The organism is Ensifer sp. ENS02, from assembly GCF_014851885.1.
In the GTDB taxonomy this organism is placed as follows: Bacteria; Pseudomonadota; Alphaproteobacteria; order Rhizobiales; family Rhizobiaceae; genus Ensifer; species Ensifer adhaerens.
Genome location: NZ_JACVAO010000020.1, coordinates 1 through 57,671, shown reverse-complemented (window position 1 = coordinate 57,671; position 57,671 = coordinate 1). Strand labels below are relative to the sequence as shown.

General features: G+C 60.8%; 43 protein-coding genes and 3 pseudogenes (1 of these 46 running past the window's edge). 23 read left to right on the top strand and 23 right to left on the bottom strand.

The window, feature by feature from the left end:
* Positions 1-1,319, top strand: the 3' portion of a protein-coding gene (locus IB262_RS30305; protein WP_192494117.1) for an adenylate/guanylate cyclase domain-containing protein. The gene continues 388 nt to the left of window position 1, outside the view; the window shows 1,319 of its 1,707 coding nt (coding positions 389-1,707); its start codon lies off the left edge, out of view; it ends in the stop codon at positions 1,317-1,319.
* A gap of 152 nt (positions 1,320-1,471) precedes the next feature.
* Here the strand turns inward: IB262_RS30305 and IB262_RS36135 are convergent, their stop codons facing one another.
* The 4 genes and pseudogenes from IB262_RS36135 to IB262_RS30285 form a co-directional block, all read right to left on the bottom strand.
* Positions 1,472-1,579, bottom strand: a complete 108-nt coding sequence (locus IB262_RS36135) for a hypothetical protein (protein ID WP_246802760.1) — start codon at positions 1,577-1,579, stop codon at positions 1,472-1,474.
* A gap of 198 nt (positions 1,580-1,777) precedes the next feature.
* Positions 1,778-7,834, bottom strand: coding sequence for an IPT/TIG domain-containing protein (locus IB262_RS30295; RefSeq protein WP_192494111.1), 6,057 nt, complete (start codon positions 7,832-7,834; stop codon positions 1,778-1,780).
* Between the two features lie 352 nt (positions 7,835-8,186).
* A pseudogene (locus tag IB262_RS30290) lies at positions 8,187-8,324 on the bottom strand (methyltransferase domain-containing protein); the annotation flags it as partial.
* A gap of 203 nt (positions 8,325-8,527) precedes the next feature.
* Positions 8,528-12,679: a PAS domain-containing protein gene (locus IB262_RS30285; protein WP_192494110.1), complete on the bottom strand. Its 4,152-nt coding sequence runs from the start codon at positions 12,677-12,679 to the stop codon at positions 8,528-8,530.
* 354 nt (positions 12,680-13,033) lie between these two features.
* Between IB262_RS30285 and IB262_RS30280 the strand changes: the two genes are divergently transcribed.
* From IB262_RS30280 to IB262_RS30270, 4 genes and pseudogenes are all read left to right on the top strand, one after another.
* Positions 13,034-16,039: a PAS domain-containing protein gene (locus IB262_RS30280; protein WP_110819062.1), complete on the top strand. Its 3,006-nt coding sequence runs from the start codon at positions 13,034-13,036 to the stop codon at positions 16,037-16,039.
* A pseudogene (locus IB262_RS36130) lies at positions 16,036-16,662 on the top strand (response regulator); the annotation flags it as partial. The gene IB262_RS30280 and the pseudogene IB262_RS36130, both read left to right, overlap by 4 nt.
* A gap of 6 nt (positions 16,663-16,668) precedes the next feature.
* A complete protein-coding gene (locus IB262_RS36125; protein ID WP_226020920.1) occupies positions 16,669-17,070 on the top strand; it encodes a response regulator in 402 nt (133 codons plus the stop codon).
* Positions 17,071-17,175: 105 nt separating this feature from the next.
* Complete coding sequence (locus IB262_RS30270; protein ID WP_192494116.1) at positions 17,176-17,814, top strand: response regulator transcription factor; 639 nt, start codon at positions 17,176-17,178, stop codon at positions 17,812-17,814.
* Positions 17,815-18,156: 342 nt separating this feature from the next.
* Here the strand turns inward: IB262_RS30270 and IB262_RS30265 are convergent, their stop codons facing one another.
* The 6 genes and pseudogenes from IB262_RS30265 to IB262_RS30240 all read right to left on the bottom strand — a co-directional run bounded on the left by IB262_RS30265 (position 18,157) and on the right by IB262_RS30240 (position 23,507).
* Positions 18,157-18,792, bottom strand: coding sequence for a response regulator (locus tag IB262_RS30265; RefSeq protein WP_060582827.1), 636 nt, complete (start codon positions 18,790-18,792; stop codon positions 18,157-18,159).
* A 140-nt stretch (positions 18,793-18,932) separates the two neighbouring features.
* A pseudogene (locus IB262_RS30260) lies at positions 18,933-19,394 on the bottom strand (Rid family hydrolase).
* A gap of 288 nt (positions 19,395-19,682) precedes the next feature.
* Positions 19,683-20,534, bottom strand: coding sequence for an alpha/beta hydrolase (locus IB262_RS30255; protein ID WP_110819064.1), 852 nt, complete (start codon positions 20,532-20,534; stop codon positions 19,683-19,685).
* 268 nt (positions 20,535-20,802) lie between these two features.
* Entirely contained in the window at positions 20,803-21,942 is a 1,140-nt protein-coding gene (locus tag IB262_RS30250) for an adenylate/guanylate cyclase domain-containing protein (protein WP_246802756.1), read from the bottom strand.
* Positions 21,943-22,105: 163 nt separating this feature from the next.
* A complete protein-coding gene (locus tag IB262_RS30245; protein ID WP_210207579.1) occupies positions 22,106-22,384 on the bottom strand; it encodes an N-acetyltransferase in 279 nt (92 codons plus the stop codon).
* Between the two features lie 193 nt (positions 22,385-22,577).
* A complete protein-coding gene (locus IB262_RS30240; protein WP_060582823.1) occupies positions 22,578-23,507 on the bottom strand; it encodes an MBL fold metallo-hydrolase in 930 nt (309 codons plus the stop codon).
* A 329-nt stretch (positions 23,508-23,836) separates the two neighbouring features.
* On the opposite strand from IB262_RS30240, the gene IB262_RS36120 reads away from it, so the two are divergent.
* Complete coding sequence (locus IB262_RS36120) at positions 23,837-24,025, top strand: hypothetical protein (protein ID WP_110819065.1); 189 nt, start codon at positions 23,837-23,839, stop codon at positions 24,023-24,025.
* Positions 24,026-24,136: 111 nt separating this feature from the next.
* On the opposite strand, the gene IB262_RS30235 is transcribed toward IB262_RS36120, so the two are convergent.
* Positions 24,137-25,732 carry a winged helix-turn-helix domain-containing tetratricopeptide repeat protein gene (locus IB262_RS30235; RefSeq protein WP_110819037.1) on the bottom strand — a complete coding sequence of 532 codons (1,596 nt, stop codon included), beginning with the start codon at positions 25,730-25,732 and terminating at the stop codon, positions 24,137-24,139.
* 228 nt (positions 25,733-25,960) lie between these two features.
* On the opposite strand from IB262_RS30235, the gene IB262_RS30230 reads away from it, so the two are divergent.
* The 8 genes from IB262_RS30230 (at position 25,961) to IB262_RS30195 (ending at position 35,124) form a co-directional block, all read left to right on the top strand.
* The gene (locus IB262_RS30230) at positions 25,961-26,713 is read left to right on the top strand and encodes an SDR family oxidoreductase (protein WP_060521214.1); all 753 of its coding nucleotides are present in this window, start codon (positions 25,961-25,963) and stop codon (positions 26,711-26,713) included.
* Between the two features lie 114 nt (positions 26,714-26,827).
* Positions 26,828-27,922 carry an HlyD family secretion protein gene (locus tag IB262_RS30225; RefSeq protein WP_110819038.1) on the top strand — a complete coding sequence of 365 codons (1,095 nt, stop codon included), beginning with the start codon at positions 26,828-26,830 and terminating at the stop codon, positions 27,920-27,922.
* Positions 27,919-29,526, top strand: coding sequence for an MFS transporter (locus IB262_RS30220; protein ID WP_110819039.1), 1,608 nt, complete (start codon positions 27,919-27,921; stop codon positions 29,524-29,526). Before IB262_RS30225 ends, IB262_RS30220 begins: the two co-directional genes overlap by 4 nt.
* A 114-nt stretch (positions 29,527-29,640) precedes the next feature.
* On the top strand, positions 29,641-30,588 hold the full coding sequence (locus IB262_RS30215; protein WP_060521211.1) for an MBL fold metallo-hydrolase: 948 nt from the start codon (positions 29,641-29,643) through the stop codon (positions 30,586-30,588).
* 142 nt (positions 30,589-30,730) lie between these two features.
* Positions 30,731-32,218 (top strand): mechanosensitive ion channel family protein, encoded by a 1,488-nt coding sequence (locus tag IB262_RS30210; protein WP_110819040.1) that lies wholly within the window; start codon positions 30,731-30,733, stop codon positions 32,216-32,218.
* A gap of 145 nt (positions 32,219-32,363) precedes the next feature.
* Complete coding sequence (locus IB262_RS30205) at positions 32,364-32,774, top strand: cupin domain-containing protein (RefSeq protein WP_192494109.1); 411 nt, start codon at positions 32,364-32,366, stop codon at positions 32,772-32,774.
* A 58-nt stretch (positions 32,775-32,832) separates the two neighbouring features.
* Entirely contained in the window at positions 32,833-33,591 is a 759-nt protein-coding gene (locus tag IB262_RS30200; RefSeq protein ID WP_060521208.1) for an SDR family oxidoreductase, read from the top strand.
* Positions 33,592-33,930: 339 nt separating this feature from the next.
* On the top strand, positions 33,931-35,124 hold the full coding sequence (locus IB262_RS30195; protein ID WP_060521207.1) for an MFS transporter: 1,194 nt from the start codon (positions 33,931-33,933) through the stop codon (positions 35,122-35,124).
* A gap of 10 nt (positions 35,125-35,134) precedes the next feature.
* Here the strand turns inward: IB262_RS30195 and IB262_RS30190 are convergent, their stop codons facing one another.
* Positions 35,135-36,655, bottom strand: a complete 1,521-nt coding sequence (locus IB262_RS30190; protein WP_060521206.1) for a PAS domain-containing sensor histidine kinase — start codon at positions 36,653-36,655, stop codon at positions 35,135-35,137.
* Positions 36,656-36,907: 252 nt separating this feature from the next.
* Between IB262_RS30190 and IB262_RS30185 the strand changes: the two genes are divergently transcribed.
* The 4 genes from IB262_RS30185 (at position 36,908) to IB262_RS30175 (ending at position 39,912) form a co-directional block, all read left to right on the top strand.
* Positions 36,908-37,384 (top strand): carboxymuconolactone decarboxylase family protein, encoded by a 477-nt coding sequence (locus IB262_RS30185; protein ID WP_060582812.1) that lies wholly within the window; start codon positions 36,908-36,910, stop codon positions 37,382-37,384.
* Entirely contained in the window at positions 37,385-38,686 is a 1,302-nt protein-coding gene (locus IB262_RS30180; protein ID WP_110819042.1) for an alpha/beta hydrolase, read from the top strand.
* A gap of 186 nt (positions 38,687-38,872) precedes the next feature.
* A complete protein-coding gene (locus IB262_RS35760; protein ID WP_162727226.1) occupies positions 38,873-39,010 on the top strand; it encodes a hypothetical protein in 138 nt (45 codons plus the stop codon).
* A 368-nt stretch (positions 39,011-39,378) separates the two neighbouring features.
* Positions 39,379-39,912 (top strand): NUDIX hydrolase, encoded by a 534-nt coding sequence (locus IB262_RS30175; protein WP_110819043.1) that lies wholly within the window; start codon positions 39,379-39,381, stop codon positions 39,910-39,912.
* A gap of 794 nt (positions 39,913-40,706) precedes the next feature.
* Here the strand turns inward: IB262_RS30175 and IB262_RS30170 are convergent.
* From IB262_RS30170 to IB262_RS30135, 8 genes are all read right to left on the bottom strand, one after another.
* Complete coding sequence (locus IB262_RS30170; RefSeq protein ID WP_060521202.1) at positions 40,707-41,621, bottom strand: sugar phosphate isomerase/epimerase; 915 nt, start codon at positions 41,619-41,621, stop codon at positions 40,707-40,709.
* 27 nt (positions 41,622-41,648) lie between these two features.
* Positions 41,649-42,770, bottom strand: a complete 1,122-nt coding sequence (locus tag IB262_RS30165; protein ID WP_060521201.1) for a sn-glycerol-3-phosphate import ATP-binding protein UgpC — start codon at positions 42,768-42,770, stop codon at positions 41,649-41,651.
* A 42-nt stretch (positions 42,771-42,812) separates the two neighbouring features.
* Positions 42,813-43,700 (bottom strand): ABC transporter permease subunit, encoded by an 888-nt coding sequence (locus tag IB262_RS30160; RefSeq protein WP_060521200.1) that lies wholly within the window; start codon positions 43,698-43,700, stop codon positions 42,813-42,815.
* A gap of 7 nt (positions 43,701-43,707) precedes the next feature.
* Positions 43,708-44,598: a sugar ABC transporter permease gene (locus tag IB262_RS30155; protein ID WP_060521199.1), complete on the bottom strand. Its 891-nt coding sequence runs from the start codon at positions 44,596-44,598 to the stop codon at positions 43,708-43,710.
* A gap of 75 nt (positions 44,599-44,673) precedes the next feature.
* Entirely contained in the window at positions 44,674-45,978 is a 1,305-nt protein-coding gene (locus IB262_RS30150; protein ID WP_246802758.1) for an extracellular solute-binding protein, read from the bottom strand.
* Positions 45,979-46,464: 486 nt separating this feature from the next.
* Entirely contained in the window at positions 46,465-46,713 is a 249-nt protein-coding gene (locus IB262_RS30145; RefSeq protein ID WP_060521197.1) for a hypothetical protein, read from the bottom strand.
* Entirely contained in the window at positions 46,706-47,017 is a 312-nt protein-coding gene (locus tag IB262_RS30140; protein ID WP_051659234.1) for a hypothetical protein, read from the bottom strand. Before IB262_RS30140 ends, IB262_RS30145 begins: the two co-directional genes overlap by 8 nt.
* A 239-nt stretch (positions 47,018-47,256) precedes the next feature.
* Entirely contained in the window at positions 47,257-47,520 is a 264-nt protein-coding gene (locus tag IB262_RS30135; RefSeq protein WP_034791842.1) for a hypothetical protein, read from the bottom strand.
* Between the two features lie 796 nt (positions 47,521-48,316).
* Between IB262_RS30135 and IB262_RS30130 the strand changes: the two genes are divergently transcribed.
* The 4 genes from IB262_RS30130 to IB262_RS30115 all read left to right on the top strand — a co-directional run bounded on the left by IB262_RS30130 (position 48,317) and on the right by IB262_RS30115 (position 54,816).
* The gene (locus tag IB262_RS30130) at positions 48,317-50,281 is read left to right on the top strand and encodes an AI-2E family transporter (protein ID WP_192494107.1); all 1,965 of its coding nucleotides are present in this window, start codon (positions 48,317-48,319) and stop codon (positions 50,279-50,281) included.
* Positions 50,282-50,968: 687 nt separating this feature from the next.
* Positions 50,969-52,618 (top strand): caspase domain-containing protein, encoded by a 1,650-nt coding sequence (locus IB262_RS30125; protein WP_110819048.1) that lies wholly within the window; start codon positions 50,969-50,971, stop codon positions 52,616-52,618.
* Positions 52,619-52,943: 325 nt separating this feature from the next.
* Positions 52,944-53,555 (top strand): TetR/AcrR family transcriptional regulator, encoded by a 612-nt coding sequence (locus IB262_RS30120; protein WP_192494106.1) that lies wholly within the window; start codon positions 52,944-52,946, stop codon positions 53,553-53,555.
* A gap of 37 nt (positions 53,556-53,592) precedes the next feature.
* Positions 53,593-54,816, top strand: a complete 1,224-nt coding sequence (locus tag IB262_RS30115) for an MFS transporter (protein ID WP_192494105.1) — start codon at positions 53,593-53,595, stop codon at positions 54,814-54,816.
* Between the two features lie 157 nt (positions 54,817-54,973).
* Here the strand turns inward: IB262_RS30115 and IB262_RS30110 are convergent, their stop codons facing one another.
* Both IB262_RS30110 and IB262_RS30105 read right to left on the bottom strand, forming a co-directional pair.
* Positions 54,974-55,591, bottom strand: a complete 618-nt coding sequence (locus IB262_RS30110; protein WP_348646942.1) for a 2'-5' RNA ligase family protein — start codon at positions 55,589-55,591, stop codon at positions 54,974-54,976.
* A gap of 65 nt (positions 55,592-55,656) precedes the next feature.
* On the bottom strand, positions 55,657-56,406 hold the full coding sequence (locus tag IB262_RS30105) for an exonuclease domain-containing protein (RefSeq protein ID WP_060521192.1): 750 nt from the start codon (positions 56,404-56,406) through the stop codon (positions 55,657-55,659).
* Here IB262_RS30105 and IB262_RS30100 point away from each other — a divergent pair.
* Positions 56,406-56,543, top strand: a complete 138-nt coding sequence (locus IB262_RS30100; RefSeq protein ID WP_156623649.1) for a hypothetical protein — start codon at positions 56,406-56,408, stop codon at positions 56,541-56,543. The genes IB262_RS30105 and IB262_RS30100 overlap by 1 nt on opposite strands.
* 150 nt (positions 56,544-56,693) lie before the next feature.
* Here the strand turns inward: IB262_RS30100 and IB262_RS30095 are convergent.
* On the bottom strand, positions 56,694-57,671 hold a 978-nt coding region (locus IB262_RS30095), incomplete at its 5' end, for an aldehyde dehydrogenase family protein (protein ID WP_192494104.1).

Here is a 57,671-nt window from a genome sequence, read left to right as displayed (position 1 = left end):
CGGGAGGTATCTGCATTTCAGCCAAAGTTCACGGCGAGATCGTCGGCAAGATCGGCGACCGTTTCTTTGATGCAGGCGAACGCTACCTAAAGAACCTGGCTCGCCCGGTGCACGTGTGGCATTGGCCGGATGCGCTGCAGAGCATTTTGCCGCTGCCAGAATGTCCCTCGATCGCTGTATTGCCGTTCACGAATACGAGTGGGGATGAAGCGGACGCGCCTTTCGTCGACGGCTTGACCGAAGACCTGATCACCGACCTTTCCCGTACAGCTGGCCTGTTCGTCATCGCGCGCAATTCCGTGTACGGCTACAAGGGCAAGCCGGTCGACGTACGGCTCGTCGCCCAGGATCTCGGCGTCCGCTACGTCCTCGAGGGGAGCGCCAGACGCGCAATGGGTCGTGTCCGCATCAATGCACAATTGATCGACGCGCTTGGCGGCCAGCACTTGTGGGCCGACCGGTTTGACAGGACGGTGGAAGACGTTTTCGAATTGCAGGATGAAGTTAACGCCAAGATTGTTGAAGCCCTCATCGGCCGACTGACCATCCCGACGCAGCGCAATCGGCCGAAGAATTTTGAGGCGTACGATCTGTGTGTGCGCGCCCGCCTGCTGACGGAAGAGTCGCCGCAAACTGCGCGTGAGGCTTATGTGTTGCTTCAGCGCGCGGTTGAGCTTGAGCCATCATATGCCGAAGCGCTCGGTCTGCTCGCCTATAATCGTTGGCTGGCCTGGACTCACTTCGGCGAGCCCGAAGATCCTAACCGTCAGATGGCGGTGACGTTTGCGCAGAAGGCCGTCGACCTGGACCCCAACGATGCCGGCAGCCGTTACGTTCTGGGGACTATTTTGGCTTATGAACGGCGATGGGAGGAATCAGAAGCCGCCTTCGCCAAGGCCCTGGAGCTAGACCCCAACCACGCCGACACCTGGGCCGCCATGTCGGACATGTCCGTGCTGGACGGCAGGGTTGCCGACGGACTGGCACAGATTGAAAAAGCTCTGCGGCTCAATCCCTATCCAGCCTGCTGGTATCTTTGTCATCTTGGGCAGGCGCAATACGCCGCGCGTGACTATGAGGCGGCAACGGCTACACTGCGCAGGAAAGACACGTATCGTACCAACTCACGCAAATTCCTGGCTGCTACGCTTGCGCAAATGGGCCACCTTGAGGAGGCGCGGCGAGAATCAGAATTGTTCCTGATCGCCCACCCTCATTTCACGATCGGCCATTGGCTCAACTCCCAGCCGCTGCGCGATGCATTTGTACGAGACCACTTTGCAGACGGCTTCCGAAAGGCTGGCCTGCCGGAGATGTGACAGCGGGGAGTATGGGCAATCGGCCTGCGGGCAACCTCTGGAGTTGCGTGCGAACGCTATCGGCGGGCGGTGGTGAAGACCCGTAGCGTGCGCCATACGCGTCGAGACCGTTTGCAGGTGGTCGTATGCGGCGTCATGCCGTTACGTTGGATTCAATCGGCAGTGTGAAAAACAAACCTCGATCCTTGGAGCTCGTTCTTTTGTGCCCACAGGCGTCCGCCGTGGGACCCGACGACCGAACGGCAGACCGCCAATCCCATGCCCATGCCGTCGTTTTTTCGTGGAGAAGAAAGGTTCGAATATCCTGCGAGGTTTTGGACCCCGGTGCTGCGTTCTCCGTCGCGCAGTATGTCCATCTAGGCGCGATAGACGAACACCCGGCCACGCGCTCGAGACAGAACTCGTGGCGTAGTCGGTGCTGCCCGGCTCGGGGCCGCATGACCAGCGGCCCGCTTGCATCAGAACTGCTTTCCGGCCCTCACTTTGCCGCCGACGGCTTTTTCGCCATCGCCTTCGATATCGAAGAGCAGATCGGCCGAGAGCATCCAGAGGTCGGCCGTTTGAAGCGAGAGGCCGGCCGTGATCGATGCGAAAAGTCCCGATCCATCCTGGCCTGAATAACCCGCGGTGACGCCGACCTTGGGCGTGAGCGCCGATCCGTTCTCCAGCGTGAAGGAGCGGGCGATTTCGGCGCCGAGGCTGACGCGGAACTGCTCGGCGTCGAAGCCGTCGATCGTTATCTCGTCGCCTGCGTCGTTGCGCACCGAATAGTCATCGACCTTTTCGTTGAAGTAGACGGCCCTTAGTTTCGGCGTCAGCACCGTCGCGTCGTCGAGCTGCCACTCTCCGGTGATCGCGGTATCGATCATCCAGCGCGTCGTGTCGAAATCGCCGTTCCAGAACACAGTGTCGATATCGTTGGTCGAGCCGCCATAAAGAACGCTCGTGTCCCAGAAAACGCCCTTGCCGATTTCGAACGAGGCGTAGGGACCGGCAAGCCAGCCATTGCCCGTCAGTTCCGCATCCGCGTCACTCGGATCGGTCATGCGATCGAAGTGGAATGACAGGCCGACAAGCGCTCGCTCCGACAACAGATAGTCGGCACCGAGATTGAGCATCGCAAAGTTGCCCCACTTGCCGTCGTTCTGGTCCCGCTTGTGTGCGAGGAAGGTGCCGTCGATCCACATGTTGAAGGGCGGCAAGGCGGTTGCCTCGATGCCATCCGCACTGTCCCGCGCCGCATCCAACTGCGCAAGGCTGGTCGAGAAACTGGCTGTCATGCCCTCCTCGGATGGCGTCATCCGCGCGGTGACCGAATCGGTCGCTTGTTGCATCTGCCGACGCTCGAGAAGGCCGGGAACATATATGCCGTTGGCGATCAGGCTCTGCCGCGTTTCGACAAAGCCGCTGACGAGCGCATCGATCTCCTCCGCCACATCCGCCGCGGCATAGGCGAGATTGTAGGTCACGGTTCCGATGTTCGAAGAGCCAAGTGAACTCGTCAGGCGGAAACCGACCCTAGCCGCGCCGGAAAATGCCGGGTTGGGGGTAAACTGGAGGTACCAGCCGATCGGCCCTGTGCCCGGACCTGCCTGGGCAAGCCGCCCCTGGATGATCGTGGCGGTGCCGGCGTTGGGGGGCTCGACGAAGGCCACGTCGGCGCCCGTAAACGGCCCACCGGTCGCGCCGCGGTTCAGATAGATGTCAGGCGGGCTCGTGCCGGCGGGCACGTTCACCACCTGGTCGGTGACGGTCGTTCCGCGTGGCTTGACCGTCATGCTGTAGGTCGCAGAACCGGTTGCGCCGTTGTTGTCCTCGACCACCACGGAGAAGGTGTAGTTGCCGTGGCTTGCGGCATCGAGCGGTCCGGTCAGCTCTCCGGTCGAAACGTTGAGCACCATGCCGTCTGGCAACGCGCCGGAACCGATCCGATAGAGGAGCGGCGCCGCGCCACCCGCCGCCGTGATCTGCTGGCGATAGTCCTCGCCGGCCATCGCATCGCTAAGGGTTCCGGACTGAGGCGTGAAGGCGAAGGTGGCCATCGCCCTGACGGCAAGCGAATAGCTGGCCGAGCCCGTGGCGCCATAGGCGTCGGTTGCGGTGACGGTGAAGCTGAAGCTGCCCGTTGCCGTCGGCGTGCCGCCGATGACGCCGGTTGCGTCGAGCGCAAGACCGGCCGGAAGTGCGCCCGATGTCACGGCATAGGCGTAGGGTGCTGTGCCGTGCGATACGGCAACGGCCCGCGAATAAACCGTTCCCCTGGTGCCGTCAGCAAGAGCGCCCGTGCCAGGCGATAGCACCAGCGTCGGTGCCGTCACCGCGATCGTGACCGTGGCGGCCGAAGAGGTTCCGGCAACATTGGTGGCGGTATAGGTGAAGCTGTCCGTCCCGGAATAGCCGCCCGCCGGTGTGTAGGTGATGTTCGTGCCGGACGCCGTCGCCGTGCCGTGGGCGGCAGGGTTTGCGATCGCGACGCTGTCGGCGGCACCCCCGGTGATCGCAAGCGTGATCCCGTTGGCCGTGGAGTTGGCCGCGACTGTCGCGGTGACGGCATTGGCGATCGGCAGGACCTGGTCGACGACAAGAGCGTAGCTTTGCGCGCCCGAGAAGGGACCTGTGCCGGTAGCCGCGTCGGTGGCGCTGATCGTGATGTTGAAGGTCCCGACCTCAGTCGGTGTGCCCGAGAGAACGCCAGCGGCGCTGAGGTTGAGGCCCTGAGGAAGCGTTCCGGATGTAACGGAGTAGCTGTAGGGAGCAATGCCGCCGGATGCCGTCACGGTCTGGCTATAGGCCGCGCCGAAGGCCGCTTTCGGCAGGGCGGACGGCGCAACCGCGATTGTCGGCGCTGCAATCGTCAGGGAATAGTTCTGCGCGGCTGTGAAGGGCCCTGTCCCGGTCGCGCTGTCGGTCGCGCTGACTGTGAAGGTGAACGTGCCGCCTGCGGTCGGCGTGCCCGAGATAACGCCGGCCGAACTCAGGCTCAGGCCGGTCGGAAGCGTGCCAGTGACGGAGTAGGTATAGGGGCCGGTTCCGCCCGATGCGCCAAAGGACTGGCTGTAGGCAAGACCGGTCGTTCCGCCGGGCAGGGCGCCTGCTGACGGCGACAGAACGATGGTCGGCGTGTCGACGATCAATGCATAGGCACGCGCGCCCGTATAGGGTCCCGTGCCTGCGCTGTCGCTCGCGGTCACCGTGAAGTGGTAGGTTCCCCCACCGGTCGGCGTACCCGAAATGGTGCCATCTGCAGCCAATGCGAGGCCGTCCGGGAGCGAGCCGGCGGTGAGCCCAAACGTAAATGGGGCAATGCCGCCCGTTGTGCTCAACGTCGCGCCGTACGAAACGCCGTTCTCCGCGTTCGGCAAGGTCGCCGGATTAATGGTGATGGTCGGCGCGCCAATGCTGATGCTCGCCGCGCCCGTGCTGGTAAAGCTGCCATTCCCTCCAGAACTGTCGGTGGCGGTGATCGTCACCGTGGCATTTCCTGCGGCTGTCGGCGTGCCGGAGATCACCCCAGAGCTATTGATCGACAGGCCAGCCGGGAGTCCCGTTGCGGAGAAGTTGGAATAGGGAGCCTTACCGCCGTTGACGCTGACGGCTATCCCGCCGCTGTTATAGGCATCGCCCACCGTGCCGGTGGTGGCCGGCAGCGTGACCAGGAAGACGGGATCGTTCACCGTCACGAAGACCTGGCCGACATTGGAGGTGCCGCCCGCGTTGGTCGCGACGTAGTTGAAGGTGTCCGTGCCGCGGAAGCCGACCGGCGGCGTGTAGCTCATGAGCCCGGCGCTATCGACGCTGACCGTTGCGCCATAGGACGAAGCCCCGACCTGATAGCCGGTCGGGCTTTCGGTGGCATGCGGGGCAGCACTGAAGGTCGTGGCCGTGGCCGAACCGGCGTTATAGGCCAAACCGTTGATGGCGAAGGATGAGACCACCGGCGCCGGCGGCAGGACGACCGTCAGCGTCGCCGTCGTATTGGCGTTATAGGGACCTGCTCCCAACGAACTGTCGGTGACGTTGACCGTAACCGTGAAGGTGCCGTTGGCCGTTGGCGTGCCGCCGATGACACCGCCGCCGCTATCGGTCAGGCCTGCGGGCAGGCCGCTGATGCTGTTGACCGTGTAGGGGGGCCTTCCGCCCGAGAACGTCACCGCGGCGCCGCCGGCGTTGTAGGCCCTTTCGACGGTGGCCGTTGTCGACGGCAGCGATACCGTAATCGTCGGATTGCCAATCGTCACGGTGACGGTTGCAGGGCTCGATGTGCCGCCGAGGTTGGTCGCCGTGAAGGTGAAGCTGTCATTGGCATTGCGGTAGCCGACAGGCGGGGTGTAGGTAGCTTGTCCGCTGCTGTCGACGCTGACCGACCCGCCTTGCGCGGTGGTCGCGGAGCCGACCGCGTAGCTGGTTGGACTATTGTTGACATTGCTGGTCAGGCTGATCGACACGCTCGTATTCGAGCCGTCGTTGTAGGGGACGATCGAACCGTAGGTGAAGCTGGAGGCCACCGGCGGCGCGACATAGGTGTACTGGTCGGACGCACTCGTCGCGCTCGTGCCGCCTGGCGTGGCCACGGTGATGTCGTAGGTGCCTGCCGCACTGGCCGGCGCCGTCGCGGTGATCTGCGTGTTGCTGTTGATCGTATAGGTCGCCGTTGTCGCCCCGAACTTCACCGCGCCCGTCGGATTGGCTGCCGCAAATCCGGTGCCGGTGATGGTCACCGTCGTACCGCCGCTCGTCGGACCTGCCGCCGGCGACGTCGAGGTTACTGTCGGCGCCGCCACATAGGTGAACTGGTCGGACGCGTTGGTGGCGCTTGTGCCGCCGGGCGTGGTCACGGTGATGTCATAGGTGCCCGCCGAATTGGCGGGCGCGGTCGCCGTGATCTGCGTACTGCTGTTGATCGTATAGATCGCTGTCGCCGCCCCGAACTTCACGGCGCCCGTCGGGTTCGCTGCCGAGAAGCCGGTGCCCGTGATGGTTACCGTCGTTCCGCCCCCCGTCGGACCCGAGATTGGCGACACCGAGGTCACGGTCGGCGCCGCGACATATGTGTACCGGTCGTTGACATGCGTCGCGCTTGTGCCGCCGACAGTGGTCACGGTGATGTCATAGGTGCCTGCCGAATTGGCCGGTGCCGTCGCGGTGATCTGCGTGTCGCTGTTGATCGTATACGTCGCGTTGGTCGCCCCGAACTTCACTGCGCCCGTCGGGTTGGCCGCTGCGAACCCGGTGCCCGTAATGGTCACCGTCATCCCACCGCCCGTCGGGCCTGCCGTCGGCGACACTGCGGTCACGGTCGGAGGCAGGACGTAGGTGAACTGGTCGGACGCGCTGGTGGCGCTTGTCCCGCCGGTAGTGGTGACGCGGATGTCCACCGTGCCCGTACCTGCCGGGGCGGTCGCGGTGATCTGGGTGCTGTTGATAATGGTGTAGCTGGCCGCCGGCGTAGCGCCGAACGTCACCGCCGTAGCGCCGGTAAAGCCTGTGCCGGTGATGGCCACGCTTGTTCCGCCGCCCGTCGGGCCTGCCGCCGGCGACGTCGAGGATACGGTCGGCGCCGCCACATAGGTGAACTGGTCGGACGCGCTGGTGGCGCTTGTGCCGCCGGGCGTGGTCACGGTGATGTCATAGGTGCCCGCCGAATTGGCCGGCGCCGTCGCGGTGATCTGCGTATTGCTGTTGATCGTATAGGACGCGTTCGTCGCTCCGAATTTCACCGCGCCCGTCGGATTGGCTGCCGAGAATCCAGTGCCGGTGATGGTCACAGTCGTCCCACCGCCCGTCGGGCCTGCTGTCGGAGACACCGACGTCACCGTCGGCGCCGCCACATAGGTGTACTGGTCATTGGCATGCGTCGCGCTCATGCCGCCGGGCGTGGTCACGGTGATGTCGTACGTGCCCGCAGAATTGGCCGGCGCCGTTGCCGTGATCTGCGTGTTGCCGTTGATCGTATAGGTCGCGTTTGTCGCACCGAACTTCACTGCACCCGTCGGATTGGCTGCTGCGAACCCAGTCCCTGTAATGATTACGGTCGTGCCGCCCCCCGTCGGCCCCGAGGACGGCGTTACTGCCGTCAAGGTCGGCGTGGAAGGATAGGTGAAATTGATCGTTGCCGGGGTATTCGAGAGAAAGCCCGCATTGCCGGTATACATGTAACCGGAAAAGCTGTCCGAACCCGATGGCGGCGCGGTCAGGAGCTTTATCTGGAGAACGGAGTTACTTACGTTGAACGTGAATTCATAATTTCCGCCATTGCTTCCGCCCCTCTGCTCGGGAATGGAAAGTCCGGCATCGTTCGCGCCGAGCCCGTAGTCAAATTGGATATCGACCGTCGGCGAATCGTAGAAGCTGCCGTAGGTGCCGTCCGGCCCAGCCAACTCGCAATCGTTGGTGTTGATCGTTTTCGTCTGGCCGACGAAGGTGAAGGCGACGTCCCATGTGCATGCGGCCTGCGCGGCCAGAGCGCTCGCAAGCCAGAGCGATAGCGTGATCGCGCCTGCTCGAAAACTCCCCAAGAAGGCTGACGGAATAGAACCTGATGGCGTTTCAAAGGTCTCAAACCACGCCCAGCAGGCCTTTGGGCCGAGCCTCAACTTAAAGCCAAGGCTCTTCCACGTCGCATTACCCCATGCCCGCACTTATGCAGTCCCCCAACCACATCACCGAAAACAAACAGCTCGGATGACACAAGGTCGGAAGCTGAAGATATCCAGTTTAAATTGCATTCATCGCGCAAAACGCGCAGCATCAACTTGTAACTGCAGCGTGAACCCATAAATTGTTTCGGGTTTGGATGCTATGGGGTGCGTCGCATTTTTGCCTCAATCTCACAACTTATCGTTCAGCCGTAGTGGAATTGACGATTTAGCCATCGGCGATCAGCAATGTGCCGCCGGGGGGCAGGACTCGCAGCCACGCGGCAAAAGCCGCGTCTGGATCGACAAGCGCCCTGACCAGATGCCGGCTGACGATTACATCGTAGTGGTTGTCGGGCTCCATGGTATTTCGGCGTCGCCGAGGGGGATCGCTCGTGCAATTGCGATATCGATGATTGGGCCGTTCTGACGGGCGCCCACTGCTCCAACCGATTGGTCAGCCCTCGGTGCGCTTTGTCTATGCGGCGCAACAAGTCACCATCGGTTAGTAAAGGCCTATAGCCTCTTGAATGCAGTGGAAGTTCAGCAGCACGTGGTCCTATGCGGCAATCGTCATGCCGTTAGATTGGCTTCAATCGGCAGTGTAAAAACAAACGTCGATCCTTGGATCTCGTTCTTTTGTGCCCACAGACGTCCGCCGTGGGACTCGACGATCGAACGGCAGATCGCCAATCCCATGCCCATGCCGTCGTTTTTCGTGGTGAAGAAAGGTTCGAATATCCTGTCGGGGTTTTGGACCCCCGTGCCGCAATCGCTCACGGCAATGCGGACTGCGTCTTCGATACGCGTCGCATGCAGGTTGACGATGCGCAGGTCCGCCGTGGATGTCATCGCTTCTATGCCGTTTCGGATCAGGTTGACCAGTATCTGCTGAAGTTGCACGCGATCGATAGCGACCGGAGGAAGGTCACTTTCGACGTCAAGCTGGATGCGAACGCGGCGCCGCATGGCTTCTTCAACCAAGAGGTTGCGCACCTCGGCAATGACGCTGTCCACCGTTGTGCTCATCCCGGGCTCCACGGATCTCGTGAACAACGCGCGGATGCGGCTTACGACGTCTGCGGCAGCATTTGCGTCGCGCGTGATGCGTTCCACCGTCCTTTGCGCTCGCGCAAGGTTTGGCGGCTCAGCAGAAAGCCAGCGTTGGCATGCATGCGAATTTGTCACGATCGCTGCCAACGGCTGGTTCACCTCATGGGCGATCGAGGCGGAAAGCTCGGCGAGGCTGGCGGCCTGAGTCGCGCGCGCAAGACCATCGCGCGCAGCCCGTAAATCCTCCTGGGCCCGAACTTCGCTGTCGATGTCGATGCAAATGACGTTCCACTGGACGATAAGCCCATCGGCGTCCCTCATGGGCGCTGCCCGGGTCTCCACCCAGCGATACCCTCCGTCCGACCGGCGAAGTCGATGCTTCTGCGCGTAGGGCGTACCGGTGGCCAAGGCATGGCCGCAGTTCTCATGGACCTGAGGCATATCGTCGGGATGGACGGCAGCGCCAAGCGCGCCTGACGGTCGTGCTTCTCCCGACGCATCGGGCGCTTCCAACTTGTATCCCAGATACTCGCGAAGCTGTTCGCTGCGGTAGACAGGATCACCGTTCGGGTCGGTGCATTCGACCATCGCAGGCAAGGTTTCAATGAGTTGTCGAAGCGAGCGCTCACGCTCGCGCAAGACCTGTTCGACGCGGAGCTGATCGTCGATGTCGTGACAAATGCCGAACCATTGCAGGATCTGACCGTTGGCGTCCCGCAAGGGAGCGCCGCGGCACGACATCCAGCGATAGACGCCGTCGGCACGGCGCAGCCGGTAGGTCAAGGAGAAGTTTTCGCCGGTGGCGAAGGCCTCTCTCAGCGTGGCATCCATCTTCGCTGCGTCGTCCGGGTGAAGCGCGGCTGTAATTGCACCGGCGAGAACGCTGCCCGATCCCTGATAGTCCTTGACGTCATGTCCGAGGAACTCGATCAGGCTCTTGCTGAAGAAGACCGGTTCCCCATCCGTGTTTAACCGCCAGAGTGGGCTGGGCACCATGTCGACCAGTTGCGAGAGTTCGCGCTCCCGATCGAAGAGCTGTTGTTGGACACGCACTTCATCGTCGACATCAATCGCAACGGCATACCACTGCACGATCGTCCCGTTTTGATCGCGCAATGGCTCGCAGCGCCCGTCGACCCAGCGGTATGCTCCATCGGCGCGCAGCATGCGATATCTGTTGGAGAAGGGTTCACCGGTAGAGAAGCCGTGCGTGGCGTTCTCCCGTACGGATGCGATATCGTCCGGATGGACGACAGAACGCATCATTGCGCCCGCGCGCGCCACGCCCGGCTTGTCAACCTCGATGGCATCGAATCCGAGGAAGTCTACCAACCGCTTGTTCAGAAAGCTCAGTTCACCGCCGGCGGTCTGACGGGCAATGAAGGCCGGTACCATGTCGACGAGCAGGGACAGCTCGCGCTCGCGATCGTGCAACGCGTTTTGAGCGCGCATCTGATCGTCGATATCGAGCGAAACGCCATACCACTCCTCGATCTCTCCTTCCTGATTGCGGCGAGGTTCGACCCGGCATTCCACCCAGCGATATCCGCTTTCAATTTCAAGCCAACGAAAGCGCAACGTTGCGCTGCTACCGGTCTTGAAACATCTTTGCAGTGTGTCTCCGACGGCTGCGGCGTCGTCGGGATGGATCAGCTTTTGAAGCAGAGTTTCGATACTCTGCTCTCCGTGCGCTTCGAAGCTTGCGACAACCGAGCGGAAGCGGTCCCTGAACTGTTTGTTGAAGTAGACCGAGCCGGTCGATGGCGTCGCGCTCCAAATGCGGACCGGCACTGCGTCGATCATCCGTTGTAGCTGCCTCTGACTGCGGCGCAATGCGTCCTCGGCGTGCGTCAGATCATCGATGTCATGGCACATGCCGTACCATTGGACGATTTTCCCGGAGTGATCCCGCATTGGCTCTGCCCGGCTCGACATCCAGCGAAAGACGCCGTCGGCCCGGCGCAGGCGATATCGCATGGCAAAGGCCTCACCGGTTTCGAGGCAATTGCGAAGCAGATCGACGAACGCGCCTGCCTCGGCGGGATGCACGGAGGCTTCGACCATGGCTGCCAGCCGGGTTTTTCCCGGCTTGTCCGTGTCACAGATGTCCAGGCCGAGAAAGTCGACCATGCGCTTGTTGAAGAAGGTGGGCTCGCCATCCGGCGTCAAGCGCCAGACGTGGCTTGGCACCATGTTGACAAGCTGCAGCAGCTCCTGCTCCCGTTCGCGCAGTGCAGCCTGAGCGCTCACTGCGTCTTCGATGTCGACGGAAACGCCGTACCACTGCAGAATCGTTCCGGCTTCGTCACGTAAAGGGGTTGCCCGGCTCTCGACCCATCGATGGGGACCGTTTGCCCGCCGCTGACGGTACCTTCCTGCAAAGGTCGTACCCGCTTCGAACGCGCGTTTCAGCGCTTCGTCGGTGGCAATGCGGTCATCCGGGTGAATGTCCGTCAGGGATCGCTTGCCATTGGTCGCAATCAGATCCGTCAACGCCAACCCGGTCGTGTCGGTGGCCCACTTGTTGAGGTAGCTCGGCGTTCCGTCAGGCGTGGCGCTCCAGATGAGAGCCGGAACGGCGTCGATCAAGCGTTGCAGCCGCAGTTCACTTTGCCGGGCGGTGAGCAGCGCCAGCTGGTGTTGCCTGGAAATGGCTGCGACGACAAGCGCCGAGAATGCGGAAATCACGAGGAAGAGCTGCAGCATGACCTGCTGTTGCCTCTGCGATCCGGCGTCACCGATAAACTGGCTGTCTCCGGATATCGTGAGCGCCATCGTAATCAGCGTCAGGAGCGTCAAGGCGACAGCAGCGCCTCGAAATTCGAAACGTGCGGCGGCCCAAAGCAGAAGCGGCAAAATGATGTAGGGCGAGGGGAAAAAGTGAGCGCTCAAGGAAAGCACAGCAACGCCGAGGAAGATGAAACAGAGAACGGCCGCCTCCGTCCAGTGTGCCACGGACAGGCCGGTTTCACCGCGCCAGGAGCGGACGAGGACCAGCACCAGTGGCGCTACCAGCAGGATGCCTGTGGCATCTCCGATCCAGAATAGTGGCCACACCGATGCGAATGTCTGGGACTTCACGCCGAACCAGGCAAGGGTTGCACTCCCGACGGTCGCGCTTGCGAGGGGCGCTACTCCCGCACCCAAAACGACGAAAGCGAGGACCTGTTGAAGGGTTTCCAGCCGGACGGGACGGCCAATGGCGCTGCTGAGCAGCATCGCTCCGGCGGAGGCACAGAGCGCGTTGCCGACGAAGATCAAGAAACCTGCAGGAAGCGGGCTGTGAAACCACACGAGCTGGGCAAACATCTCGGCAAAGCAGCCGGCGATGATCCACCAGGGCCAGCTGTAGGCAGACGTGAGGATGAGTGTCGCCATGAACACGCCGCCGGGAGGCCAGATCGAGACGGTGATGCCCGGGACGATAGCAAGGACATTCGCAAATCCGCAGCCCAGCACGTAGGCGGCGAAGAACGCAACGAGATGCAACAGCTGCGGGCGGCTTGATCGAACCCGCCGCCATTGTGAAACCGGTCCGACCGGCAGTCGTTCTGTCGGCGCCCACGGCAACGCGCTCCCCGCCGGCCCTGGCGACGTTCGCTCGAGCCCTTGCACCGGATGATCGACTGTTGCTGAATGGCTGTCGCTAATTGCTCTAGAAGCTGATTCCATCGGCTGCTCCGATCGGACAGAGAAAGCCTGGGCACCGTGGGGGCCCTACCAAGGCGCTGTAAACGAAGTCTGGCGGGACGAACCAACCATTCCTCTAACCCTATCGCAATCACGGCCGTCCTGCAGCCTATGGAAGTCTATGAGAAGGCGTGCTGCCAAGCGAGTCCGGATGCTACTCTTCGCCTATGCTCAAGTACAGCTTAGAATAGACCGCTCAGTTGTCATAGATTTCCATAGGATGCAGGCGAGACGCGGCGAGAATAGGATGGCGGATAGTTTGCGCAGTCCGACTCTCGAGAACAACTGCTATGCAGAGCGCTGATAGTGGCTTTCCTCGTCCTGCAGGAGAAGGCAATGACGAAGGCGTTCGATTCACCTGACGAAATCGGGCTGAAAGCAATGCAGGCGGTGCGGATCATCGAAAGCGTGGTCGGCAACGCCTGGGCGGCGAATTCGGCCGGCGAGATCGTTTGCGTCAGCCCTGCGGTACTGTCGCGGCTGGCCTTGACGCTTGAGGAGTTCGGCTACCAGTCGGATGGTGGTCCGCTGGGCTGGAGGCGAATGATCCATCCGGATGATTACGAGCGGTCTATGGCGCTCTGGCGCTGGTGCCTTGAAACTGGCCAGCACTTCAACATCGAACACCGAACTCTGCGCGCAAGCGGCGCTTACGGTTGGAGTCGAACGTCTGCTCAGCCCTTGCGTGATGGTGAGGATGATATCCTTGGCTGGTACGGCGCGATCATCGACATCGAAACGTCTGCCGCGGCCGCTCGTTTTGTCGATACCGCGGAGGCGGCCGTACAGGAATTGCCAAGCTCATTGAGCGCAATTCACCCCGACGACCGAACCGCAGCGGCGCATGCAGCCGCGCGTGCATTCTGGACGGGCGTTCCGCAGGTAACGAGGCACAGGAAGCGCCAGCCCGACGGCAAGTATCGGTGGACGGAAACACGCGCCGAGCCCGGATACAGCGTCAGCGTCGATATCGATGAGTTGGTGACGGATCGCGAGCCTCGCATGGTTGCGGCATCCGATAGCGCTGGCGAACCAGAACCACTGCGGTCTGCGAGAGCTGTCGAGAGCATATTCGGCAACGGCTGGGCCTTCGATGCGCGCGGACGATGGATTTACCTGCATCCATTTGCGCAGAACTCGCTCGGCGTCACGCCTGAGCAACTGAACATTTCCGTTGACGAAGGTCACACGGCCTGGAAGCAATTGCTGCATCCGGACGACTATGAGCGGACCGCAGCGGTATGGAATCGTTGCCTCGAAACGGGGGATGACTTCAATGTCGAGTTTCGCTTCCGCCGCGTATCGGGAAGTTATGTCTGGGCCAGAACCGCCGCCCGGGCCGCCCGCGATGCCCGAGGCCGCATCCTGGGTTGGTTCGGCATCGCGCTCGACATCGATGTTTACAAGAAGACCGTTGAAGCTTTGCGTGGCCGAGAGCTTGAACTCTCGCAACTTGTTGACATGGTCCCGGTTCACATCCGCCGACTGGGGCCCAACGGCGAACCGACCTTTTTCAACAAGCGCCTGCTTGATTTTTATGGGTGGAAAGATCTTGCACAGTTGGAAACAGCGGCTGGCAGCCGGCTGGCGACGGCGATGGAAATGCTCGTGCATCCGGACGACTCCGCGCGTCTCCTGGAAGCGGTCCGCCATTCCGTGGCGACAGGCGAATCCTACGGAATGAAGTATCGTTTGCGCCGCTCGGACGGCGTCTATCGTTGGGTCGAAGGACGCGCGGTGCCGCTGATCAACCAGGAAGGGGCGATCGTAAACTGGTATGCGATCTCGATCGACATCGATGACGAGATGCGTGCGCAGAACGCGTTGCGCGACCGAGAAAGGGAACTCTTACAGCTCGTCGACATCGTTCCCAGCCTGCTTTGGCGCCTGAACCGTCAGGGCGAGCCAACGTTTTTCAACAAGCGGCTGATGTGCTTTCTCGGTCTCGACGCTGCCAATTCCGAACAGCCAGACCCGGGCCGCCTGGCGTCCGCCTTCAGAGCGTCCGTGCACCCGGACGATGCTTCAGGCCTCGAGGAGGCACTGGGCCGGTCTGTCGCGACCGGCGAGAACTTCTCAAAGCGGTTTCGCCTGCGCCGGTCGGATGGCGTCTATCGCTGGGTTGAAAGCAATGCAGAACCCTTGCGCGACGATAGCGGGCAGATCGTGCAATGGTACGGGCTGTCACATGATATCGACGACCAATTGCGCGTCGAAGATGCGCTGCGTGAACGGGAGCGGTCACTGTGGCAACTGGTTGAGACGTTGCCGGCGATGATCGACTGCGCCGCACCAAACGGCGAGCCGGTCTATCGCAGCCAACAGTTGCGGGAGTTTCTCGGGTATAATCTTGAGGACCTGGACGGAACGGCGAAGTCCCGGCTGGACGCAACGCTAGATGCCGGGGTGCATCCCGACGATGTCGCAGGCGTCAAGGAGAGGTATGCGCATTCCTTGGCCACGGGCGAACCCTATGCGCGCAAGCATCGCCTACGGAGGTTTGACGGCGTTTATCGGTGGGTCGAGACCAGAGCGGCTGCCATGCGCAATCTGGAGGGTGCGATCGTCCAATGGAACGTAATTTGCCTTGATATTGATGGCGAGGTTCAGGCTGAGGACGAATTGCGACTTGCGCAAGAAAGACTTTCCAGAGCCAGTCAATCAGCGAGCCTGGCCGAGCTTTCGGCGTCAATCGCCCACGAGGTGAACCAACCATTGGCAGCGATCGTGGCCAATTCCAATGCCTGTCACCGTTGGTTGCTGGCTGAACCACCCAATCTCGAGCGGGCAAAGATAACTGCCGAACGCATTATCCGTGATGCCAACTCCGCCGCGGAAGTCGTCAGCCGCATCCGCGCCCTGTTCAAGCAGCGTGTCGAGCCTCAGAGCGATAGCGATCTCGTGAGCGCAATCGCCGAAGCCGTTCATCTCATCGCGGAGGAGGCCATGCGCCGTCGCGTTCGGGTCGACGTCGATATCGAGAAAACCCTTCCCTATGTTGCGGTGGACCAGGTGCATATTCAACAGGTTCTGGTGAACCTCATTCGCAACGGCATGGATGCGATGGACGCTGTGGCGCGCGACCGCGTCGTTCGTGTCCAGGTCCGTCGCGTGGGGGATTTCGTCGCGACGGAGGTCAGCGACATTGGCACGGGGGTCGAGTTTCCGGAACGAATATTCGAATCCTTCTTTACGACGAAAGTGAACGGAATGGGGATGGGCCTGGCAATTTGTCGTTCGATCATCGAGTCGCACGGGGGGCGGCTGTGGGTGCAAAACAATGAAACAAATGGCGCAACCTTCACGTTTACCTTGCCGATCGAAGTGGAAGCAGCGGCATGACGAACGAGGAATACACAGTTTTCATCGTCGATGACGACAATCGGATCCGCGAGGCCCTGTGCGAGCTCTTGGCCTCACACGGTATCCAGGCGATCGCCTTCGGTTCGGCCGGAGACTATGTCAATTCGGAAAAACCGGATGCGCCTGCCTGCCTGCTTCTGGATATCGAGTTGCCGGACATCAACGGTCTCGACCTTCAAAGCGAAATAGCCAAAGGGGAGCATCCGCCGATCGTATTCATAACCGGTCACGGAGACATCCGTTCGTCGGTGCGGGCCATAAAGGATGGCGCGGTCGATTTCTTGACCAAACCGTTTACCGACGCGGATTTGATGGCCGCCATTCATGCGGCCATAGCCGAGGATGAGAAAAGACGGGCCGAGCGCGCAGAGTTCGGAAAGCTGAGGCGACGCTACCTTGACCTGACACCGCGCGAGCGGGAGGTGCTGCCGCTGGTCATAAGCGGGCTGCTCAACAAGCAGGCGGCCGCAGAACTTGGCATCAGCGAGGTGACCCTGCAGATCCACCGGCGAAATGTGATGCAGAAGATGAAGGCAGACTCCTTTGCCGACCTCGTGCGCATCGCCGAACGTTTGAAGATACCCGTTACCCATGCCCGCAAGACAGGCGTGAAATCGACGGCTTTGCCGCATCGGCAGGTCGTCGCGATCGTTGACGACGATCCGAGATTGCTGGAGTCCCTGGAGGATCTGTTGGAGTCGGCCGGCTACTCGGCTCGCAGCTTCTCGTCTGGCCGATCTCTACTTTCCGCTGGGCTCCCGGGTCTGGATGCGCTCATTACGGATATAGGGATGCCGGGAATGGACGGGTTCGAACTGAGGGACCTGGTCAGGACGAAAGAGCCGGGCCTTCCTGTTTTCCTGATGACTGGGCGTCATGAGATCGCCGATCAGCTGAGTGCGCGCGACCGGACTAGCTGCTTCAGAAAACCCTTTGACGCGCAGGTTCTGCTAGCGACGCTGGCCGCCGCATTGGGCGACCGGCAGATGGAGGGAAACGATGAAACTTGAGATGCCGCTAGAGCCGACGGTCGTTTCGCAGGCACATTGTCAAAGCGAACGCCCGCCCGTCGTGATCGTCGATGATGCATGCGGGACGAAACAGAGGCCAATCTGATGCAACACGCTCAAACCAAGACGGAACAGCCTGCGGAACCGATCGTCTACGTCGTCGACGACGACGAGGCCATGAGGGAAGCGCTGCTCGATTTGTTCATGGTGACCCAAAAACGGGTGACTGCGTTCTCGAACGGGCCTGAGTTTTTGGAGACGGCAGACATCCGGGCGCCCGGTTGCCTTGTTCTGGATTTCAACATGCCAGGGGGCACGGGTCTGGACCTCCAGGAGCATCTTTCTCTTGCTGGTAGTCGCCTGCCGGTGATCTTTCTGACGGGGCATGCAGATGTCCCGACCAGCGTAAAGGCGATGAAGGCTGGCGCCATGGATTTCATCACCAAGCCGTTCGCCGATCAGGATCTGCTTGAGGCGGTGGAGCGTGCCATTAAGCTCGACGCCGAGCGCCGCAAGGCCGAGGCGGAGCGCGACCGGATCCGGGCGCTGGCGGATACTCTTTCTCCTCGCGAGCAGGAAGTAATGTTTGCAGTCGTGAGTGGCCTGATGAACAAACAGGTCGCCTACCAGCTCGGCATCAGCGAAATGACGGTGAAGCTCCATCGAATGAGCGTCATGCGCAAGATGCAGAGCCGTTCGCTGGCAGATCTCGTGCGGAAGACTGAACAGCTACGACGGAACTGAGCAACTCACAGGTCTGCAGGAATAGACCCTTGCCAGGGAAAGGGAGGCCGCCTGCCCGTGGGCAAACGGCCCCTAGGTGTGCCGGCCTTTGGCGGTCGTGCCGCGGGGAGGGGGCTGCGACACTTGGATCATCACCTCCTAACGAAGGTGCCGGCGAAGGATGATGATGGAAGCTTACGGTCTTTCACGCATCCGCATCACTATACATTCGTTTAGCGGGCCGATCGCGGCGCGGAGCCGGTTGTCTTTCAGGACAGGCGACGTTGCGGGCATGCATCTTGACCAGGGCGGCCGGAAAAGAGGCGTGGTCGATCATTGCCGTCTTTAGCTCCCGCCGAGACCTCACTGCAGCAGTTCCGATTTCCTTACGAGGTCACTGAAGGTCCGGGCCTGCATCTTCTTCATTGCGCTTGCGCGATGAAGTTTGACCATGATTTCGCTGATCCCCAGTTCGAAGGCGGCCTGCTTGTTCATGAGACCTTCCGTGACGAGCTTCATCACTTGTCTTTCACGGGGGGTGAGGCTGTCCGCGCACTGGCGAGCATGTTTTCTCCTTGCAGCCACTTCGCGTTGTTTTCTCCCTTCCTCGATAGCCGCGGCCACTGCAGAAAGCAGATCATCCACCTCGAAGGGTTTCAACAGGAAATCGACGGCTCCCGCCTTCATGGCGGTGACGCTCGTCGGGACGTCTCCATCGCCGGTCATGAAAACGATTGGAAGGTCGAAGCCCGCATCCGACAGTTTCCTTTGATACTCGATACCGCTCATGCCTGGCAGTTTCACATCGAGCAACAGGCATCCTACGGCCTCTGGATCACCCCTTTCGTCGAAATCCGCAGTGTCGACGAACGCCTCGGCCGGTATTCCGGAAGAACCAAAGAGTTCAAGCAGCGCCGAGCGAATTCTCTCATCGTCGTCGATGATGTGGACCACGTTGACGTCGGTGGCGTTTTCGATGGGGTTTGAACGTTCGGGCATCGCTTAGCTCCCTTGATCGTCAAGAACCAACATTCGCCTATTTTATCCGACGTGGTTTTGCTGGCTATAAAACGAAGGTTTGCCCTCCCGTGGGTTCGAAGACCCTTCCGTATGTTCCGTCAGCACTCGATGGTTTGCAGTCAGACGCTACAAAGCGAAACGCACGGTGCGATCGCCCGAAAGGTGACCTCGATCAGCTGTTCGGGAAATGCCAGGCGGGAAACACCAATCAGGTTGCTCGCACACTCCGGTATCTCCGCTCCATACATTTCCTTGCGGACCCTGCCAGCGGCCGCAAACGCGGCGTCCACATCGAGTACGTAGAGTGTCTCTTCGACCACGTCGTCGAGTGAAGCGCCGAATTCGGCAAGGACAGCGACGGCATTGGCGTAGGTCTGCCGCATCTGCTCTTCCATGCTCGAAAAATCGACAGGTCTTCCGGCTGGGTCCAGCCTTGCCGGGGCCACGAGGTTGCCGGCCCTGTCGTGGCTTAGCTGTCCGGAGACATAGATGATGCCTTTAACCTGCACGGCCTGGGAATAGCCGTAGGCTTTTTCTCACGGCACACCGAAGTTTGCGGTCCGTTTGATCGGGGAACACATGAAATCCTCCATTCCTTCCGGGCGAGCGGTGGCCTCAACCGCTCGAAGCTCGTTTCCGTTTCAAAGTCCGGTCGGTTCGACCTCTCATGACGTCGCTCTACCCATACGGCCGGGCTGACCTTGCCGAAAGTAAACTGAAGTTTGGCTATCCAAATGCACTTGGCATCGAGGAGCAGTTCGCCGGAAAAATGCTCCCGGCGGCCGGCGGCGGATTTGCGGGCACTTCTGAGTGTGACGAACCCCCACCGTCTAGTGGAAAAAAGGGCGCCTGAGGCGCCCTTTGACACGCTACTTGGTGATGAAGCTTAGGATGTCCTGGTTGATGACGTCCGCGTGTGTGGTCGCCATGCCGTGAGGGAAGCCCTTGTAAATCTTGAGGGTGGAGTTCTTCAGGAGCTGAGCTGAACGGGGGGCGGAAATCGCGAGCGGAACAACCTGGTCGTCATCGCCATGCAGCACCAGCGCCGGCACATCGATCATCTTCAGGTCTTCGGTAAAGTCGGTCTCCGAGAAGGCCTTGACGCCAAGGTAATGGGCGTTGGCGGCTCCCATCATCCCCTGTCGCCACCAATTTTGGCTGACCGCTGCGGACGGCGTGGCGCCTGGCCGGTTGAAGCCGTAAAAAGGGCCGTTTGCGATGTCGTGATAGAGCTGCGCCCTGTTGGCCGCAAGGGCCTCGCGATAGCCGTCGAGCGCCTCGATCGGAAGCCCCTCGGGATTGTTCGGCGTCTTCAGCATAAGCGGTGGCACGGCGCCGATCAGGACGAGCTTGGCCACACGCCCCTTGCCGTGACGGGCGACGTACCGGGTCGCTTCGCCTCCGCCCGTCGAATGCCCGATATGGATCGCGTTGCGCAGATCCAATTGCCGCACGAGAGAGGCCACGTCGGAGGCGTAGTGATCCATGTCATGGCCACCGCTCACCTGCTCCGATCGCCCGTGGCCACGACGGTCATGGGCAATGACGCGATAGCCTTTTGCGAGGAAGAAGAGCATCTGGTTGTCCCAGTCATCTCCGCTCAATGGCCAGCCGTGATGAAACACGATCGGCTGCGCGTCGCGCGGACCCCAATCCTTGTAAAAAATCCTGGTCGAGTCTTCTGTCGTTACGTATCCGTGACCGGGTTGCTCGGCTGTCATGGCCATTCCTTTCTGTGCTGGTCGTGCCGCATCAAATGGTGGTTTCGGGCCGCGATGCTCAGCTCCCGAAGCGCGGTCCTGCGGTGGGCGCCGTCGCTAACGGAGGACCGTTTCGACGCCCTGCGGGACCTTGTTTCTCCGGGAGTAACGGCCGGCATGCGACGTGAAGACGCTAGCAGCTGGCGCATGGCGGGAAAGGTATACCTTGGTTTCGGCGACCATTCGCGGCCGTTCAAGGGCCTGAACGTCAACGCGATGTCTCGGGACTTTAAAGTCGCAGGGCATGGACCTCAACGGCAGTTGCTATGCCCTCGAGCACGTGTCGCCCGAGGTGTTCGGTCTGCTCGTGGCAGGCTGCCGCGTCCACGAATTCTCCCGAAAGAAGGACGGGACGGCGCAGGCGTTTGGTCAGCGCCTCCAGCTTGAAGGCCCTATTGACGGCTGACCCGATCACGGTGAAGTCGAGACGGTGTCTTGAACCGATGTTGCCATAGTTGACCTTGCCGAGGTGGACGCCCATGCCGAAGCGCATTCGGTCGTCCTGCGGCCAAAGTCGGGATGCCGCCTGATACCCCTCCTGGACCGCCGCGATGAGGTGCATGCAGGCCTGCGGCCGGTCCATGGGAAAAACGGCGAGCAGACCGTCTCCGATGAACTTCAGGATTTCTCCCCCATGCTGTTCGATCGGCTCTCCGACAGCGTCGAAGAAGCCGTTCAATATCTCGATCAGTTCGTCACGCGGCAATCGGTCGGACAGACGGGTGAAGTCCCTCAGATCACAGACGAGAATTGCTGCATCGATCGTGGCGCCCGTCCCTCGTCTGGTTGCGCCACGCAACACTTCTGCAGAGGCATGCGAGCCGACATAGGTGTCCAGCAACGTGCGAGCCAGCTGGCTCTTGACGCGGATTTCGGTGACGAGGGACAACCAGGGCAAAAGCGCGTCGAACAGTGCCAGTTCCTCTGCGCAAAAGCCACCATGCCGGTCCGTCGCAAAGGTGAGGAGGTGGCGGCGGCCCTGCGTATGATCGAGAGGCCACGCGGCGTAGTCCGTGTGGCCGGCGTGCTTCAGTTCTTCGTAGACCGCAAAACGATGTGGACCGACGATCTGCAACTTCTGCCGAACCCGCAATCCGCTGACGATCGCCAGTTGAAAGGGGCTGCGAAGGAAGGCGTCGGTTGCCTCGACGTCATAAGCGATGGTCTGGATCTTGGTGGTCGATTGTCCGCGCACCCAGGTCATGCGCGTACCCAGCCATTGCGGATGGTGCACGCGCAGATGAAGCGTTGCTCTGCTCAGCGCGACGCGGCAGCGCACGAGCCGGCCGCAGAGCTCGGCAAAAACCTTCTCTGCCAAGGGCTCGTCGCGGATCCCGGTTGCGAGCCAGGGCAAAATCTGCTCGCGCATTTCAGTTTTTAGCTCCAATCCCATGGCCTCAACATACGCGCTGATGTGACCGCGAGAGACGTATACGAGCGTTCGAGGAGGGGCAGGCGCGGTGCAGAGTGCGAACCCCGAGATGTTTGCCCAATACGCCTCTGTTTGCGGTCCGGCCTGATCTGCTTGGCGATCAGCAGATCAGGCCGCTGTATTCCGGATGCTGAACGGCATAGTTGGCCATGAACACGCATCGGGGCGCGACCTTCTGTTGCCGCTCGCGCAAGATGGCAAAGAGGCCGTTCGCCAGCTTCGTGGCAAATCCTGCTCCAGAGTATTCGAACGGCACCTCCGTGTGGATCAGCACCAGCACGCCTGCCTCCATGCGATAGTAGGCGGCTGCAATCGCATCCGCGTCGATGGAGAGTTCGAAGCGGCAATTTTGGGGATTATCGAGTACACGATGCGGCAAGTTTGATCTCCTCGCTGCTATTGCAGCCATCGACCCGCAGGCCCGTTGAGGCGGGACCGTGGTCTTTGTGCCAACGTTGCAATCCAACCAGGTCAACGGCCGATTGATGCCTCACGGCGCGCCGTGGGCAGCAATCGACCGGTTGTTATTAATTAGAGCAGTCGTCTGGTTCGCTCCCGACGGAAGCCTTGCGTCAGTAGTCCCACCAGGCCGGAACGAAGCGGTAAAGGTCGCCGGCGGTCGCTACACGGCCGACCGATGGGAACGGCATGTGCGTGGAAACCAGCCAGGAGCCGGTCTCTGCAAGTTCTTTCATGAGCCGCAGTCGAACGCGGGTCGCTTCTTCGGGGTCGTGTTCGAAGCCGTTGTGCCACTCGGGGTGGTCGAAGGAGACGGGGAACAGGGCGTCGCCGCCGAACATCAGCCGCTCGCCGCCGGACGAAATGCGCACCACGCTGTGCCCCGGGGTGTGACCACCGGTACGGGTGACCACCACTCCCGGCGCCACTTGCGCCTGCTGGTCAAAAGTCCGCAGTTGGCTGCGATACGCATTCAAAAACTCAAGCGACGCTTTGCGCGCGAGATCCGCGAGCGCCGGTGGCATGGCGGTAAGCGAGAAGTCGGGCGCCTGCCAGAACTTGGTCTCGGCGGCGCACACATGGACGCGAAGATCCGGGCGCATCCGTTCCTTGACGCCTTCGACGAGGAGCCCGCCGACATGGTCGAAGTGCATGTGCGTCAGCACCACGTCGGTCACGGCGGCGAGATCAACGCCGGCGGCCTCCAATCGATGGACAAACTGTCCGGCCCGCGGGAAATCGGGATACTCCTCGCCCAGACCGCTGTCGATGAGGATCGTCTGGTCGCCGCTGCGCACGACAACGGCGTTCAGCGCCCAATCGAAGGCAACCTTTGAAAGAAACCTGTCGTCGAGCCAGGCGCCCCGCACCTCGGGGTCGGCATTGGTGGCCATCGACTCGGCCGGCGGGGTCAAGATGCCATCGCTAATGACCAAGACGTCGATGTCACCAACCCGTACCGCATAGCGTGAAGGAACCAGCTCATCCGGTGCGGGTCTTTCCTGCGGAATGATCTTTAGGGAACTCGTTTGAACATTCGACATGATGTGCTCCTGTCGTCGCGGTTGAAATATGTCGGTCAGGATTACATCGCGGAGTCTAGATTCCGGTCTTTTGGCGGTCGAGCTACACCTGAGTATGGGACCACTGCCCGTCCCTGGGCGCCGTGAAGCGAGACCAGCTCTTTCATCAGCGCGTCATGCGCGCGCGTTGCCCCGGTCAGCGGTGGGTGGAGTGGTCTCCCCAAACCTGCGTATAGTTTCAGCGGTCCAGTCAATTGCCTAGGCTCGGTCCGGTATGCGCAGGCGGCCGTTGCTCGGCCCGAGACATCGCGAACGCGATGATTGGCGCACCCGCAGGCGGATTGCACTCCATGACAGCCAAAGAGGTTAAATTGATCGCCCTGTCCGGTGCGCAGCCACTGCTGGACGTAGCGGAATACTGCCGGCGCGCGGGCATCTGCGAAGCCGAAGAGCGGAGACTGCTTTTGCTCCTTGGGCGACAGGCGTCCTGCCACGAACTCCAGATGAATATCGTAGAGCGGCGAATGCGTGCACGCTAGCGACCCGTCACAGTTGCCGTGCCGAACACACGCCCCAGAGCCTGTGGTGGTCCAGGCGCTGGACAATTGCACGCCGCGCGCTCGTCCATTGCGCGCCGCGAGCGGCCATGGTCACTCCGGCAAGCCTGCAAGCCGCAAGCCGTCGGCAAACCGCTTGAAATCGTCTGGTCGATGGATCGGCAGCCAATCGCGCAGATTGGAAACGCACAAGGCCGGATCAAGCTGCCGCAGGCGCTCCATGTACCGCCTTGCCTCGTCGGGACGACCGGCAAGCGCATGGCTGGCTGCGGCAAGTGCGACCGCGGCCAGCAGGCTCGGCAGGTTCGCAAGTGCCTTCTCGGCCCAGACCACCGCATCGTCGTAATTTCCGGAAAAGAAATGCGCGATCGCCGTTCCCGTCTGCATTCGGAACATCTCCGGATCGAGTGGGCTCAGGCGAACGGCATGGGTCAGATCCTTGATCGCGCTCTCCGTCTCTCCCCGAAAGACGCGCAGCACGCCACCCAGAAACCACGCGAGCGCGAAATTCGGATTGAGCAGCCGGGCCCTGTCGATCAAAGCGATGCCGGCGTCGAGATCGTCGGCGAGATGGCCGAGCGCATGCCCGCCTCTCGTGAGCGCCACGGCGTCGTCCCGGCCAAGCCCGACCGCGAGCCGCGCCAGTCGTGTGCCTTCCGCGATCTCTGCCGTGCGGTCGACCATCCAGCCGTTGAGCTTGCGCCAGAAGAAGCACCAGGCGGCGCCGCCATAGGCTGCGGCGAATTCATCGTCGAGCGCAATCGACTTGTAAAAGAGAGGCAGTGCCGCCTCGAGCGCCTCGCGGGTGCCGCTGTGCAGTTTTGCCATGCCGCGAAGATAGTAGTCGTAGGCGTCGAGGCTTTCGGTCGGCTTGCGCTTGGCGCGTTCGATCTCGATCCGTTCGAGTTGCGGCGCGATCGCGCCGACAACGCTTTCGGCTATCCCATCCTGCAGCTCGAAGATGTCGTCGAACGTGCCTTCGAAGCGCTCGGCCCAGAGATGCGCTCCGGTCGTGGCGTCGACGAGCTGGCCGGTGATGCGGACCTTGTTTCCCGATCTGCGCACGCTCCCTTCCAGTACGTAACGCACGCCAAGTTCGTGACCGACCTCGGCCGCCTCCACGGTCCGGTCCTTGTAGGTGAAGCTCGAATTGCGTGCGATGACGAACAGCCACCGAATGCGCGAGAGTGCGGTGATGATGTCCTCCACCACCCCGTCCGTAAAATACTCCTGCTCCGGATCGCCGCTGAGGTTCTGAAAAGGCAAGACGGTTATCGAGGGTTTTTCGGGCAAGGGGAGCGCCGGCGCCGGCACGCGTGCCTCTCCATCATTGTGATCGGCGACGCTCAAACCCCGCGCAGGGGCCTCGTTTCCAACGTCGACAAGGTTGACATCGCCGACGAAGCGGAAGCCCTTGCGGGGGATGGTGCGCACCAGATGCTGGTCTTCGCCGTTGTCGCCGATCGCCTTGCGAACTGCGTTTATGTGGCTGGTGATCGTCGATTCCGACACGATCCGACCGCCCCAGACGGCGAGCAGAAGATCATCCTTGCCGACGACTCTTTCTCGATTTTCGATGAGATGCACCAACAGGTCGAAGACCTGCGGACCGACGGCGACAACCTGCCCGCTGAGCGTCAATTCCCGGCGTTCCGGATCGAGCCGATAATCTGCGAACTTGAATTGCACCTTGAGGTCTCCTGGACGACTTCCCCGGCTGGCGATTGCCATCCGCGGATAACCAACACGCCATTGCGTCGTTAGAACATCCCGCCACGATCACACAATCGCTTGGACGGACAATCAAGCTATCCACAAGGGTAATTCAAGACAGGCCCAAGGACTTCCCTGGAGCATAGGGGCACTCTCAGCGCAGATCGACAGCAATGGTGCGGTCGAGAAAAGCAGAGTGAACCCATGAAGATCGTCGTCATCGGAGGCACCGGCCTTATCGGATCGAAACTTGTGAAGAGCCTGCGCGAGCGCGGACACGACGTGCTCGCTGCCGCACCAAATACTGGCGTCAACACGATCACGCGTGAAGGTCTGGCCGCGGCGATGGATCGGGCAGATGTCGTCGTCGATGTCGCCAACGCGCCGGTTTGGGACGACAAGGCTGTTCTCGAATTCTTCGAGACGTCGGGGCGCAATCTTTTGGCAGCGGAAGCTGCAGCCGGCGTTCGCCACCACGTCGCGCTGTCGATCGTCGGCAGCGAACGGTTGCCCGACAACGGCTATTTTCGAGCGAAGATCGCCCAGGAAAGCCTCATCAAGGCATCCGGTATTCCCTATACCATCCTGCGGGCCACGCAGTTTTTTGAGTTCGTCGGCGGCATTGCGCAATCGGCGACGGTCGACGGCGAGGTTCGCCTTTCGCCGGCGCTGTTCCAGCCTATTGCTTCAGACGACGTTGCCGCGGCACTTGCCGATGTTGCGCTCGCAGCACCGGTCAATGGAACGATCGAAGTTGCCGGACCGGAAGCCATGCCGCTCGATGAGGTCGTCAGGCAATTTTTGCGGGCAACAAAGGATGACCGAAAGGTCGTTCCCGACGTTCACGCTCGCTATTTCGGCGCGCTGCTGGATGACCAGTCGCTGACCCCCGGCAAGAACCCGCGGCTCGGTGCAATCCGCTTCGACGATTGGGTCGGCCAACAGGTCGGGCTTTGAAGTCGCAAGGACCGATATCCGCAAGGTGGTGGCGTCCGAGCGGCGCGCGGCCCTGACATCCTCCTGGCAGCGCGGCCGCTTCGCAGCCAACCTATTTCAACGGGAACCGAGACAATGGATACGCTCGAGCACAAGATTGCCACCGCCACGGGACGCGCCTCGACCGGCGTTGCCGAAAAGCGATCCAGCAAACGAAAGAAGATTGGCATGCTCCTATGCCTTAGCGCCGCGGTGGCCATTGCCGGCGGCTGGGCCTGGGCCCGTCCAGGCGACGAAGTATCGACGGATAACGCCTATGTCCGTGGGGACGTGACGTCGTTGGCGCCGAAGATCGCCGGCTATGTCGTGGCCGTCGAGGTTCAGGACAATCAAAGTGTTCGGGCGGGACATGTGCTTTTCCGGATCGATGACAGGGACTATCGGGCTCGTCTTGCTCAGGCGGCGGCCAATGTCGAAGCTGCCAGGGCCCGGCTCGTCAATGTCGATGCCGAGACAGAGCTTCAGCACGCCCTTATTCGCCAGGCCGAAGCCCAGAAGCTGTCGGCCGTCGCAGAGATGAATCTCGCCGCCAAGGCATATGAGCGCCGGCGCGAACTGATCCGCAGCAATACCATCAGCCAGGCGCATGTCGACGAAAGTGATGCGGCGCGGTCGAAAACGCAGGCAGGCGTATCTGCGGCCTTGGCAACGGTCGAGGCACAGAAGCAACGCATTGCCGTCCTTGCGGCGCAGCGTGAGGCCGCCGTCGCAGCCGTGGCCCAGGCCGAGGCTGCGCGCGATCTTTCCCAGATTGACCTCGAGAGCACGGTCGTGCGTGCCCCGGTTGGTGGCGTCATCGGCAACCGTCAGGTTCGTGTCGGCCGTTTCGTCGCCCCCGGCACTTCCCTGCTCGACATCGTTCCGGTCGACGACGTGTGGGTTGTCGCCAATTTCAAGGAAACGCAACTCGAGCACATCCAGCCGGGTCAGCGTGTGCGGATCCGGATCGACGGGTATCCGGGGCAAGTCCTTGAAGGCACGGTTGACAGCTTTGCGCCCGGGAGCGGTTCAGCCTTCAGCCTGCTGCCGTCGGACAATGCAACCGGCAACTTCGTTCGCGTCGTCCAGCGGGTGCCGGTCAAGATCCGATTTGGCCGCAGCCCCTTGACTGGACGTCTCGTGCCCGGACTGTCCGCAAGGGTCGACGTGGATCTCGGGAGAGGGTCATGACCACGCACCTGCCCGCCACGATAAATCGCGAGGCGTCTGCACCAGGCACGTTGCTTGTCGCCGGCATCGTGCTCGCGGCGTTGACGGAGGCGATCGCCAGCACTGTTCTTTCGCTCGGCCGCGGCGACATCATCGGCGACATCTATGCGACGCCCGACGAATTCGCCTGGCTCGACGTCGGCTACACCGCCTTCAAGCTCATCGGCTTCATGGTCGCCGCTTCGATGCTCAACCGCATCCGGCCGCTCAGTCTCATCATCGGTTCGACGCTCATCATGGGGCTCGCGTCCGGGATGGCGTCCGCGATGGCGTCCGCGACGACGTCGCTCAATCTCTTGATTGCCCTGCGGGTCATTCAGGGGCTTGCCGGCGGTGTCCTTCTCGTTGCGGGGCAGACCACCATCTTCTTTGCCTTTCGGAGCGCCCATCAGCCAATCCTTCAGGCGCTGTTTGCCATGGGCGCGGTGGTCGCACCCGCCACGCTCGCCCCCGCGCTTCAGGGGTGGCTGCTCGACAGCCAGTCCTGGACCTGGATCTTCTACTGCAACGTCATTCTGTCTCTCGGCGCCGCCGGACTTCTCTTGATGGTCGAAGCTCCGGCACCCACGACGACGAGGCAACGTCCCGTTGACTGGGTTGGTCTTTCACTGATTTCGGTCGCGCTTTTCTGCTTCAGCTATGTCTTCAGCCAGGGAAGCCGCTGGGACTGGTTCGAAGAGCCGCGCATTCTTTGGCTCTCGGTGGCTGGCGTAGCCTCGATGTTCCTGTTTCTCGGGCAGCAGGTGCTGCGCAAGGGCACCGGCCTCCTCGACTTTACCCTGTTCAGATCGGACGATTTCGCCTTCGCCTTCATCGTCAGTTTCGTCGCTGGCGCGGCACTTTTTGGCAGCGCGTTCCTGATCCCGTCCTTCGCCGTATCCGTTCTGGCCTTCACGCCGACCGATGCGGGCCTGCTTCTTCTGCCGAGCGGCGCTCTCTTCGTCGGGGCCCTCATCCTGGCTGCCTTCCTCATGCAGGTCCGTCGGCTTCCTCCATTCGCAACCGTTCCCTTCGGTATCCTGCTGATCATGCTTGCCATGTGGATGCTGTCCGGTTCGACGAGTGAAAGCGGTGCCGCCGACATGATGGCCGCAATCCTTTTGCGCGGCCTTGGCCTCGGTTTCCTGTTCCTGTCGATCACGCTGATTGCCTTTACCAATCTCGACAAACGAAACCTCGCCTCCGGGATCGGGCTGTTCAACACCGGTCGCCAGCTCGGCGGCCTTGTTGGCGTTGCCGGGCTTCAGACGCTTATCGACCACAACGTCGCTGCAAATGTCGCGGTCCTGGGCGCGAGCGTCAATGCGGGAGGTCAAGCCGTCATCGAGCGTCTGGCCGCAACGACCGCCATGCTCGCGGCACGGGGCATGGATGCCGTTCCCGCCAGCCGGGCCGCGATGGCGCTTCTCGGCCGGACCGTTGCCGGGCAGTCCATCGTGATCGCCTTCGACACGGCGTTCAATGCCGTGGCACTGCTCTTCGTCGTCGCCGCGCCCATGCTCGTGGCCATCAAGGTCGGGTTGGCCCGGCGCGCCAAAGCTCGCCAGACACACGCCGACCGTTGACCGAACGGGCCGACCTAAACCGAGGTATAGCTCGACCCTCGATATCGCTCGAACCTAGAGTCCAGGCCGTGAACTGTGAAAAGCATTCTTCGATCAGGCAAACAGGAGGGCGTCATGTCGCCGCTAGAAGCAAGATCTCTTACGAACACGACCTTGGAGCCTGCCCCGCCCGGTCGATCGGCTCCGGAAGAGCTGGTTCCATCGCGCTATGCCGTGCGGGTCGGTGACATTGAGGTGCTGGTGGTCAGCGATGGCGTGCTGCCATTGCCAACCACGATGTTGGGACACAATGCCGACGCCGCCGATCGGGCAGCCTGGCTCGACGGCATGTTCCTGCCGACAGACGCCTTCGACTGGTCGCTGAACGTGGTCGTGGTGCGAAGCGGCGCACAGACCATTCTCATCGATGCCGGGCTTGGCCTGGATCCGGACCTGAACCTGCCGCGAGCAGGCCAATTGATCAGGCGGCTGACGGCTGCAGGCATCGATCTTGGGTCTGTGACCGATGTGGTTCTCACGCACATGCACATGGACCATATCGGCGGATTGCTCGTTGATGGCGTGAAGGAGCAATTGCGTCCGGACTTGCGGATCCACGTCGCCGCCGCCGAGATCAAGTTCTGGGAGGCGCCTGATTTCTCCCATGCGGTCATGCCGCAGGGTTTCCCGGATGCGCTGAGGGCAACTGCCAAGCGCTTTGCGAACGAGTATCGCGACCATCTTCGACCGTTTAAGGACGAGTGCGAGGTCGCGCCGGGCGTGGTCGCTGAGCGCACCGGCGGCCATACGCCCGGGCACTGCGTGGTCCGCGTGGCCTCGGGAGGCGACCGGCTGATGTTTGCCGGCGACGCCCTGTTCGCGGTCGCCTTCGACCACCCCGACTGGTACAACGGCTTTGAACACGACCCCGAGGAGGCGGCTCGCGTTCGGGTGCGTCTCATGAAGGAACTGGCCGAGACAGGATCGTCGCTGGTGGCCACGCACCTGCCTTTCCCGTCCGTTGGGCATGTGGCGATCGATGGCGATCGCTTCCGGTGGGTTCCGGTGTTCTGGGACTACTGACGTCTACAATTGCGCGCGTGGCGTGCAAGAACCATCGGTTCGGGTTGCAACAAGGGCGGGTTCGCCCTTGTCCTTTTCAGAACAAGGCGCCACCAGCCGGCTGTAGCGGAGGGAGAAACGCCGCCTCGCCAGGGGAGTGGGAATGGACCAGAAGACGCAATTGTTCCCCGTCCTCGTTTGTGTTCTGGGCATTGCCGGAATTGTCGTCTGGCATCTGCAGGGCAGGGCGCGCGCCACGGCGCGGCTGATCGTGCAGATCGCCTTCTTCGCGTCGATGACGGCGGCGCTCGCCTACAGCGACCTCAATCCGTTTCGCTACGACCGGACCGATCTCGACGGTGCACAGACACTGCTCGTGGCGGCAAAGACTCTCTGGTGGGTTCATCTCTCCTGGGCGGTGATCGGGTTCGTCCGGCTTTATCTTGTCCTCGATGGCCGGCCGCGAGAAGCACGATTGATCCAGGATCTGGTCGTTGCCGTCGTCTACCTCGGCGTGCTGCTCTCGATCCTTTCATTCGTCTTCGGCGTGCCGATCGGGGGCTTGCTGGCGACTTCGGGCGTCATTGCGATCATTCTCGGTCTCGCATTGCAGAGCACGTTGGGTGATGTGTTCTCGGGCATAGCCCTGACCCTCGGCCGACCTTATGTTCTTGGTGACTGGATCTGCCTCAGTGACGGAACGGAAGGGCGGGTGGTCTCAAGCAACTGGCGTTCGACGCATCTACTGACCGCAGCGCACAATCTCGTGGTCCTGCCGAACAGTGTTCTGGCAAAGGTGGGGCTGACCAACATCAGCCAGCCGGACGAGAACCATCAGATCATTGTCTCGGTTCGCGTGGCTCCGACGCGTATGCCGCACATGATCGTCGACGTGATGCATGCTGTTCTCGACAGTTGCAATGCGATCGTGAAGCAGCCCGCTCCCATTGTCGGACTGGTGGGAATTGATGCCAGCGCGATCACCGTCGAACTCCAGTTTAGGGTCACCAGCCCGGCACAGCGCGGCCCGGCGCGCAACGAAGTCATCGACCTCGTCTATCGGCATTGCAGGGCGAACGGCGTGCAACTTGCTTTGCCTGCCGGGAGCCTGCTCATAAAGAACCCTGACAGGTCCGACCCGCAGCACGCCGTCGCACCGGCGCAGGACCTGATCGACGCGATCCCGATTTTCTCCAATCTCAGCCAGGAAGAGCGCGATAGGCTTGCAGCCGCGGCGACGCCGCGCAGCTTTGCCGTCGGCGCCGAAATTGTCAGAGAAGGCAGGTCGTTCGAAAGCCTGATGATGATCAAGAACGGCGTGGTGGCGATGAAGAGCGGCGATGTGGAAATCGCGCGCCTCGCCCCCGGCGATTTTTTCGGCGAGGACGGCCTGCTGGCCGGAATAAAGGCGAAACACGACCTCCATGCCGTCACCCGCCTTACCGTCTATGAAGTCGATCAGGCAGCGTTCGCGCCGCTTTTGTCGAAGCGTCCGGAAATTGCGGAGGATCTGGCAATTCATCTGGCGCAACGCGAGGCGATCGGAGCAAGTTCGGAATTGCCTGCAAACCAGCGCGAGCGACGCAAGCTGGACCTGCTTCATGCCATCCGATCCATCTTTCGAAGCCAGCGTGAAAGCGCGAAGAGCTGAAGCGGTTGCGCGGTGGTTCGGACGCGGGCACGACATCTGCCGAGACAAAATCGCCGCTGCGGCAAACCTACGTATATCTGTTTCTCCCCGGAGGCCGGCCATAGGATCCCACCCGTTGCCAACAACGTGAATGGAGGAGAAATCCATGCGAACATTAGCGATTGGCTTGCTGTTTGCGACGCTGATCACCGGACCGGTAGCGGCCTCCGACGAGCCCTACAATGCCAAGGTGACAGTGGTGTTCGACCACGCGCTTCCGAATGTGCCGGGCAAGAGCATGCGCGGCGTTCTGGTCGAATACGGCCCCGGCGGGCACAACCCGTCACACACCCACCCCAAGAGCGCCTTTATCTATGCGACGGTGATCGAAGGCAGCATCAAGAGCCAGATCAACGACGGTGCCGTGAAAGTCTACAAGACCGGCGAGAACTGGATCGAAGTCCCGGGTGATCACCACCGCGTGAGCGCGAACGCAAGCGACAGCGAGCCGGCAAAGATCTTGGCCGTTTTCGTACTCGATACCACCGAAATGGAGATGGTGTTGCCCGCAAAGTGAAGCCCTTCTTCATGATCGGATGCGGTGATCCATCGACGAGCCCGCAAGGAGCAGAACCATGAAAATCGTTATTATCGGCGGCACGGGCCGCATCGGCTCTAAGGTCGCAGAGCACCTCAGAAATAAGGGCCACGACGTTGTGCAATCGGCGCCGTCCACCGGCGTTGATACGCTGACGGGCGAAGGGTTGGCCGATGTGCTGGCCGGTGCCGAGGTGGTGCTCGACGTCAGCAACTCGCCATCCTTCGAACCGAGTGCCGTACTTTCGTTCTTCGAACGATCGACCGCGAACCTGCTCGCGGCGGAGCGTGCAGCCGGTGTCAGCCACCACGTCGCCCTCTCCATCGTTGGCATCGAACGGTCGCCCGATAACGGCTATTTCCGCGCCAAAGTCGCGCAGGAGAGCCTGATCAAAAAGGGCGGCGTCCCGTACACCATCGTAAGGTCGACGCAGTTCCTGGAATTCCTCGGCGGCATAGCCGACGAGGCAACGGTCGACAGGACTGTCCGTGTCTCATCCGGCGCGTTCCAGCCAATCGCTGCAGACGACGTCGCAGCCTTCGTTGCAGAAGCGACGATCGGCAAACCCGAGAACCAGACGATCGAAATCGCCGGCCCTGAAAAGAAGCCCATGAGCGATTTCATTTCCGAGTATCTGGCAGCCGTCGGCGATAGCCGCAAGGTTGTTGCCGACCCGGACGCCAAGTACTTCGGCACGCGCGTTGATGATCAGGCACTGGTTCCTCTTGGATCCGCCAAACTGGGTAAGCTCGACTTCAGGACTTGGAATGCCAAACACCCTCAGGCCGCCGCTTGAGGTCTTTGCGGAGGGGGCGATGCGGCGACAAAACGCCCACCGTCCCCGACGCGCTTGTCTCTAGTGCGACCACGCACGATCGGATGTTCCGCCCACCGCAGGGCTGACGTCCCGTCGAGGATTTGCGCTTGAAGGGAAGAGGTAAGCCAAGTTTACGGTCCACACCTTCATCGATCATGATAGAAATGGCAGTCGGCGACCGTTCCGAAGCTCGTAAAGGACGGCTCGTGCAAACTTGATGTGCGACATACGGGACCGGCGTCGGCAAATCGCCGGCGCCCATGTTGTGAAATGCAAAGGTGATTTTCAACAAACAGGAATCGGTCGGGAAACCGGGCCATGGCCAATCCTTCAACAGCCTCTGTCGCGTCTGGCGATCCGCTTTCACTTGTGATCGGCGCAACGGCCTGTCAGGTGATTGGTGGCCTCGTTCCGCAGATGTCGCCCTTCGTGGTCGCGGGATTGATTGATGGTCTTGCACTGTCGGAGCGTGACGCCGGTATCGTAGCGTCGGTCGAATTGCTGGCCTTGGCCGTATCGGCGATCCTCATTGCGCCAGTGCTACCGCGGCTATCCTACCGACGTGCCGGGATGTCTGCGCTGGTATTGACCGTGGCGGCTCAAGCCGCCTCTATCGTATCTGATGGATGGACGTCGCTGGTCTTGTCGCGCGGCGCTGCAGGCATCGGCGAGGGAGCGCTCTATGCCATGTCGCTCAGCCTTGTCGCGTCTCATTGCTGCAATCCGGTAAAAACTTTTGGTTTGTTCCAGCTCGTCTGGGCAATCGGCAGCGTGGTGCTGTTCGGCATCGGCGGCGAGGTGACCGCAGCCTATGGCCACAGAGGGATTTTTGCGCTGTTGGCGGGTTTGACGCTGGCCCTATCTCCGTTTCTTCTTCTCATACCGGATCTTCGAGCTCTGAAGCGGACCGCCACCCGGACGCCACCTTCTGTGCCTCTGCTTGGAAGCCTGCTGTTTGCTGCCATTGTTCTTTACGTCGCGGTCTCCGCCGGTCTATTTGCCTTCAGCGGACCGATGGGCGAGCGCATCGGTCTAGACACGGCCGCGGTAGGGTACATTCTCACCTTGTCGACGGTCGTCGGGCTTGCCGGCGCCGGCGCCGCCACGGCACTGAATGTTCGCTGGGGCAGGGCGGTCCCGATCTCCGCATTCTGCCTTGGCTACGTCGTGGTGGCACTCGTCCTTTGCCTCTGGACGAGCCCGGTGGCCTACAGTGTTGCCGTCATCCTGTCCGCCGTCCTTTACTATTTTTCACTTCCGTATCTTTTTGGCCTGGCCGCAGCACTGGACCAGAGCGGGCGCTGGGCGGCAGCAGCGGGGTCGGCTTACCTGCTCGGATTTGCTGCCGGGCCAGTCTTTACCGGCGCAGTGATAGCAGCTTCGGGATACGCAAGCCTTGCAACCGTATGCGTCACCATGACCATCGTCGCCTGGGCCCTTGCCGTTTCCATCGTCGCACGCGCTTTTCACGGAGACCGCTTGGCCGACCGGCTCCGAAATTCGGCAACTTAGGCTGACACCCCTAGTCGGTCGAGGCGACAGGCAAAGTGAATGCCACCGTCGCGCCTAACGCCTCGTTGTTTGCGACCCACAGGCGGCCGCCGTGGGCTTCAACGATCGATCGGCAGATCGGCAAACCCATTCCCATGCCGTTGCTTTTCGTCGTAAAAAACGGTTCGAACACGCGCTCGGGATCCTTGAAACCGCTTCCGGTGTCCTCAACCGAGATCCTGACGGTGTCGGGGTGATCGTGGCTGGACATGATCTTCAGCGAACGCAGTGGGTTCGTCGTGTCCATGGCCTGCATGCCGTTGCGGATCAAGTTTACCAGGACCTGCTGGACCTGAACCCTATCGAGCGAAACTCTGGGAAGATGCTGGTCCAGGGCCAGGTCGATGCGCGTCGTCGTTGCCGCGATTTCATCTGACATCAGATCAAGAACCTCATGGACAAGCCGGTTTACATCCTCGATCGCCCGTTCCTGCGGCTGATGTTTGAAAAGGGCGCGCATGCGGCTGATGACCTCGACGGTCGCCGCGACGTCCAGGGTAATTCGCTCTGCCGCACGCTTGCCTCGATTAACGTTCGGAGGATCGGCCGAAAGCCAGCGCAGGCACGCGTCAGCGTCCGCGGCGATCGCCGCCAGCGGCTGGTTGACTTCGTGCGCAATCGAGGCGGAAAGCTGCGAAAGATTGGCCGCCTGGGTCGCGCGCGCAAGCTTTTCGGCCGAACGGCGCAAGGCAGCCGTTGTTTGCACTTGATCCTCTATGTCGTGGCAAAGGCCGAACCACTGGACGATGTTGCCGTCCTGGTCGCGCAGGGGCTCCGCGCGGCCAGACATCCAGCGATAGGCGCCGTCCGCTCGAAGCAATCGATATCGCATCGAAAATCGCTCCCCGGTCGCAAGACAGCGGGTTAGCTCGGCATAAACGGCGTCGGCGTCGTCCGGATGGAAAATCGTGTCCATGACGGATGCAATGTCACTGACGTTTGACAGGTCAAGACCCAGATAGTCGGCCATGCGCCTGTTAACGAGCGTCGTTGTGCCGTCGGGTGTCAGGCGCCATAGATTGCTTGGAACCATATCGACCAGCAGGGATAGTTCGACGGAACGGGCACGAAGGCTCTCCTCAGCCTTCTTCTGGTGTTCGATGTCGATGGTTTGCCCATGCCAGACGGCGACACGGCCCTGGGCGTCCCTTGAAGGCCTCCCCGATGCGCGAAACCAGCGAAACTCGCCGTCCGCGCCACGCAGCCGGTGAGCGCTGTCGAGCGGCTCGCCCGTTTCCACGCTCCGCCGCCAGGTCGTCGCCACAAAACGTTGATCGTCTTTGTGAATGCGTTCAAGCCATGCGCCGTGGTCTTTCAGGCTGCTGCCGAAGTAGGCGTCCATGCTCCGGTTGCGATAGATGAACCGGCCGGTAGTATCCATCGACCACATGTGGCCGGGTGTGTTGTCGAGAAGATCAAGCGCGAGCTCGGCGATATCGCGAGTATGCTCACGAAAGTGGGCATCTTTCCTCAGTCCATCGTCGTTCGACATCTGTCGCTCCGCAGAAGACGACGGTCAACAAAATGACTGACGCCGAAGCTCGGCGGTGGACCGGCAGCCTTGGTGAAAGAATGGCCGCATTATATCCCGAAGGCCTTCGTTTTCAATCTGACCCACCGTTGGCCGGCGGCCCGTGGTCGAGCGGCGCATAAACGGATGTATAGCTGCCGCACTCGATGCGTTTCCGGCACGATAACAGGCGACCATGTCGGTCAAGAGTGCCAGGCGGAGGATGGAACATCGATGACCCAGCGGTTCAACTACTCCAAGCTTTCTCCCGGCATGGTCAAAGCCATGATGGTGCTCGGCAACGAGATCAAGAATGGCGCGATTGAAGAGAGTATACTGATCCTCGTCGACATGCGGGCGTCCCAGATGAACGGGTGCGCGTTCTGCATCGATATGCACGCCAAGGAAGCGATTATCCACGGCGAGCGGCCGTTGCGCCTCTTCCATATCTCAGCCTGGCGTGAGTCCACCTTGTTCTCGCCACGTGAGCGGGCCGCACTTGCCTGGACGGAAGCGTTGACGAAGCTCGCAGACGGCGGTGTTCCCGATGCAATCTACGACAGCGTGCGGGGTGAACTATCCGAGCAGGAGATTTCCGATCTCACGTTCCGGATCATGGCGATCAATGCCTGGAACCGCATCAGTGTCGCTGCCCGCACCGTTCCTGGTTCCGCCGACAAGGTCTACGGGTTGGACAAGGCCGGTCTCTAGATGGATTTTTATCGGGCAATGGCGGGGCTCTTCATCCTTGTCTGCCTTGTCGGCTGTGCCACGCAGCGTGCCGAGCTCTCACCGCAGACCATCACCACGTCGCCGGCGCCGCAAAGCTCGCAGGCTGCTCGAACGCCACAAGCTTTAGGGGCTCCCGATCTCCTCTACATCACGAACCGAGAGCCGACAGTCGCGTCCGGCAACAGGCTGTCGTACGGTGCCAAGCGTGCCATATTCCTGAGCTTCGGTTCGGTATCGATCCTCCCAAAAGGCAACTCTTCCGCCGGCACGAGCGAATTTCGCGTCGACGCCGTTTCCGAGACTGGCCGGTTTCCGGCAACGCCTTACGGCGTCGTAACGACGGCGAGCGGGCTACGCCGCACGCCTGAGGCCGTCGCGGCACATGAACAGGCTGTCGCATCGCTGCAGGTTGAAATTGCCCGGCGTCTCGCGACAGCCGGACGCAAGGAAGTCGTCGTCTTCGTTCACGGGTACAACAACAGCTTCGACGATGCCGCACTCGCCACGGACGAGATTTGCCGATCGCTGCAAAACCAGTTTGTCTGCATTATCCTGACTTGGCCCGCCGGAGGCACTGGCGGCTCGTTCTTTGGCTACAACATTGACCGCGAGTCGAGCGAGTTTGCGGTTGCGGACTTCAAGAAGGCCGTTCGCGCCATTGCCGAAACGAAGGGTGTAGAGAGGCTGCACCTGCTGGCGCATAGCCGTGGAACCGATGTGCTCGCAAGCGTCATGCAGCAGCTTGCCATCGAAGCCTATGTCAGTCGATCCTCGCTTTGGCAGCGTTACAAGATCGCGAACGCTGTGTTTTTCGCTCCCGATATCGATCTCGATGTAGCGTCGTCCAAATTGTTCGCCTGGGTCTCGGACCCGGACCTTGCCTTCGGGAGCAAATCGACACCAAGCACCTTGCCCTCTCAAGGCTCCCTGCACCTTACGGTCTATTCGTCTCCCAGGGACGAGGCGTTGAAAGCGTCAACGATAATCTCTGGCAGCGTCTTGCGGCTTGGACAGCTTGCCGTCGGCAATCTTCCCAGGGGCAGGAATGAGGCGGCGTCCAAATGGGAAGGGTCGCATATGGGCGGGCTGGTCGATTTCGTCGAATTTTCGGGCGGCGGCGGCTTCATCGGGCACAGCTACTTCTTGTCCGACGCCACCATCAAGACAGACTTGGTTGCGCTCATTTGCGATAGAGCCAAAGCCGGCGATCCCCGACGCCAGCTGGTCGAAATCAAGCGCCCCTTCTGGCGAACGTCGGACGCCTCACAGGCGACGCCATAATTGTCTCAGGAGTTTGGCGGGTCGGTTTCCGTCAAGCAGCGTTGCATCGCTCCTTTGCCAACCCCGAAGGCACTGGGTACCTTGTGCTACCGCTGATGCATTCATTCAGCCGTCGCCGAAGATTAGCCCGTGGTGCGGATTCTGGCCGGGTGAGCGGCGCCCGAGCGATCTTGGGGCAAGGGGCTCATGTCCGACTTCGTCAAAAGATTGAGCCGTGTTCTGAAAACCAGTTATCCGAAACTGAGCCTTTACCGCCGCTTACCTGAACGCGCGATTTCTATGGCGCTCTTGCGTTGGGTATGGCGCGACAAAATTGCCCATTGATGTGCTTGCACGAAAGGGCGATGTGAGGGGTATGCATACGGAAACTTTCATCAGGATATCGCGGCTCATCGAGCAAGCACGCTCCCTTACCCGGAGCCGGCTACCCTGATCCTGTAACGCCGCCATAGCCCCTGCCGCTCCGGGAATCCACTGACCAACAGTGCGGTTCATTATTGACGGAGTGTATCTATGCCCGCGTCTCCAGCCCGCCCCGTTTGCATCGCTTGCAACCGGCATCTTCCCCTTTCTGCTCGCCGTTGCCCGTGGTGCAAGACGCACTGCGCTGCCGCCCGCCGCAACTCGTGCGCCGTGCGCGAACGGAGCGCGCATCCGCCAGTTCTCTGCGCGTTTGGCAGGGGGAGCGGAAAATGAAGGACACCAATAAGAACTATTGCGCCGCTGAGGAGGCTGCCCCGGAAGAGATGCAGCAGGTCGGAGCTCTTCCCTGGCGCATCGCCAAGAATGGCGAGGCAAGGATTTTGCTCGTCACGTCGCGCAGCAGCGGGCGGTGGATCGTGCCTAAGGGATGGCCAATGAAGGGTTTTGCGCCCCGCCAGACCGCGTCGCGGGAAGCGTTGGAGGAGGGCGGTGTCATTGGCGTCCTCTCTAAGGCGCCGGTGACGACCTATCGCTACATGAAACGCCTGGATAACGGCGCAAACGTTGCCTGCCGCGTGGCTGTGTTTGGGCTGAACGTGCGCGGGACACTGGTTGATTGGCGGGAAAAAGCACAAAGGCAGCGGCGTTGGTTTTCGCTCGCCGCGGCGGCGGACAAGCTTGATGACCGCGAACTTTCGGAGTTCGTGCGCACCCTGGATGCCGCGTCTGAATGTTTGGAGCCACCGACCGGCGCAACCGGGAAAAAATCGGCGCTCGACGAGATCCTCATGTTGAGGCGCTAGACAAGTGTCGACGTTCCCGCACCGCGAAAAGTATCGGCGGCCAGTTAAGTCCGTCTGCAGCCATAGGGTCAGTCGCGCACGATGAATGCCTGGCGCCACTACCTGCGACGGCAAGAGCGGCGCCAGGAGCCTCCCGGGGTTGATCCCTCAAATGCCGACCTGTCCGGCCAAATCCGCATACAGAGAGAATAAGCAATGAGCTTCAGATACAGTCATACTTTGCCGATCAGCGGCGCAAACAAGCTGCCCCGATTCAAGCAGTGGGCCGCCGAGAACATCCCAGGTATCGCCTTGTCCCTGCCTCCGCAGGTCCCGGTCAAGAGTACCGCCTTGACCGTCCGCCTCAGGTCAGTCGAGGATCGCGCTACACTGATGGCGAGGCTTGAAGGCGTGGATCTCGATGACAGGAAGACCCGCTAGTATCCCCTGTTGTCCACCGCGCGACCGGTGAGACGGTCGAACCGGCGATTGGGACACTGATCGCCGGTTCTGTTCGTTGCATGAAAGTGGTAGCGGTGGTCGACCGCGAAAGGCTGTGCAAACAAAGCCGAAGGAAAAAGCTTCGGTTCCCCCTCACGTCATCGCCCGGAGACGACGTCATCGATATGGCCGGTCTCTGGCGACGCCCCGCAGCTGAGAGGCGCAGACCAGATGCGCTTGCGCGCAGGTTTGCCACGTTGAGGCGCACTTCTCGTCGATTGGCGCGCCTCGGTAACACTTGATCCTGCCGGTGTCCTTGCTTGCGACAAGCCGGAAGCACCATTCAGCTGTCCGCCAGGGCCGTCGGTGGCACGTTAAGCAGCGCGCCTAAGCCCCACGCCTGCCGCCAGTCGCCTGGCTTGCTCCAGGCACGCCAGCTGCTGATCGGCAAAGCGCTCGGCGCTGATTTCCATGATCAGCGTCGTATCGGGAAGGAAGGTCAGCTCAGAGAAGATGTCATCCCAAGCAATGTCGCCCCAGCCGATCGGCAAATGCAGGTCCCCGATGCCGAGCGCGGTTGCTTCCGCCGGATGATAGAAGCGGTTCATGGTACAGGGCAGGCCGAAACTGTCGTGAACATGAAGGTGACCGGTCACCGGAGCCATGGCCCTGAGTTCATCACGGAAATCGAGCCCGCGATGCGTGGCCTCGATATAGGCATGCGAGAAGTCGATGAGTGCGACCACGTTGTCGGAACCGATCGCCCGCACCGTTTCGGCAACCTGGCTCGGGGATTGGCGGTACTGGCCGCTTTCCGTCGTGAAGATGTTCTCAAGCGCGATGCGAACGCCGTAGCCTTTGGCAATCTCGGCCATTTCTGCGAGCGCGTCACGTTCCATCTTGTCGAGGTCAGCGGCGTTCTCGCCGGCGGCAAGCTGTGCTGCACCGGAGTGGTGGACGAGGATCCCCGCGCCAAGCCGGTCGCACAACTCGAGCATCGCTCTTACGACCTTCTTCTGCAGATGATGGTGCTGGCGATCCATGAAGTTGGAGACGATCTGGCCGTGCAGCGATAGCTTGTTGAAAGTGTACCTCTTCGTGATCTCGGCGACGCGCTGGACGCGGTCTTCGATGATGCGGCCGCCGCTGACGATCTCTTCGCCATAGATCCCGATCTCGCAGGCGTCAGCGCCCGTCTCTGCAATCTCACGCAGGGAAGCATCAAGGGTCGAAAGGTCACCCTTGCCCGTCCGGTTGCAGAATCCTACGGCGGAAATGATGTCGTTCATCACGGTTCTCCTGATTTATGAAAACGATCAGACTGCTTGGAGTGTCGGTTGGCTAGCGGAATTGCGGATGGCACGCGGCTCCAGATCGACCTCGATCCTTCGGCCGGTCTCCTTGTCGAAGAGATGCAGGTGCGCGAGCGGCAGTTCCAGGGTGATCCTCTCGCCCGGCCGCACGCGCGTGTGCTCGTCGACTGTGGCCGCGAAGGGATAGCCGTTCAGTTCCGAGTGGATGACGCGGCCGGAGCCGAGCTCCTCGATGAAATCCACCTTGATCGAGACGCCTTCAGGCGCAACGACACATTGTTCGGGGCGGATGCCGACCGTGATCTGCCTTGCGCCCAGTCGGGTGGCCAGACCTCTTTCGATCGGCATCTTCGTACCGCCGAATGTGAGGCAAGCGTTGTCGACGTCGACCACGGCATCGAAAAGGTTCATTGCCGGAGAGCCGATGAAGGATGCGACGAAGATGCTTGCCGGACGGTGATAGATGTCGAGCGGCTGGCCCACCTGTTCGACCACACCCCTGTTCATCACGACCAGCTTGTCGGCCAGCGTCATTGCTTCGACCTGGTCATGCGTGACGAAGATGGACGTTGCCTGGAGGCGCTGATGCAGTTTGCGGATCTCGGCCCGCATGGTGACGCGGAGTTTGGCGTCCAGGTTCGAAAGCGGTTCGTCGAACAGGAACACGTTCGGCTCGCGAATGATCGCGCGTGCCATCGCGACGCGCTGCCGCTGACCGCCGGAAAGCGCCGCCGGTTTGCGATCGAGATAATCGGAAAGCCCCACGATCTTTGCGGTCTCCTCAATCCGGCGCAGGCGCTCCGCCTTTGCGACGCCCGCCACCTTCAAGGCGTAGCCAATGTTTCCCGCAACGGTCATGTGCGGATAGAGAGCGTAGTTCTGGAAGACCATGGCGCAGCCGCGTTCGCGCGGTTCGAGCCGGTTCACGACCTTCCCGTTGATCGCGATCTCGCCTGAGGTGATCTCCTCCAGCCCGGCGATCATCCGCAGAAGCGTCGATTTCCCGCAGCCGGACGGGCCGAGGATCACGACGAATTCTCCCGACGCAAAGGCGAGGTCGATGCCATGCAGGGTGGGGTTCTTGCCGTAGGATTTACGCACGGCGCGGATTGCGATGTCAGCCATGAGCGCGGACCTCTCTGTTTCTTCTGTTTGGGGAAAGCGGGGTCATTTTTCCGTGGCTACGAGGCCGCGCACGAACCACCGCTGCAGCACGGCGACGACGATGAGCGGTGGCAGCATGATGATCAGCGATCCGGCAAGCGTCACGTTCCAGTCCGGCGTGCCGTTGTCAGCTGGCAGGAGTGCAACCAGCGACATCATCGTGGTCTTGTATTGCGGGTCCGTCACCATCAGGAGGGGCCAGAGATACTGGTTCCAACCGTAGACGAACATGATCGTGGTCAGCGCGAGCATGTTGGTGCGCGACAGCGGCAGCAGCATATCGATGAAGAAGCGGATTGCGCCTGACCCGTCCATGCGCGCAGCCTCCGCCAGTTCGTCCGGCAGGGTCAGATAGAACTGGCGGTAGAGAAAGGTCCCAGTCGCCGTGGCGATCAGCGGCAATGTGAGGCCGGCATAGGAATTGAGAAGGTTCCAGTCGACGGAGACCTCGAAGCCGGTGACGGCGGAAATCAGCAAGCGGATCGGCTGGAACAGGTCGGCGGCGACGGCATAGGTGGGCACCACGCGCACTTCGAGCGGCAGCATCAGGGTGATGAACACCATCCAGAAGAAAAAGCCTTTCAGAGGTGTTCGGAAGAACACGATGGCAAAGGCCGTCAGCGCCGACAGCGCTACCTTGCCGACCGTGACCAGGCTCGCCATGACGAAGCTGTTGAGCATCGCCGTGCCGAGGCTGGCGCGCGACCAGGCAGCACCCATATTCTCGAAGAGGCGATCCTGCGGCACGAAACTGAAGGGTATGGCGTTGACCTTTTGGAAGGTCTGGCTGGCGCCCGACACGATGACGATGAAGGGGCCGATCAAAAGCAGGAAGCCGAAGATCATCACACCATAGGTCAGCGCGTTGGCAAAGGGTGTCCGCTGGATCATGGAAGCCTCACTTGTAATGGACCTGGCGCTCGATGAAGCGAAACTGGATGAAGGTGAAAATCATGATGAGGCCGATGAGCACGAGGCTCTGGGCCGAGGCACCCGAGTAGTTCAGGCCTCGGAACGCCTCCTCGACGATGCGGTAGACCATCACGTCGGTGCCGTGGTTCGGGCCCCCATCGGTCGTGCGTGCGACGATGCCATAGGTATCGGCGCCGACGAAACCCTCGGTCATCATGATCACCAGCAGGAAGAAGAGCGTTGGCGCCAGCAACGGGATCTGGATATCGACCGCGCGGCGGATCGGGCCGCAGCCGTCCATCGCGGCTGCCTCGATCAGGGAGCGCGGGACCGACTGCAGGCCGGCGAGCAGGAAGATGAAGGTGTAGCCCGCCCACTTCCAGGCAAAGACGACGATGACGAGGATGAGTGCGTGGCTGCCGTATTTGGCCGGGTTCCAGAAGTCCGGAAAGGCCGCGTTGACCGAGGCCATCAGCCCGCGCTCGGGCGACAGGATGAAACGGAAGGCCATACCGGCCGCCGGTCCCGCAATCGCATAGGGCAGAATGTAGAGGAACCGGAACGGCGCGGAGCCCGGCAATTGCCGGTCGACAGCAAGGGCAAGAACAAGACCGATGAAAATGGTGGCAAGCGTTCCACAAAGCGCGAATGCCAGGCTGACGCCAACGGAGTTCCAATAGAGCGGATCGGCAAAGACTTCCTGGAAGTTGGCGAGGCCGACGAACTCGGCAGCACCGCCGAATGGGGGCTCCAACGTGAAGGCCCATCGCAAAACGGCGACAGCGGGCCAATAAAAAAAGAGCAGGATCAAAATGATCTGCGGCAGGGCGAATAGGCTGGGCAGCCACCAGCTGCGAAAGGCCGCGCGCTTGTCCATATGTCGAAATTCCAATGCGCAAGAAGAGCGATCGGAGCCCACCGATATTATGGCAGGCTCCGGGCGGATCAGATTTTAGTTCAAAGTCTGTCCGGCGTAGGTCTTTTCGAAGCGGCGCAGAACCGCGTTGCCGCGTTCCACCGTCTTGTCGAGTTCGCCCTGTACGTCTGCGTTCTGCATGAAGATTGCTTCAAGGGCGGTTGCGAACTCCTTGCGGATCTGCGTGAAGCCGCCTAGCCGAATACCGCGGGTGTTTTCCGAGGTCGGGGTGAAGGACAGGCTCTGGATGGCGAGTTCGCGGCCCTTATAGGGAGCCTTGTCGTAGAAGCCATTGGCCTTCATGGCGTCGAAGCCGGTCTTGGTCACCGGGATGTAGCCCGTCACCGTCGACCACCACTCGGCCATTTCCGGAGTTGCAAGATAGTTGAGGAAGGCGGCTGCACCCTTGTATTCGGCTTCCGGACGACCGGCGAGCACCCAGAGCGATGCGCCGCCGACCAGCGAGTTCTGACGCTCGGTGCCCTTCCAGACCGGCAACATGGCGACTTCCCATTTCACATTCTCAGGAAGGGTCTTGCCGATCGTGCCGTGGTCGGCGACCGAGGTCTGGATCATCTGGCAGGTCTGGGACGTGAAGGCTGGGACGATGTCCATGCCGAGCTGCTTGGTTTTGACCACGAAGAGCTTCTCGTCAGCCATCTTCTTGAAGAACTTCACGTGGTCGACGAACTTGGTCTTGTTGACGACAAGCTCGGCGTCCAGTCCGTTATAGCCGTTCGCCTTGGTTGCGATCGGCTGGTTGTGGATCGCCGAGAACTGCTCCATCAGCGGCCAAGTGTCGAAGTTGAATGCGAGCGGGCATTCGAAGCCGGCCGTCTTCAGCTTGCGGGCTGCTTCCTCGACTTCCTCCCAGGTGTCCGGCTTGAAGTCGATGCCGGCCTTCTGGAAGGCGTCGACGTTGTAGTAGAACATCGCGGTCGAGGAGTTGAACGGGAAGGAGTTCAGCTCGCCCTTCGCCGTTGCGTAGTAGTTGGCGATGCCGCCGAAATAGTTGTTCCAGTCGATGGTGTAGCCATTGTCGGCCATCAGCTTCTTTGCAGGCACGAAGGCGCCGGACAGCATCATGTCGAGCGTGCCGGCATCATAGATCTGGGTGATCGCCGGCTGCTTCTTGGCGCGGTAGGCGGCAATCGTGTTTTGCAGGGTGGTGTCGTAACCGTTTTGCGAGGTGCAGACGATCTCGAATTCTGACTGGCTCTCGTTGAACTTCTTGCAGGCATCCTGGACGCGTTCGCCAAGATCGCCCGAAAGGCCGTACCAGAACTCGAATTTCGTCTTTTCGGCGGCTGCGGCTGGCGCGCCAAACGCGACGCTAGCCATCAGGCCGAGGAATACGGAGGTAGTGACGGAGACTCTCATTTGCAAAACGCTCCTTGCAGGATGGAGGACACCAGGATCGGTGGCACGATGAAGCCGGGGCGCTTGCTAACAGTTGCGTGTGACAGTCCGTGACAATCTGCATGATGATAAAATGAAAGTTTCGTAACGCTGGCGCGAGACAGGCAGCTCAATCAATCTCCCCGTTTTGCCCTTGATGGTGCAAAGTTGGGCAACCTCAGGAAGTGCGTGCGCCTCCGACGAGCCCCATTGTGGTCCCCAGGAGCGAAAATGCACCCCCGAATTAAGGGCCATGAAAAGGAATGGCCCCGTCGGGCGGCGACGAGGCCATTGGCTTATCGGGGCTTCACTTCCGGAGGGATGGTGAAGGCGTCACCCTGATCGGGGGCTCAGGGTTCCACAAAACGAAAACGCAGATGCCTCGAACAGGTTCCATCTTCTCTTCCGAAAAGTTGGACCAGACCATTGCTATCCCGGAGGAGGAAAGTCGTCGTCGGGATCGTATCTGTCCGGATCAAAGATGCTTTCGAGCTCTATTTCCTCGATCTCGTCGAGATCGTCTTCGTCGTCGGGTTCGTCAAATTCCGGCACTGGCTCGCGCGGTTCGCGCAAATCGCCCTTGCCGAGCGGGCTATCGTCGGGGAAATCGGTCGGTTCGCGTCCGTGTGCTGTCAGCCTATTCGCGAGGCTCTCGCTATTACCGCCTGTGTTAGGCATCACCGTTCTCCTTGCGTATGCTTTCGCCGATCGTCGAAAGTCCGTTGCTTCGAGGACAACCGACGCGCACGAGGACCCGGTCAGCCCCGGCAATATCCTCGGCGATACGGCGGACAAAATCGTCACCACTACTATGGCTGACCTGACCCTCGATGACGACGGATGTTCCGAGCACTCTGAAGCAGAGATTTTGCGTATCGAAGGGCGCTTCGGAAGCAAGAGCGTATTTGATCGAGGCGATCAGCCCTGAGACGTCGGCCCCTCCGCCGCCCCGGCAATCGAATTCAGGTCGTATAAAAATCATAAGCAAACTCCTTCTCGGAGTCTCAACTCACCGATGCAGACCTTGTTCCTTGTCGGGTTGCTAATTTATTGATGCCAAAAGAAATCGCCCCGAAAGGCGCCTGAGGGCGATGAGAGTGCGTTGTCTGCGTGGGCCGGCAGGATGGAATACAGCGGCCCCGCCCTAGAAACCGCCCGCGATGAAATCGGTCCCGTTCCCGCTTAATTTTCTCCTCGTCGCCAAGATGGAGGCCGAGTAGCTCAGTGGAGTGGGGAGGTCCTATCCTTGCGAATGATGACGCCGGCCCCTTCCTCGAACATCTTCTCCTTGGCATCCAGCATGAACCACCGGTTATGCGCCAGTTCAATCAACGCGTCGGCGACCTCGCGCTCGCTCCAGCCGGCCGCCTCGCCATATTCGGCGACCGATTGGAAAACATCTTCCATTGCCATCTGACAGTCCAGATCTCGATCCGGGTACAAGCCCGTCTGTTTCGGCGATACGTATCTTGGATGCTTTGCCATAACGGACCTCCTTGGATCCGCAGTAGAGCGCATCAAGCTATCCTCAAGCTTTCGCTAAAACGCGTGCGACTTTCCTGTTGTTCCCGGCTCCGCGCCATCATCGTTGAAGGGTGCGCGCGAGACGGCTGGGCCATCCGACGCGTTTGAAATCACGGGAGCCTTCAAAGCGCGAAGGGACGCAGTCCCATCTACGACTTTCCTCGGGGCCTCCGGCGGGCAGCGGGAGAGCTTTGCCTGAACTTGGCGAGCGAGCGCCTGAGTTTCGCGATGTTCTTAGTGACGTGCTCGATGATGAGCAAATGTTTCCGTCGGCCCAGCGCGATGGCGCTTCCGCACCTTTCACAGGGGACGTGCTCGTCGTCCCTCACTCGGTCGACCGGTGTCCCGTTTTCGTGGCCGCACTCGGGGCACTCGATTTCGATCTCATCGTCAAACATAAAGCTCCCTCGATTGAGAGCGGATACCAACACGTCTGAAATTGGGGATCAATGCTTAGGCGCTTACTCAAATGGGGCTACAATTCCGCCGCGACCTGCGCATCATCACCCCGACCATTGCCACTCGGGTGATCCGGTTTCGACAGGTCCTGCAACGTTCCAGGCCAGGTTGGCCTTTGGCATCGGGACCTCGCCGTCTGGCTTATTTGTGCGTCCGTTCTAATATTAACAGTTTGGTTGGTGCTGATCGGCAGTGCCTATGGATGGATGACGCCTGCCCGTAGCTTGAGAACCGCCGGGCCGGAGGGTTCGCAATTGGAGACCAGAAGGGGTACGCCTGGAAGGTCCCGGGAGGTTCGATGCTGAGATTTTCGCGCAAGAGTGGGAAAGAACCGGTCAATATGGCCGTCGAATTGCATCCGCTGACCTTGTCGCGGGCAGCTGCCGAGACTTCGAAACTGCCAACGCTTGCAGCAATTGCTGCAACGGTGGCGGTGCTCTACATTGCCAGGGACGTCTTCCTTCCCCTGGCGATTGCCATCCTTTTGACGTTTGCTCTTGCACCCGTTGTCTCAAGGCTGCGCCGCGCCGGCTGCCCTCGCGCGGTCGCGGTTACCGGGACTGTGACGATGGCTTTCCTTTTCCTCACTGCATTCGGCGTCATAGTGGCGCTGCAAATCAGCGAGGTCGCGCGGGATGTGCCGAGATACCAGTCAAATATCGTCGAGAAGGTCCGCTCCCTAAAAGAAGCTGGGTCGGACAGCCAGATACTCGATCGATTGAGCCGGGTGATGGAGCGGATCAGCATCGAGCTCAGCCGACCTGAAAAAGATGTGGCTGTGTCGCCCGTGACCGCGCCTGAACCGAAGCCGCTTCTGGTCGAGATATTTTCGCCGCAGCGCCCGGTCGAAATCCTGATGAGCGTCATCAATCCGCTGCTAGGTCCCTTGGCAACCGCTGGCCTCGTCATCGTCGTCGTCATCTTCATGCTGTTCGAGCGGGAGGATCTGCGCGACCGATTCATCCGGCTGGTCGGGTATGGCGATCTTCATCGAACGACCGAGGCGCTCCAAGATGCGGGCGCTCGGGTGGGCCAGTACTTGCTCATGCAGCTTGTCGTCAACATCACCTATGGGGTGCCGCTCGCGATTGGCCTTTGGTTCTTAGGGATTCCAAACGCACTTTTGTGGGGGATGCTCGCGATCGTGCTGCGCTTCGTGCCCTATATCGGCCCGGTGATTGCTGCTGCCTTGCCTCTGTTTCTCGCGTTCGCAGCAGCTCCGGGCTGGAGCTTGGTGGTTCTGACGCTTGGGCTCTTCATTGCCCTTGAACTTGTAAGCAACAACGTTGTCGAGCCCTGGCTCTATGGGTCTCGCACAGGACTGTCTCCCCTTGCGATCATTGTAGCTGCCATCTTCTGGGCCTGGCTCTGGGGCCCGGTTGGACTGGTACTGTCGACCCCGCTCACCGTCTGCCTGGTTGTGCTTGGCCGCCACGTCCGCCAGTTCGAATTCCTCGAAATTCTGTTGGGCAATGAGCCCGTCCTCAATCCAAAGGAGCGCCTTTACCAACGGTTGCTGGCGGGAGACCCGGACGAAGCAACGGATAATGCAGAGGAGATGCTTGAGGAAATGTACCTCGTCGAATTTTACGACACGGTTGCCATTCCCGCGCTGCTTCTGGCCGAAAGTGACCGTATGCGTGGTGCCTTGACGGAAGAGCAAGGAGCACGGGTTGCCGAAAGTGCAGGTACACTGGTTGCCAACCTCGAGGAGATCGCGGTTGAAGAGGAAGACGAAGACAAAAGCGAAGATCCCGACCGCGACACCGATGAAAAAGAGAACGATTATGAACTCCCTCCCGGTGAAGGGCGATCCGTGCTTTGCCTAGGAGGGCGAAGTGCGCTCGACGACGTCACGGCAATGATGCTCCTGCAGGTTCTGCGGGTACAAGGCGCGGACGTCAATTACTTCAGCCATGAAGCTCTCAGGCCGCAAAAAATCAAGGAGCTGCCGATCGAAGGTCGGCATGCCATCGTTCTCACTGCTCTCGATCGAGAATCCATGCGCCACGCCAAATTCCTTGTCCGTCGCCTGAAGCGACTGGCTCCTGGAGCGCGGGTCGGCATAGTCCTATGGCAAGACGTGGACGAACACGAAGCCGCGAAGTTCCTCGTTGAGGAAACGCAGGCGGACTTTGTCGTTTCTGCGATCACGGACGCCATCCGGGAGGCGCTATCGACGGAACCACCGCAACCCTTCAAGTCGGCACATCCGGGGAGCGCCGGTCGTGCGGCGGTGCGAGGGCCGGCCCATGACGCTTAGGGCAGCCCCGGTGAGCCAATTCGTCGGACGGATCCAAGTCGAGTGCTATTCGTCTGGAAATGCTTCCCCCGAAAGGCGACAAAGCACGGGTACGTGCTAAACAGATTGTTCAGCCGGCACCTTGAGAGACACTAGGCAGCCAAAGTCCTTCAGCCCCTGGCCACCCGACTGTTGGAATGTCGCATTTTCTATCGAACTCGCCCACGGGCGCCTTTCGTACGCACTTCTTCAGCGCGCGAAATTCTAGTCCACCGGCCTGTGCACGGTCAGTTTCATCATCAGCGATTGCGACCATCGGGACGGCCAGCGCTGTGAGCACGAGAAAGATCCTCACCATGTTCGCTCCTTCGAAATTAAGTAGATTCTAAATCTACAGTAGTGGGAGCCACTCGGTCTTTAATCATTCCGAACTAGTACGGACGGATATTTACGAGCAGTCAGGATGATCCATTTTTCCATGCGGGCAGTTTGGAGTAATCATACGATCAGGAGGCTCCCTTTTAGGCCAACAACCGTCGTTTGTTGATCTCATCTGCTTTCCGACGTCGATTGACTACATGCTCCGGCAGGATCATTCTTGATGTTCCCGTCGCGGCCTTTTTGGACCGCTCCGATGAAGTGACGGCAACGGTTGCGCGCTGTGGCTGTCAAACGCTCGGCTCGGGATCGGAGTGGTGGAGCTGCTTCATGAATTCCCTTCGTGCCGCTGTCTTGCTCTTGCTCTTTTTTGTGGGCTCCCCCGTCTGGGCCGAAAAGCGCGTCGCGCTGGTCATTGGGAACTCCGCCTATAGACACGCACCTCAGCTCGCGAACCCGCAGAATGATGCCGGCGACATGGCGTCGAAATTGACAGCACTGGGCTTCGTGGTGGTAACGGGTCGGGACCTCGATCTGACGGGAATGCGGGGAGTGATCCGAGAGTTCGTCGGCAAGGTCGAAGGCGCAGACGTGGCGCTTTTTTTCTATGCCGGTCACGGGCTGCAGGTGAACGGTGGCAATTATATCATCCCGATCGACGCGCAGCTGAAATCGAACAATGATCTAGACTTCGAGGCGCTACCGATAGAACTCGTGCTTGCTGCCATGGAGCGCAACGCCAAGGTCAATCTGGTTTTCCTCGACGCTTGCCGTGACAATCCGCTCGCTACGACTTTGGCCCGGTCGCTCGGAACACGGTCCGTGGTCGTCGGTCGAGGCCTGGCCAAGCTCGATACAGGTGTGGGGTCGCTGATTGCGTTCGCCACGCAGCCGGGAAACGTCGCCCTTGACGGCGCCGGTCGAAACTCCCCGTTTACGTCGGCCTTGCTTCAACACCTCGGCACACCCGGGCAGAGCATAACGGATGACCTGATTGCTGTGCGTCGCGCCGTGTTGCAGGTCACCGGCGGTAAGCAGATTCCCTGGGATAGTTCCTCACTGACGGGCCCGGTTGTGCTGAACCCGGCGAAAATCCCCGAGACGCCAACGAACTCGGCGGTGGTCACATCGGACACCGACAGAAGTGTGGAGCTTTCCTTTTGGAATTCCATCAAGGACGCGACCGAGAGGAACTTTTTTGAAGCCTACCTTCAGCAATACCCAAGCGGCGCCTTCGTCACGCTTGCGAAACTGAAAATCGCAGCGATTGAAGCGCGGGATAAGGAACGGGAGACGGCTGAACTGGGGCAGGGCGACCTCAAGCGTGCCGCCCTGCCGAAGGTCACCGGCGTGCCACCCGAACTTGCTAAACTTGAGCAGACCACACCAGGCTTGAAGGGATCAAGCGATCCGACCAGCCAAATGAGTGCCGGCGAGCTCACACTGATCACCCAAAGGGAACTGGTACGTGTCGGATGCCTTGAGCAGGTGGACGGCAAATGGGGTAGCGGCAGTCAGAAGGCGCTGCAAGCCTATGCCGAACGCAAGGGGATCAAGCTTGCCTCGCTCACCCCCACCGAGGAGCTCGTGAATAGTCTGAAGGCGGCCGGTGGCCGTGTCTGCCCCCTCGTCTGTGGCAACGGAATGGAAGTTCGCGGAAATCGTTGCGTGGCGGCTGGTTTGAGCGTGTTCAATGGCGTGTGGAAGCTAACGAGGCACGCTACGACGGACTGCGGTGATTGGCGTGAGCTTTCAACGTCCATCCTGGTAAATGACGGCGTTGTATCCTCCAGCTCGGGGCTTTCGGGGAAAGTCGCGAGGAATGGGACTATTAATATGACCCTCACATTCGTCCATAAAGGCCGCAAGGGCGGCAACATCCTCACCGGCATGATAAAGAACGACAAAGGGAAAGGCAGGTTCAAGGGGACCGGGGCGGGCAGCGGTTGCTCAGGAACTGTCACGATGAGCAGGATGTAGTCTGAAACTCCCCGGCATGGGCTCTTGCGATCGATCGCCCTCAGACGCTTCCCTCGACGCCGTGGACATGAATGCCTGGAGATCGACGGCTTGCTTATTCACGGTGGAATGCCCACGGACAACTTGTCTGCGCTCTGAACCAACGCTGCAGCTCCTGTCAGCCAATGTGCTCGATACCAAGCGCAATGTGGGGCATCATCAACTGCAACGGGTTCGATCTAAGCTCGCGCCACTCGTCTTTCCAATAGATGCCGATAGATAAGCGGCTTGACCAAATCCCTTTGGCGGCCTATTAGGGAACGATCGTTTCCTAATAGGCCGCCAGATGAATTCCGAAAGACACTCCCATCGCTCCGTCGGGCGCCCCCGCGAGTTCGACATGACCCAAGCTCTGGATGCGGCGATCCGCATATTTTCGGAGAGGGGCTATCACGGAACCTCCATCGCAGAACTGAAAGCCGAAATGGGACTGACTGCCGGCAGCCTGTACAAGGCGTTTCAGGACAAGCGTGACGTCTTCGTCGCTGCCTACGACCGCTATAAGCAGGTCCGAGCTGACCTTTTGGAACAGGTATTGTCTTCAGCCTCCACCGGTCGCGAAAAGGTTGCCCGCGTCGTCAGTTTCTATGCCATGTCCGCCTGTGGTGAGACCGGCAGGCGTGGATGCCTGGCCATCGGTGCCGCCGTGGAACTGGTTCTGTCCGATGCCGAGATTGCCGCCAAGGTCGCAGGACACAATCGCAAGCTCGTCACGCGGCTCGAAGGTTTCATTCGCGATGGCCAGTTAGATGGTTCAATTCGCCATGACGCCGATCCCGCGAGTACCGCGCTTGCGCTATTTTCCTATCTGCAGGGCGTGCGTATCGCCGGCAAGACCGGAGAGCTGGAGAACCAGCTGCTCCCTTCCGGTGAAGCAATCTTGCGCATTCTCGACTGATCAACCCGCCCGCCTCCTTTCTCCCAAGGCACATTCCATGACAACTCCAGCTTCCCTCGCCCAGTCGCAGCGCCCGGCCGGAATCTCCGCCGGCATGACTTTTCTGATGGCCGCCGCCTGCGGCCTGATTGCCGCCAACCTCTATTATACCCAGCCACTCGCCGGGCCGATCGCACTCGACATCGGCCTACCGGCTGAGGCAACAGGCTTGATCGTGACCGTGACCCAGATCGGCTACGGCCTCGGGTTGCTGCTCCTCGTGCCATTGGGTGATCTCCTGGAAAATCGTCGGTTGATTGTGACCATGATCAGCCTGGTTACTCTTGCCCTGATCGCGGCCGGGCTCTCCACCACACCTGGACCCTTTCTCACCGCTTCGCTCGCCATCGGGCTTGGCTCGGTTGCTGTCCAGATGATCGTGCCGTTCGCTGCCAACCTTGCACCGGATGCCGTGCGGGGTCGCGTCGTTGGCAATATCATGAGCGGTTTGATGGTTGGGATCATGATGGCGCGGCCGATTGCCGGATTAATTGCCGGCGTCAGCTCCTGGCATACCGTGTTTTATGTTTCCGCGATCGTTATGGTCGGGCTTGGAGCCCTTCTATGGACGCAATTGCCGACCCGCATGCCTGCGGTGGGTCGATTGAGCTACGGCCAGCTGCTCAAGTCGATGGCCCAGCTTCTCGCGACGCAGCCGGTCCTGCAGCGGCGCGCCGCCTATCAGGCCTGTCAGTTCGCGGCATTTAGCATCTTCTGGACCGTGACGCCGCTTTATCTTGCAGGGCCCAGCTTTGGGTTGGGTCATAATGGCATTGCGCTTTTCGCCCTGGCCGGTGTTGCGGGCGCAATTGCTTCGCCCATCGCTGGGCGCCTTTCTGACAAGGGATTGGTGCGGCCGGCAACGGCATTCGGCCTTGTCAGTGTCGCGGCCGCCTTTCTGATGACGCAAATCTCTGAAGGTTCGACCTTTGCGCTCACACTTTTAACGCTTGCTGCAATCCTGCTCGACTTCGGCGTCACCATGACGTTGGTGACGGGGCAGCGCTCGATTTACGAACTCGGCGCGGACTTGCGCAGCCGGGTCAACGGTCTCTTCATGGCAATCTTCTTCACCGGCGGCGCCATTGGCTCTGCCCTGGGTGCCTGGGCATTTGCCTCTGGTGGATGGTGGCTCGCATCCATGATCGGCCTCGCACTGCCCGCCACAGCGTTCACCATCTTCCTGACCGAGACCCGGTCAGAACGGTGCTCGGAGAATTGAGCGAGTTCGGCATCGCATCCGTCATCGATGTGCGCCTCCGCGCGATGTGTCGGGGATGTGGTCTCTTCCTGCGGCCCACAGTCTTCTTTTGAGGTCTCTGTGCCCCGCCCCTGTTGGTCATAAGCGCGCGGATAAAGCATCTGTCCGCCCATGTGGCTCAGCGATGATCGTCAACGATCGCCGCTGAGCCGGCCAATGGCGCTGTACGGAGAGCGGAGATCTCGAAACAGATCGCTCGTTCGAGCTGCCAAGGTCCGCCCAGATATCTCCAGAGATCCAGGCCCTCCAGCGTCAACGATCGTGGTTTGAAATCGTGTGTCAGTTGCCGGTGCAAGGTGTCTGCGGCTGACCGCGAAACCCTGTTCTGGACGGTGATATGCGGCTGCCACCTCTGCATGTCCTGACCGCCCAGCCATGGCATGAAAGCGCGCTTTAGTTCTGCATAAAGGTCTTCAAGCGCAAGACTTCTGATCGTGAACGCCACGCCCGCGCCGAGATGGCGAACACTGGCTGCCTGCGCGCGGATCTGGTCACGCTTGGTGGCAGCGGCCTGCAATTCTCCAACGATCCGCTCGAGGTGTTCGCCGGGTAGCCGATGAAACATCGTGAGGTGAGCGCGGAGGAAGTTTTGCTCCGACGGGAAATGCGCGTTTCGAAGGCGATCGAAGATCTCAAGATCGATCTCCGCGATCCGGGCTGTGAGGATAAGCGGTTTGCGTGTCTTCAAGGCAATTCCTGTCGATGCTGAGTAGAGTACTTCACCAAGGCAGATCACCGCGTTCGTCGAGCGTCACCCTGGTGCCGCCGTTCATTCGGCGCATGCGCGACGCACAGTTCCAGTCATAGTAAGGTTTGCTGCACTGGCTCGTCGGCAGCGGTAGGTTCGAATTCACCGCGCCTTTGCAACTCGGTCTGGGCGCTGAAGCGGATGTCGCTATCTCTATCGCGAAGAAATTCGGTGAGCGTCTCAGTACTAAGGCGATCCCAGCCCTTCCCACGATCAGGCCCGGAGGGCACGCGCGGCAACAAGCCCGGCTCGGCACTCCACGCCAGCAACTGATCGAGCGATGCAGCGTTCAACAGATCGCGCAGATGATGGGCCGTCACGTAGGCATCCGGCATGCCTCGATGGGCCGGAAGACCTATCTCGTGAACGAGCCCTTCCGGCATACGCTGGTAGCGGAGCATCTGGTTGGAAAATCGTGGCAGATCGGGCCAAATCCGTAGGGCGCACTTCCAGGTACAGATCCAGGGCAAGCCGCCGGTGAGACGAGGCGTGCAATACCGTTGTTCGAAGGCTGCACGATGTGCGGCCAATGCGTCGATCCCGCCGTGCGGATGCAACACTTCTGGCGCCACATTTTTCCAGTAGGGCGCGCCGGCGACTTGTTCGTCGAGAATATGATGGATGGCCATCGTGTCGGGCGAAATCGGCCGCCCCGGATTGACCATCAATGCGCCGCGTTCGTCGTTGACGACCCACCGTCCATTGTCTTCAAGGACCACGTCCTGCCACCCGATTTCGCAGACGTCGTTCGGTCCGTTGCCGGCCGTTTCCAGATCGATGACGCGAACGCGGGATGTCGACAATGCCTGCTGTCCTTCGTCCTACTGCGGCCACCATGCTTTCGATGCGTGCCGGCCACTACGGCTTTCTCTCCTCCACCATCAAGGCAGCGGTGCTCAATTATCTAGTGCCGCAAGGTCATGCCTGCCACTTCGAATGACGTTGTGCAAAGTCGAACTTGTATCCCTGACGAGCCATACCTCGTTGTCCAAGGACTGAAACCGTCAGGATTGTGGAAAATTCGCCACTGTATCCACGGAGGACCGCAAGAGGACGTCGCTCCTCAGACCACGTTTCACCTGCCGCGGCGTCAGACGCTCTTCCGCGTGACGAAGCGTGTTTCCAGATAGGCCTCGATCGCTTCGGAGCCGCCCTCGGTGCCGTAGCCGGAATCCTTGATGCCGCCGAAGGGGACTTCGGGGAGCGCCAGGCCCAGATGGTTGATCGAAATCATTCCGCTTTCGACCTCGCTTGCCAGGCGGTGGGCGCTGCGCTCCGATCCGGTAAAGGCATAGGCCGCAAGACCGAAGGGCAGGCGATTGGCCTCGTTGATCGCCTCGTCGAGATCATGGAAGCGATTGATGATCGAGACCGGGCCGAACGGCTCGTCGTTCATGATCCGGGCGGAAAGCGGCACGTCTGCCAGAACCGTCGGCTCGAAGAAGTAGCCGCGGTTGCCGATGCGATGGCCGCCGGTCGCCAATCGGGCACCATGCTCGAGCGCGTCGGCAACCAGGCTTTCGATCGCCGGGATGCGCCGCTCGTTGGCAAGCGGCCCCATGTCGACGCCGGCTTCGAGACCGTTGCCGACCTTGATCGTCTTCGAGGCGGCGACGAAGCCGTCGAGGAACTGATCGGCGACGCGCTCCTGCACGAGGAAGCGGGTCGGCGACACGCAGACCTGGCCGGCATTGCGGTACTTGCTGGCGGACATGATGGCGACGGCGCGTTCGACATCGGCATCATCGGTGACGATGACAGGCGCATGCCCGCCCAGTTCCATCGTCGCGCGCTTCATGTGCTGGCCGGCAAGGGCCGCCAGCATCTTGCCGACCGGGGTCGAGCCGGTAAACGACATCTTGCGGATCACCGGATGGGCGATCAGGTATTCCGAGATGACCGAGGGCACGCCGTAGACGAGGTTGACGACGCCGGCCGGAAGCCCGGCATCGACGAAGCAGCGGATGAGCTCGGCCGGCGACGCCGGTGTTTCCTCGGGCGCCTTGACGATGATCGAGCATCCGGTGGTCAGCGCCGCCGACAGCTTGCGCACCACCTGGTTGATCGG

Coding starts and splice junctions, on each gene's coding strand:
- IB262_RS30225 (WP_110819038.1), top strand. CDS start 26,828: ATGGATACGCTCGAGCACAAGATTGCCACCGCCACGGGACGCGCCTCG.
- IB262_RS35760 (WP_162727226.1), top strand. CDS start 38,873: ATGTCCGACTTCGTCAAAAGATTGAGCCGTGTTCTGAAAACCAGTTAT.
- IB262_RS30185 (WP_060582812.1), top strand. CDS start 36,908: ATGACCCAGCGGTTCAACTACTCCAAGCTTTCTCCCGGCATGGTCAAA.
- IB262_RS30210 (WP_110819040.1), top strand. CDS start 30,731: ATGGACCAGAAGACGCAATTGTTCCCCGTCCTCGTTTGTGTTCTGGGC.
- IB262_RS30160 (WP_060521200.1), bottom strand. CDS start 43,700: ATGATCCAGCGGACACCCTTTGCCAACGCGCTGACCTATGGTGTGATG.
- IB262_RS30145 (WP_060521197.1), bottom strand. CDS start 46,713: ATGCCTAACACAGGCGGTAATAGCGAGAGCCTCGCGAATAGGCTGACA.
- IB262_RS30165 (WP_060521201.1), bottom strand. CDS start 42,770: ATGGCTGACATCGCAATCCGCGCCGTGCGTAAATCCTACGGCAAGAAC.
- IB262_RS30190 (WP_060521206.1), bottom strand. CDS start 36,655: ATGTCGAACGACGATGGACTGAGGAAAGATGCCCACTTTCGTGAGCAT.
- IB262_RS30255 (WP_110819064.1), bottom strand. CDS start 20,534: ATGACAGCCGAGCAACCCGGTCACGGATACGTAACGACAGAAGACTCG.
- IB262_RS30220 (WP_110819039.1), top strand. CDS start 27,919: ATGACCACGCACCTGCCCGCCACGATAAATCGCGAGGCGTCTGCACCA.
- IB262_RS30215 (WP_060521211.1), top strand. CDS start 29,641: ATGTCGCCGCTAGAAGCAAGATCTCTTACGAACACGACCTTGGAGCCT.
- IB262_RS30150 (WP_246802758.1), bottom strand. CDS start 45,978: ATGGCTAGCGTCGCGTTTGGCGCGCCAGCCGCAGCCGCCGAAAAGACG.
- IB262_RS30200 (WP_060521208.1), top strand. CDS start 32,833: ATGAAAATCGTTATTATCGGCGGCACGGGCCGCATCGGCTCTAAGGTC.
- IB262_RS30230 (WP_060521214.1), top strand. CDS start 25,961: ATGAAGATCGTCGTCATCGGAGGCACCGGCCTTATCGGATCGAAACTT.
- IB262_RS30205 (WP_192494109.1), top strand. CDS start 32,364: ATGCGAACATTAGCGATTGGCTTGCTGTTTGCGACGCTGATCACCGGA.
- IB262_RS30180 (WP_110819042.1), top strand. CDS start 37,385: ATGGATTTTTATCGGGCAATGGCGGGGCTCTTCATCCTTGTCTGCCTT.
- IB262_RS30270 (WP_192494116.1), top strand. CDS start 17,176: ATGCAACACGCTCAAACCAAGACGGAACAGCCTGCGGAACCGATCGTC.
- IB262_RS30195 (WP_060521207.1), top strand. CDS start 33,931: ATGGCCAATCCTTCAACAGCCTCTGTCGCGTCTGGCGATCCGCTTTCA.
- IB262_RS30240 (WP_060582823.1), bottom strand. CDS start 23,507: ATGTCGAATGTTCAAACGAGTTCCCTAAAGATCATTCCGCAGGAAAGA.
- IB262_RS30135 (WP_034791842.1), bottom strand. CDS start 47,520: ATGGCAAAGCATCCAAGATACGTATCGCCGAAACAGACGGGCTTGTAC.
- IB262_RS30175 (WP_110819043.1), top strand. CDS start 39,379: ATGAAGGACACCAATAAGAACTATTGCGCCGCTGAGGAGGCTGCCCCG.
- IB262_RS30100 (WP_156623649.1), top strand. CDS start 56,406: ATGCCTGCTGTCCTTCGTCCTACTGCGGCCACCATGCTTTCGATGCGT.
- IB262_RS30250 (WP_246802756.1), bottom strand. CDS start 21,942: ATGCGCGAGCAGATTTTGCCCTGGCTCGCAACCGGGATCCGCGACGAG.
- IB262_RS30285 (WP_192494110.1), bottom strand. CDS start 12,679: ATGGAATCAGCTTCTAGAGCAATTAGCGACAGCCATTCAGCAACAGTC.
- IB262_RS30115 (WP_192494105.1), top strand. CDS start 53,593: ATGACAACTCCAGCTTCCCTCGCCCAGTCGCAGCGCCCGGCCGGAATC.
- IB262_RS36120 (WP_110819065.1), top strand. CDS start 23,837: ATGACAGCCAAAGAGGTTAAATTGATCGCCCTGTCCGGTGCGCAGCCA.
- IB262_RS30280 (WP_110819062.1), top strand. CDS start 13,034: ATGACGAAGGCGTTCGATTCACCTGACGAAATCGGGCTGAAAGCAATG.
- IB262_RS30140 (WP_051659234.1), bottom strand. CDS start 47,017: ATGATTTTTATACGACCTGAATTCGATTGCCGGGGCGGCGGAGGGGCC.
- IB262_RS30265 (WP_060582827.1), bottom strand. CDS start 18,792: ATGCCCGAACGTTCAAACCCCATCGAAAACGCCACCGACGTCAACGTG.
- IB262_RS30155 (WP_060521199.1), bottom strand. CDS start 44,598: ATGGACAAGCGCGCGGCCTTTCGCAGCTGGTGGCTGCCCAGCCTATTC.
- IB262_RS30170 (WP_060521202.1), bottom strand. CDS start 41,621: ATGAACGACATCATTTCCGCCGTAGGATTCTGCAACCGGACGGGCAAG.
- IB262_RS36135 (WP_246802760.1), bottom strand. CDS start 1,579: ATGGGATTGGCGGTCTGCCGTTCGGTCGTCGGGTCCCACGGCGGACGC.
- IB262_RS30120 (WP_192494106.1), top strand. CDS start 52,944: ATGAATTCCGAAAGACACTCCCATCGCTCCGTCGGGCGCCCCCGCGAG.
- IB262_RS30125 (WP_110819048.1), top strand. CDS start 50,969: ATGAATTCCCTTCGTGCCGCTGTCTTGCTCTTGCTCTTTTTTGTGGGC.
- IB262_RS30130 (WP_192494107.1), top strand. CDS start 48,317: ATGCTGAGATTTTCGCGCAAGAGTGGGAAAGAACCGGTCAATATGGCC.